Below are 44,947 nucleotides of genomic sequence, written 5' to 3'. Positions count from 1 at the left end.
GCGCGTCGCACCATCTGTTTTTCCAAGTCGGTTTTAATGCACGACACGGTGATTGGGTTGCTGATTAACCATCTCTTTTTCAAGCTTAATATCCACTTTTAAGGCACGACCATCAGATCAATAATTGATTTCACCATTGTTGCTTGAGACAATGGTGGGCTTTGATTACTATCATAATCCCCACCGTACAACTTGATTCGGTTAAAGAATGGGGACTTTTCATGAGCATTTAATGCAAGCACAATTTGTAACGCCGTTTTTTGTGGAGAGTCTTTGGTCGTTAATCCAAATAAACTATAAACTAAACTTTCTGAGACCCTCTTCTGGGTCCTATTAATAGTAGAGAATATCATTGCCTGATACTCAAGCGTCTTATCTATAAAAAATGACACCACTAACTGTATACCTAATAAGTCTTTGAGTCGTTGGCTATAATATTTTAGCTTTGATTGTAAGCCAGCGCTATCAGGACTTTTTACTAAGGTTTTATTTAGAGAATTTATGTGTTCTCTAAGCCGTTCAATAGCGACTTCGATACCTCTAATTCTATGTTGACCATCAATTATGGTTATAAATACATGCCCAGTATCTGCATTATTCTTATCTTTAGCTAATTCTTTATATACACGTTCTTGTAAAAAAATTTCTATAGTCGATAAATGTTTCCGCTGTTTATCAATTACTTGATTAGGAATTGATAAAACTATATTAGTGGGAAATGTAGCTTCGGGATCTTCAATTAAAAAATCTGCTATTTTCTCTACACGAGAGCTTTCCACATCCCGCTGAATTGAGTTATTATATATGGGCTCATTCTGTTCATCATATCCAACAATTAATCTTTTTGTATACTTTGTAAACCGAAGAATTTGTTCAATAGTAAATACACTGACCACAAAATCTTGCTGATTTTGCATTACAGGTATACCTATAATCTGATTATTTACATTTAATTCCATATAACTTATTGGCTCCAACTATTTCCATGACCTACATCCCTTCCACGCATGTCATCAAAAAAAGTTTCATTAATTATATTTTCATTATCAGCATTCGCTAATATCCAAGATGACACAGAGAAGAATGTACCCAAAATAGCAGGGACGAAGGCCCAAAAAGATTTACACTCATAAGTCCACCACATTAAAAAAACAGCTAAAGCGTACAGAATAAAAGACCACATCATAATGGATTTTTTATTCTGTAGTTTTGGCGATATATTGAGATCTATAAATGAAGTTGCTATAACCGAAATAAAGAAAGTTGCTAATCCTTCAGCGACTTTGTATGAATCACTCTCACAACTATCATAGACTTCTTTCATTGTAAAGAAAACTCCTACAAAGCCTGACATCATCACAATGATTAAATATGCGACAAATGATGACGTCCATGGTTTTTTAAATCTATCTAGTATTTCATTCAAAAGGCTCATAGAGATATTACTTATTAAACCGTTCCAATTTCATCAACTCCCCTCTTTTAAATTCCTTTAAACTCGTCACGGCCTGGCCGTTTTCGATTTTCTCCATGCTGCGGGCCAATACTAAACCTTCTTTCTCGCTGTAGCCCAGGAAACGGCTCATGAGTTTCAGGTTGCGGTTCTTGATGTTGAGCAGGAAAACGTTGGCGCAGTTGGCCGAAAAATCCATGTCGGCCTGAATGAACTCTTCGATTTGCTGCGATACCAGCACCACCATCACACCCTTTGAGCGGATTTCGCGGAGCATGGTATCCAGAATGGCGCGTGACTTGGGCTCCCTGAAAATATTATGGGCCTCGTCAATCAGGAAGACGTACCGGATGGCTTGCAGGGGGTTGCCAAAATCATCTACCTCCACGGGTGCGTCGTCCATGTTCATGAACGTGTTGTGGATATAGTTAATCATCAGGAACGTAGCCGTAAACCGTACCGAGTCGTCCAGGCCGGAGCCTAAACTGATGTAATAATTCTGGTTCAGAAAGCTGTTTTTGACATCGGTGGCCGGGGCAAACATGTCCAGTTCACTAAGACTGTCCATGATTTGCGTCAACGTGCCGGGCCGCCCACCCGTAACAGTACGCAACTCGTCGTTTATGTCGGACAGCGATGGGTATTCGCCGTTCTTTTTGGCGTCGAAAGCGGCTTTCGTGGCTTCCTTTAATTGCTGCTGTTGCACCGGCCCCATGCGCGATGCATATTTCATCACAATGTCAACAAACTTGCTGATTCCCTGGATCTTGTTCTTGCTGTTCACATTGTCGATGAACGACAGGGGATTGAACGGAAACGGTGTTTGAGGTACGTCGATATACGTGGCCCTTGTGGCATCGAAGAACGGTTGCCGACGCGGCCGGTCGCCGGGCTGCATTCCTTTGAAGTCGAAATAAATGAAGTTAACGGCTCCGTTCGATACGGCCACAATCTGTTGCAGCAGGCTAAGGGCAAACTGCGTTTTACCACTTCCCGACTCACCCGCCACCGCTACGTGTGCGTTCGTGTGTAACTGCACGTCGTTCATAATCGCCGTTAGCTGCTCGCCCGACTCAATGTCGTAGCCAACCGTAACGCCCAGTCGCCCGGCAAAGTACCCTTTTTTGATGGTCTGATTGTTATTGGCAACCGATGTAAGGGGTACGTCGGCATCTTCGAGCGCTTCAATACCTTTCTCCACTTCGTCAAACAGAAAGTCGAGCCCGGTGTAGGTCTTGTTTTGCTGGAATAGCTTGTCCATCATATCAAGACCATCATCCAAGTGCATTTTGATGTACCTGGCCAGATTACCGTCTGTGCTGGAAATCCGGTAGTGCTGGCAAACGAGGGCGATATAGAGCGACCGGTTTTTGCCCAGCAAAATCTGATCGGTGTATTCCTTACCCTTACTATCCTGAAGGTCGGTTTCCAGGCTGAGCCGGTTGCCTTTGGAAAGCGAATAGGTCAAAGCCATACGGGCTACCACGTTTTCGCTCAGGCGGGTGGAGCCGCCAATTCGGTTGGTTAAGTCGGTAACACGCTGCCGGTTGGCCTCCGACGTTTTAATATTGATCTGCATTACTGGCGTAGAGTAGCGAATACGTATCTATAAGTGCCTTTGGTTCGCAGGCACGAAACTCCGAACGGTCAGGATTAAGGTTGTGGATCAGGTATGCCTTCGCCACGCGGGGCAGCAGCATTTTGTATTCCCGCTTGGTCATCTCCTTGTTGATGAGCGGGAACAGAATGACCTGATCGGCAATGTTTGGGTAAAAGAACTTGATGATATTTTCGGCGTGTTCCTCATCGAACTTCTGCATGGGCGAGTCGATAAATACAGGAAACTCGATCTGCGATTCTTCGACCAGACCACGCAGCAGCGCTGTCGCATACATCTGCTGTTCACCTTTAGAAAGCGAATCTTTCCGGATTTTCAGGCCGGCCTTATTGTACAAATCAATTTCAATGTCTTCACCGTAAATGTTCACATCGACGCGCTTGATAAAGTCTTTTTTGTGCATCAACTGATCCAGACCCTTTAATATCTGCGTTTCGAGGGATTGCTTCTTATCGGTTTTGAATCGGGCGATAAACTGCTGCAACTCAATAATCAGCTTTTCTGATTCCTCGTATTTACCCCGGTGCTCCTCCCCGATTTTAATCTTTTTCGTGATTTCACTGATCTGCTTTTCGGAATTGGCTCTCTGGTCGTCGCACCTGCCAATGGCTTTGTAGTGGTCGGCAATCTGTTCGTCTATCTTAACGATACGCAGATTCAGATCATCGCGTTTAAGCCGGTCTGCTGCCAGCACCGGATCTTCCTGATTGGAATCTGCGGCCGCCAACCGTTTTCTAACTGCTGCTAACTGGCTCTGCAACTGGGCACGGCGTTCATTAAGCCTTCGGAACGAAAGCCTGAAATCCTGTTTCAAATCTGTCAGAAAACTGTTCAACAGTTAAGTATCTGATAAGGAAAAATCATGCAGTAGCTTAAAATCTTCAGGCAAGTCAGGGGTCTCGGCAAAAAAGTGCTTCTTAATCAAAGTCTTGACCGTGTCGTGGTAGAAGCGATGCACCGATGCTGGTAAGACTTCTTTCAGGGTACGTTCGGCTGACAATAGATCGGTCAATACTAGATCGGTTCGCTGATCGACTTGTTCCTGACCTTGTTGTGCGCTTTTGTAACTGGTTTCATCTTCTACCTGCTGAGCGACTTCCAACAAGCGTCCACCCGCTATGGCAAACGGAATTTTTTCAAACGAATCCCGGAAATCGTTTTGCAATAATTCAAGTGCATCGGAAGTGTCTTTAGCCTCTTTCTTTAGCGCTTGATACCCTTCCTCCGTAACTGTATTTCCAGCTCTCACCAACTTGTCGCGAAGTTGTTCGGACTGATAAGATAACTGTGCTTTTGTCTCCTTCAAAAGAACAATTTCTTTATTAGCACTATCTACTTCTACTTCAATATTTTCAACCTCTGTTTTCAATGTATTCAGAAGTTGTTTATCCTTAGGATTGGCTGAAGATTGTTTTAAACGATCTCGTAACGTTTCAATTTCTCCCTTTATATCTTCATATTTTTTTATACCTAAAATTTCAGAGTAAGCAATACTTAATTTTTTTCGTTGTTCTAAACTAGTATTCTCCGCCAGATTAACAATTTTCTCAGCATCAAATAAGAAGAATTTTGCAATTTCGATAGGCATAATAAACTCACGGATAAACATTTCCTCACCCGCAATTTCTTTATCACGCAACTCTTCTTTTATAAGATCTGTCTCTTCTCCATCTACCAATATTTGTAGCGTATCAATACCCTTTACGGTACTGTAAGAGCGCTTTATGACAATCTCTTTAGCAGGCAATTCAGGAATCACCGTACCTGTAATTGTTATAGCCACGTGAAAAGAGGTATCCCCTTTAGCTTGCGCTTGGCGATTCAAACTGCTCTTAACATAGGAACCATATCCACCTTGCTCCTTTATCTCTTTTTCATAAATATCGTCCACATCGATCATTTGGCGTCCATATAAACACCAAACTAAAGACATAAGAAACGTGGTCTTTCCAAACCCGTTTTTACCACTAACAATGAAAATATTTTTCGATTTGTCGGGTGTAAGATCAACTATATTTAAACCCTGATAAATTCTAAAATTACAGAGTTCTATTCTACTAATAACCATTGTTTCAACTTTTCGCTTTTACGTTCAAGCATGGACTTAAAATCCAGCAAATGTTCGTCTGAAAGATTGCTTAAATCTATTTTTATTTCTTCTCCATATAGGACACTACTGATCCATTCTTGTGTCCAATCAGGATCAAGCTCATCAGGGTGAAGCTCGAAAAGGTAAGGGTTTAACTTCTTGCCTTGATACAGGAAATAACACTCGCCGTTTGGTAGTTCGATAATCGGCCTGGCAAATACATTTTTACCACTCCAAACAACAGCCAGATTAAACGGGCCGTACGGATAGATAAGAACACCAAAACCGTCGTACCGTTCGTAATATAAAATACGCCCACGGCTCATTGCGGTTCTGCTTTACGCCCTTTTTCAGCCAGAAAATTCTCTAACTGCTTTTCAATATCCTGTTGTAAGCCACGCTTATTGAGTTTCAGGGCTTTTTTCTTTTGAAGATCGAGTAATCCCTGAATCAGTTCAACGTGCTCTGGCTCATTCGTGCAGGTCTGACGGAGTAAGTCTTCTTCCCGGCGGAGTTTTTCAACGTGCTTGCTCATATCGATTTCGGTCTCATAGATGCGGTTATAAATATCAGCTACTTTAGGACTAAATACACCATCGCGGAACCAGGTTAGTTGAATGGCTACGAGTTCCTGATGGGTAATCAGCTCCATCATGTCGCCCTGCGAGTCCTGAATTTCCTTTTGGGCTTCCAGCAGCATCGTCAGAAACTCAGCCCGAATTTTGGGGGTATATGGCCCCCAGGTATTTTCGTCTTCTTCTTTGTAGGCGCTCTCGGTACGTCGACGTTTTTCGCGCGATTCCCGGTTCGAGCGCTCTACCAGAATCTTGTTGCGAAGTTCCATAAGTGGCTCCATCCAGTCGTCGCCATTGCTTATGAGTCCTTCCATACTTTTATCGCGGCTCACCACAGTACAAACCCAGCAACCAAACCGGCTATTGCCGCAGGATGGTGTTGTGTCGTCAATCACCAGCGGGCAGTCACCGGAGTTGGCGTTCCGGTAGAGCGTCACCAATTCCTTGTGCGTACCGCCCCAGGGTGGCGATACCTGCATCATGTATTGCCAGAGTTCACCGGTTTCAATATCCCGGATGGGCGCGTATACAAACGCGTTGGGTAGTATGTGTTTACGCAACCGCTGCCCTTTCAGTTCGTGCCGTTTCATGGACCGGGCGCGGCTTTGGCTTTCGTCGGAGCGCGTACCGAGCAGGATAATAGCCTCGCCCGACTCACTGATTTTCTCCTGAATAAAACGCGTGGTTGGGTTAATTTTAAGCCGTTCGGTACACCAGCGGAACGAGTTGGTAGGGGCCGGATAGCCTTTACCAATGAGGTTCACCCAGAATGTATCTTCAAGGCGGGGTGTTGTGCGGTGTACGCTGATGGGTAACCCCTGCTGCGTTGCCGATTTGCGTAACAAGGTCAGCGTCCGATTGATGAACGAGACGATTTTGGGATTCTCAACCAGCGTATCGTTACAAACCACATAGATTCGGCGATTCCGTAGCTCAGCCGGGATTTTCATCAGGGCTCGCCAAACCACCTGCAACAGCATAGTGGAATCTTTACCACCACTAAAGCCGATGATCCACGGACGTGGGTTCTCGTCATAAAGGTACTGGTCCGTAATTTCGGCTTCTATAAACGGGAGTTTGAGAGACATAACGGTGGTGAGGTTGACGAAAGTAGGACAATTAGGCGAAAAAGTAAACTTCTGTCGGCTAGCGATTTTACAAAGATGTCGAATTTTAGGGTGCGGTACAGGGAAAAAGTAGGTCCAGAAAACATGAATCCGTACCTGTGCTAAAAACAGCAGGCGGGTATCATCCTGCTTACTGGACTAATGCCCGCAATGTCAGCGCGTTCCAGACGGCATGGCCACCGATGTCGTTGTTGAAATAAGCATACACGTCTTTGCCTTGAGCGGTCCATTCCCGGATACGGTCGGCCCACCAGCGTAAATCGTCGTCGGAGTAGGAGCCGCCGTAGAGCGAGTGCCAGTCGGGTCCGTGCAGGCGGATGTAGACGAAAGGGGCCGTTGCCCGTAACACACACGGCAGGCCAGCTCCGCTCATAATACAGTACCCCACCCGTCGGCTTTCGAGCAGGTCATAAATAGCGTCCTGATGCCAGCTCGGGTGTCGGAATTCGACGACGGTGGGCATCCAATCGGGCAGCAGATCCAGGAAACGGGCCAGCCGGTCGTAGTTGCAGGCGAAACGGGGCGACAGCTGTACCAGCAAAATAGCCCGGCGGTCACCCAATTCATGCCAGCCTTCTTTGACTTTGTCCAGCCAGCGTTCGGGATTTGAGAGGTTGCCATAGTGGGTGAGCCAGCGGGGGGCTTTCAGGCTCAGCCGGAACCCGTCGGGTAGCTTCTCGCGCCAGCCCGCAAAGGTTTCGTTTTTTGGCCAGCGGTAGAAGCTGGTGTTCAGCTCCACCGTATCGAAGCGTTGCAGGTAATAGCCCAGGCGCTTGCCCACGGGCGTCTTTTCCGGATATAGAACGCCCTGCCAGTGGTCGTAACTCCAACCCGATGTACCAATGAAGATGCTCATACGGTATGCTCAATACAAACGACAATGACCTTGACCCGGTCAGGACCAGGTAGTATCTACAACCGATTCGGCTCTATTTCGTCCCGGACCTCCACTTAGATCGGAGGTTGCGGCCTCCGACACGCCATTTTTAGTTATTTTTAGCCAATTACAACCTACTCTATACGATACCCGATGAACAAACAACTCCTTGCTACGGCCCTGCTCCTGCCCGCTCTGGCCTTTGGACAGTCAAAAAAAACCGCTAAAAGCCCGGCTGTCGACCGCGACAAGCAAACGATCATTGCCGACCTCGACAAGCGGTTTACTGAGTATGCAGGCATCTCGAAACAGATCTGGGACTTTGCCGAACTGGGCTACCAGGAAGAGAAAAGCTCCCTCCTGCTGCAGGAGCAACTCAAAAAAGAAGGCTTTACCGTAACAGCGGGTGTAGCGGGTATACCAACGGCTTTTGTCGCTACCTACGGCGCTGGTAAGCCGGTCATCGGTATCCTGGGCGAATATGACGCGCTGCCGGGTCTGGCAACGGAAAGCAAACCGGAGTTTACGCCCATCGCCGGTCAGAAAGGCGGTCACGGCTGCGGCCATAACCTCTTCGGAACAGCGTCGGTGGCGGCAGCGGTCGAGGTGAAAAACTGGCTCAAGTCGTCGGGCCACGCGGGTACGGTGAAGATCTACGGATGTCCGGCCGAAGAAGGCGGAGCCGGTAAAGTGTATATGGTCCGCGAGGGCCTGTTCAACGATGTCGACGTGGTTCTCCACTGGCACCCCGGTTCGCAGAATGCCGCCGACGCGGGTACATCGCTGGCCAACAAGAACGCCAAGTTTCGCTTTCGGGGGATTGCGGCCCACGCGGCAGCCTCACCCGAGCGCGGCCGGTCGGGTCTGGACGGCGTCGAAGCCATGGACTACATGGTCAACATGATGCGCGAGCACGTACCGCAGGATACCCGGATTCACTACGTCATCACCAAAGGGGGCGACGCGCCTAACGTAGTCCCGGCTTTTGCGGAGGTGTACTACTACGCCCGCCATAAAGACCGCGACATTCTCCAGAGTGTCTGGAAACGGATCGAGAACGCGGCCGAGGGCGCGGCCAAAGGTACCGGGACCAAAGTAGACTGGGAAGTGCTGGGCGGTGTGTTCAACCTGTTGCCCAACGTAACGCTGGCAGAAGCGATGCACCAGAACCTCAAAACGGTGGGCGGCATTACCTACACCCCCGAGGAAACGGCTTTTGCCGAGAAGATCAGCGAGACCTTCGGCGAGGGCCAGAAGGTACCCATCACTAACGCAGCCTTGATTAAAGACTTCCGCGATGCGTCGGAGAGTGCGACGAGTGGCGGCTCTACCGATGTAGGGGACGTAAGCTGGACCGTGCCCACGGTGGGCCTGCAAACCGCCACCTGGGTACCGGGCTCGTCGGCCCATAGCTGGCAGTCGACGGCCGCGAGTGGCATGACCATTGGCCAGAAAGGCATGATCGTAGCGGCCAAAACGCTGGCCCTGACCGCGCTCGACCTCTACAAAACGCCCGCCCTGATCGAGAAAGCCCGCGCCGAATGGACGCAGAAACGCGGAGCCAACTTCAAATACGAAGCCTTGCTGGGCGATCGAAAACCGGCGCTGGACTACCGGAAGTAAACACCATAGTCATAATCCTACTTCCCCTCTTTTTATAGGCAAAACGCCAGTAAAAGAGGGGAAGTAGGATTATGGGATGAAGCCGCCGATTGGGCATGTGAAGCGTCATTAAAATCCGACGACCAGACGCAGACCGGGATTGACTTTCTTGAAAAATCCATTCATGTACAATTCAGGCTGTACTTTAAACGGCCCTTTCTGGTAAACCGTACCACTCAGCCGGATAGTGTTACGCTCGAAATAAGGCCCGCTTCGTTTCACCAGCATTCCCACCGAAAAAGAAGCTATCTGGCGGCTGAACGACGTCGCTTTATCGCCCTTGTCGGAATTATAAAAAGCGACGCCCAGGCTCAGGAAGTCATTTCGGAACGCCTGAAACGACCCGTTATCGGGTGCCTGAGCGAAGAAAAACGTAGACGTGTACCCAATACTGTAGCCAACGCTCCGACGGCGGTTGGGAATAAACTGAATATCGAAGTTGAGCGACGGGACCCACTGGTTGCGAATCAGGCCGACGCCGATACCGGGCTGAAGGCTGAGGAATGGCGCTTTTGCCAGACCCGGCTCAATAAACTGCGCCCGTTTATCGGTTCCCTGCACCATGTTAAATGCCATCTTTGCATCGGTCAGGTCGTGGCCTTTGTAGGAACGCACCGATTCGAAGGCCGTTTTTAGCGCACCATTGATACCACCTGCGTTGAGCCTGTCCTCCAGGTCGGCGAAGCTATTGACGAGCAGGTAGACACCGTAAGCATCGGGCGCAACGGATTTTCTACCCACCATTGCCGTTCTGGAATCCGATGCCCAAACGATATGCAGCGTATCCTGCTGGGTTTTCACGTCGAGGGGCGGATTATCCCTTCGGAAACGGAACGACGACGTTGGCTGTGGGGTGAAGCGCAGGTCGAGCGCCCGGTCGGCTTCGTTTAGTCGAAACTGAGCGTGGATGGCCCTTGTCGGGGATTGGGTTGTATCAGCTATTTTCCGGTAGTCGTTCACGAACAGGCGCAGTACCGAGTCTACATTCTGCCGTGCCTGAACCTGAGCATAGCGGTCAAAGCCAACCAGCAGCGTGTTTCGCTGACCCAGTTCAACTTCGATATGGCTCAACCCGCTGAATTTGTTCCGTTGACCCGGAATCAGGAGGTGCGGTCCTGCTGACTGGGCCATGGTTGTCCCGGCCATGCTCAAAACAAGCATGGCAATCTGTGTAATACGCATAGCTACTGGTTTGATTTACTGTTGATGGGGAGCGAAATGGACGGATGGCTGGTTTCCGGTACAGGTGTCCCCCTATTGCCCATGCCGAGCCGAACAAAACGTTCGGTACGATACGAACCAGGACGAATCTCTTCTTCAGCCTGTAACTCGTTGAGGTGTACGACCCGGAATCGTCGTCTGGGCACACTGACGACAACCGTGCTGGCCCTGGCGGGTGCGGTTGACACCGCTGAATCAGTGCGCGTGTCTACTGTTGATTCAGAGGACAGGGCTACCGTTGGCGCGGTTCCTCCACCGGATGGGGCAGGCACCGGAGCCGTTCCTAAAATCTTCCTTTTTACAAACGGGCGACTTGTGGTAGAAACCACCCCGGCAACCCGCTCAGGTTCGATTTCGGCCTTTGACTTCTGATCGATCAGAATCTGCGCATCCGGGCCTTTTTCCTGAGCAACCGTAACGCGCTGTTCCGGTTGTGGCTGATTCAGGACCAGCCAGGCCAACACTACACCTGCCAGACAAGCGGCTGCCGCCCACCACGCCCAGGACCGCCGGCGGGGGTTGGCGGAGGGTTGTAGTTCCGGACGCAGTTGCACCCATAACCGTTCCTTATCGAATGCCGTGCCGGGCGGAGGGGCGTCGGGAAGCCGGTTGAGCGACTGCCGTACCCATTGATCAAGATGTTCGTCGGGTTTCCCGTTCATAACCGTTTTTGGTTAACCATTCCTGCAATAAAGCCCGCGCTTTGCTTAGCTGTGATTTTGACGTGTTCTCCGATATGCCCAGTTGATCACCTATCTCACGATGCGTATAGCCTTCGATGGCGTACAGATTAAATACCGTCCGGTAGCCGGTTGGAAGTTCACAAATCAGCGCGTAGATCCGTTCGGCATCCAACCCCTCATCAGGAAGCGACTGTGGATCAGGTTGCGTATCGGCCAGTTCATGCGCCTGAAACAACGGCAGTCGTCGGTTGGCACGCAGGTACTGCAAAGCTTCGTTGACGATAATTCGCCGGAGCCAGGCGTCCAGCCCGTTTTCGTCCCGGTACGTGAAATCGCCGATCGCCCGGAATATTTTCAGAAAACCGTTCATCAACACTTCCTCGGCTTCAGGTTCATTCCGGACGTAGCGCAGGCTCACGCGAAACAACCGGTTCGCAAACTGATCGAACAGCCGTTTTTGGGCGAAGGCGTTACCCCGCTGACACTGTTCGACGAGCTGATGCATGCGTGGTTTAAAGTCGTGGTCGTTTCAAGTACAGAAATGCCGGATCTGGCGAAAGGGTTGCCTGACGCTAAAAAAAGAATGCCGCTCCCTGGACGGCAACGGCATTCGTTATCTCATTATCTCGTTCACTCTTTACCCCTACTCCACCGTCACCGACTTCGCCAGGTTCCGCGGCTGGTCGACATTGCGGCCACGCATCACGGCGATGTCGTAGGCCAGCAGTTGGAGCGGCACTACCGAAATCAACGGCATCAGAATCTCGTGAACGTTCGGGATCTCGATCGTGAAATCGACCATCCCCGGCAGGTTCGTGTCGCCCTCAGTCGTGATGGCAATGACGCGGCCTTTGCGGGCTTTCACTTCCTGAATATTAGAGACGACTTTCTCGTACGATGAGTCTTTCGTGGCAATGACCACAACGGGCATGTCTTCGTCGATGAGCGCGATGGGACCGTGTTTCATCTCGGCAGCCGGGTAGCCCTCCGCGTGGATGTAGCTGATCTCTTTCAGTTTCAGGGCTCCTTCCAGCGCAACGGGGAAGTTCAGCCCCCGGCCCAGGTAGATGAAGTTACGGGCGTAGGTAAAGATATAGGCAATCTCCTTGATCTTGTCGGCCGATTGCAGTACCCGTTCGATCTTGGCGGGAATGCTTTCCAACTCCACCAGCAACTGCCGGAACAGCGAGTCGGAGATGGTGCCTTTCTTTTTAGCCGCGGCCAGCGCCATTAGCGTCAGTACCGTCACCTGCGCCGTAAAGGCTTTCGTGCTGGCTACCCCAATTTCCGGCCCAGCGTGGGTATAGGCCCCCGCGTGGGTGGCCCGGGCAATGGACGACCCAACGACGTTACAAACGCCGAAGATAGTCGCGCCTTTCGACTTCGCCAGTTCGATAGCGGCCAGCGTATCGGCTGTTTCGCCCGACTGCGAGATGGCAATGACGATATCACCTTCTTTAATGATCGGGTTGCGGTACCGGAACTCCGACGCGTACTCGACCTCGACCGGAATTCGGGCTAATTCCTCGAAAATGTATTCAGCCACCAGACCCGCGTGCCATGAGGTACCGCAGCCAACGATAACGATCCGCTTCGACTTGGCCAGTTTATCCACGTAATCGCGTAGGCCACCCAGCTGTACCATGGCGTCGTCGGCGTTGACGCGCCCGCGCATGGAGTCGGCAATAGAGCGCGGCTGCTCAAAAATTTCCTTGAGCATGAAGTGGTCGAATCCACCTTTTTCAATAGCCGCCAGTTCCATTTCAATGGTTTGGACATAGGGCGTAGTGGTGGTATTATCGAGCGTGACAACCGTGAGTTCACCGTTTTTAATGATAGCGATCTCCAGATCGTTCAGGTAGATCACGTCTTTGGTGTATTCCACGATGGGCGTAGCATCCGACGCCAGAAAGAACTCGTCCTCTCCCACCCCAATCACCAAAGGCGAGCCTTTACGGGCCGCAATGAGTTGGGTGGGATCGGCCTCGCTCATGATCACGATGGCATAAGCACCCACCACTTCCTGCAAGGCCAGGCGCACCGCGTCTTCGAGCGTCCCGCCGTTGTTCTCCCAGATATCTTCAATAAACTGCCCCAGCACTTCGGTATCAGTTTCACTCTGGAAGGTATGCCCTTTCTTGAGCAGCGCCTGCTTGATGGCTGCGTAGTTCTCGATAATCCCGTTATGGATGATGGCCAGCTTCCGGTGAAACGAATAATGCGGGTGGGCATTCACATCGTTGGGCTCGCCGTGGGTAGCCCAGCGGGTGTGGCCCATACCGATAGTAGACTGGAGGTCGCGGCCGGCCAGTTCACCCTCCAGCGAAACAACCTTTCCCTTTTTTTTGTAAACGCTCAGACCACTGCCATTCATCAGCGCAATACCGGCACTGTCATAACCCCGGTATTCGAGCCGTTTCAACCCTTTTATTACGATTGGACACGCTTCGCGATGCCCGACATAGGCTACTATTCCACACATGATTTTATTGACAGTTTACGGTTTTTCTATTAACAACTGTTGTACTCTTCGGCGGGTAAAGTAAATAGAAAAAGCCGGAGATTCCGGCTTTTTCCGCATATACAAGGTGGGTAAACCTATTTTGAGGTGGTATAAAACACCACTAGTTTCACACTGGCATCTCCCTCCAGTACCGCCTGAAATAACCGATCGGTCATGTAGTAATCCGGCGACGGGCTACTCTGCGACAAGCCCAGCTGGCCTGTACTGGCGGTTAAAATGGCAAGGCCGTTGTTGGGCGTCTTACCAGCCAGGATGGACTGAAAATAACCGCTCAATTCGAATGTATAGGATCTTGTCCGGGTGTTATAAGCTACCGCTTGCGGAGAATTGAACGAAACCTCGGCCCGATCGAAGAGCGTTTGTGGCAGCGGCACCAACTGCAGCAAACGAGTTGGGGTGGTTCGCAGGATCCGGTTTTGCGTCGTTACTTCAGCCAGCGTCAGGTAGTATGGCAACGTATAGAGCGTACCTGTTGTAATTTTTGGCGTTATGATCAGGTCAGCCCGGTTAATCGCTACCCGGCTGTTCTTACGAATTTCGTCCAGCCCCGGAAACGTAAGTTTCGTGGTAACGCCTGCCGTCGACAGAACATACGACTTTCCCTTGAGTGCCGTTGCCGACAGGCCCGAACCGGTAGTAAGCCCGGCCAGCGCCGTGCCGGTCCGGTCATTCTGCACCTGGTTGAACCGGCCGCCATCGAAACTAAAGTCCTTAAGCCGTGCTGACGTTTCGCCTTCGATATGGTAATAGACACCAACGAACGAGTTAGGGACAATACCGAACAGAGCTGCATTAGCGGTCTGGGCCGTTTTAAAAGCCAGCCCTTTCATCTTCGCCTGAAACAGCGCCAAGGTTCTACCGGTATCGGTGTTGGCCAGCGCCAGCAGTTCGCGACCAAAGGTATCGGGTAACCGAAGCCGCAAGCCCCGCGTCGAATCCTGCGTGATGGGTCTCGGCTGAATCATAGCCCGCAGTAAAGGCACACTCTCGTGGGCCACTGAGCTATTGATGTCATAATTCTTGGCCGCTTCAATGGCTTCCGTAATCCGGTAGACCTGCAGCTCCTGCGTTTTCAGCGTGTCGCCATAGAAGTACCCGGAATAGCCCGTAATCAGCCGTGTTGAATCATAGATGATCCTGGCCGTCGGAATATCCTTGCTATCGGTACCCTGAATGGTGAATGGAATACCCGACAGTGTTAACTGAGCGTAGGCCGAGGCTTTTACTTTACCCAGTTCAGGGTCTGTATAGCTGCCAGTGAGTAGCTGACTGGTGTTATAGGTACGAACAGAATCCAGTAATACTGTTGAGCGAACGGCCTGGAGCGTATCGCTGTAGGCAATATCGACCGGTGTGGAGGGTGGTAAGCCTATTTCTTTGGGTTCTTCGCAGGCCAGCACGCCCGCTACAGCCCCCGCTAGCAGACAGAGTCTACCCAGCCAGTTGCGTGTAGAGGTTGTAATAGCGTTCTGCGACATCTTCATCTTCGGCAGCATCAAATTTGTGTTCGGGTAAATCAGTTAAAATGGCATTGAGACTCTCACTCGACTCTTCTTCCGCCCGCACAACAGCATCGGCGTAGGTGCAGCCGATACGGATGAAACCGGGAAAATCAGCTGTTTTCAGCTCGTTGAGCATGGAATCGTCGATATCCATCATCCGGGCTTTCTCGATGATATCGCCTTCAAACCGATGCTCGAATGAGTTGTTATAGACTGTAAAGACCGACTTGGCGTCTTTAAACATCGGGTCGTTCTTGTAGGTTGTCTTGAGGTACAGTGGAATCAACGCTGTCATCCAGTCATTGCAGTGAACGATATCCGGTGCCCAGCCGAGTTTTTTCACTGTTTCGAGTACGCCTTTGCAAAAGAAAATGGCCCGCTCGTCATTGTCGTCGTAGAACCGATTCTCTTTGTCATGGAAAACGTACTTACGCTGGAAATAGTCTTCGTTATCAATAAAATAGACCTGTAGTTTAGCCGTTGGAATGGAGGCTACTTTGATAATCAGGGGTTTCTCTTCGTCGCCCACAGCGATGTTGATGCCCGACAAGCGTACCACTTCATGCAACCGGTTTTTACGCTCGTTGATCAATCCGAAACGCGGCACTAGAATGCGGATTTCCATGCCCCGCTCCTGCATCGCCTGAGGCAGTTTACGGACGAAATCGGCGACGTCTGACGTTTTCAGGAAAGGGTTGATCTCACTGGCAACGTAGAGAATACGTAGTTTGCTCATAGAAACGGGCGGAGTGTGCTGTTTGAGTGACCTAAAAAACTTACAAAATTAGGCAATTTTTTCCCACATTTCAATACATTTTGTCCAAAAAAGATACCGATCCCGTATCATTGCAGCCGCAAATCAAGCTAACCGTTATGAACCGTTTCGACACCATCACCGCCCTTCGTCAACACCTCGATTCGCTCCCTACTGACCGCCCTGTTGGCCTCGTCCCTACCATGGGAGCGCTACATGAAGGTCACTTGACGCTCATCGAAACAGCCCGGCAGGCAGGTGACCTGGTCGTTGCCAGCATTTTTGTCAATCCGGTCCAGTTCAACAACCCCGACGACCTAGCCCGCTACCCCCGTACCCTGGAAGAGGACTGCCGGATGCTCGAAGCGGCTGGCTGCGATATTGTATTTGCCCCGTCGGTAACGGAGATGTATCCCAACCCGCCTGCTATGCGGCTGAGCTTTGGGGATCTGGAGACGGTTATGGAAGGAGCGCACCGGCCCGGTCATTTCAACGGCGTTGGTATTGTGGTGGCCAAACTCTTCAACATCGTCCAGCCGCAGCGGGCCTATTTCGGCCAGAAAGATCTGCAACAGGTGGCGGTGATCCGGCAACTGATCCGGGAGCTGAGTTTCCCCGTCGAACTGGTCCGGTGCCCCACCGTCCGCGAACCCAACGGACTGGCGATGTCCTCACGCAACCGCAACCTCACACCTGAGGAGCGTGAGCTGGCTCCGGCCCTTCATGAAGCGCTGACCCTGGCCCACGATTTGTTAAGCGAAGGCCAGAGCACGGCTCAGGCTAAAGCGGCTGTAACAGGCTTTTTCAGCAATAACCCCAATTTCCGGCTGGAGTACGTCGATATTGCCAATGCCGACACGCTCCAACCCGCCGGCGAGGTGCTGGCACCGGGCCAGACGGCTATCTGTCTGGCGGTGCATCTGGGCAAGGTGCGCCTGATCGACAACGTCGTGTTTTGAGTAACTTTACAGAAAAAGAATAGTATGCTGTCGAAAATCACAATTGACCCGGATATATGCCACGGCAAACCGACTATTCGTGGGTCGCGTCTGTTAGTCACCACCATTCTGGAATTGCTAGCCGGCGGTATGACATGGGATGAGATTATGGACGACTATCCAACTCTTGAACCTGACGACATCAAAGCCTGTCTGGAATACGCCATTCAACTGGCGCATTTTCGCACACAGCCGCTAGCTGCATGATGTTTCTTGTAGATGAGCAATTACCTGCTCTACTGGCCGAGTGGTTATGCACTAAAGGTCATGACGCGGTTCATGTCTCGGCCCTGCTTACCAACACGCGCATACCGGACGGATACATTGGCGAGCGGAGCATGATCGAGAAGCGGGTGGTTATATCGAAAGACGTCGACTTCCTGAACACCTATCTCATTAAGAAGCAGCCTTACAAACTGGTATACATTACTACTGGAAACCTCAAAAACAGGGACTTGCTCGATCTTTTCCGATCTCAATTTAAGTCCTTGCTCCATATTTTAGAAACAGCTCATGTTGTCGAATTAAATCGAGACGTGATGAATATCTGGTTCTAGTCCCCTGCACATTCAGGCAAGGTGCGCCTGATCGACAACGTCGTGTTTTGAGCGAACGCGACGGCTACCGTGCCTTATTTCTGACAATAAGCAGCGTAGATGGCTTAGTAGTTCTTCGTCGAGCCCTCGGTAGCCGTAACGCACTGGCTCATCAACACGAACGTACCGGAGTCGTTTGCCCGCCTGGAGCAGAGGTGGAACAACTACTTTTTGTTCGAGTCGGGGCTGCATTTCGGCGTTAAGTTTTAGCGGCCGTGCCCGTGCTGCGGTTAGGAGCGCATCCGGCTCATCCACAGATCGTTGGGCTGGTCTGTGGGCGAACATGACACGGGCAGAAGCGAATATAGCTTTATATTGGTCGTGGCTTTTCTGGTCGTGACAGCAGCGGAGAAACGTACCTGACCAGTCCACGTAGTTGATCGTAACGAACCGAGTCTGATGAACGCCCTTGATACTTATTACCTCACCCAGCCCGAACCTACCCAAAGCTGTTTGCTCGCCCTGCGCGACCTGATTCTGGCCCAAAGCGAACACCTGACCCCGGCCTGGAAATGGAACACACCATTTTTCGATTACAAAGGACGCTATCTGTTCTATCTGTGGATTGATAAGGCGTTGAAGCTCCCGTATATCGGCATTACCAACGGTGCCAACATAGACCATCCGGCACTCACACAGGGAAAACGTACCCAGATGAAACTGCTGCTGATTGAGCCAACGCAGGACCTGCCCGTCGACCTAATTCGGGATATACTGCAACGTGCCATCACCCTGCGTGACATACCCGACAGCCTATGATGAAGATTATTTTTGGTAATGGTTAAAATTTTATTGATAATCAATAAATAATTATTGTTATTTGTCCTATGAGCTAAACACATACGCAAATGACAACCACAAACACAACGGTCTTGAAGATCATGAATTTGCTTTTCTGGATCATCTTCATTGGCCTCTGCATCAAGACGGGTGCCCTCCTGATCTCATTCTTCGTTAGCATCTTCGTGAATCCTGCTGGAGCGAAAGACCTCTACATGGGCCTGAACCTCTCCAAACTGTATAACTACAGCCTGCCGTACTACGTCCCTGTGGCATCGCTGGTTATCGTACTGACTGGCCTGAAAGCCTACATCGCCTATCTGGTGGTCAAAATCTTCACGAAGTTTGACCTCGCCAAACCTTTTAACCACGACATCACCGCGCTGATCACAACCATTAGCCATGTGGCCCTCGAAACGGGCATTTTAGCCATTATTGCCAGCGGAACCAGCGGCTGGATCACGAAGCGGGGCATCGACGTGCCTGACAACTGGGGTGCGAGTGAGATTTTGTTCTTTGCGGGGGTGATCTACATCATCGCCATCGTCTTCAAGAAAGGCACCGAACTGCAAACCGAAAACGACCTCACCGTATAAGCCATGCCCATAATTGTAAACCTGGACGTGATGATGGCCAAACGGAAGATGTCACTGAATGAGCTTTCCGCTAAGGTTGATTTGACGCTATCCAACCTGTCGATTCTGAAAACAGGCAAGGCAAAAGCCATTCGATTTAGTACCCTCGACGCGATTTGCAACGCATTGGACTGTCAGCCGGGTGATATTCTGGAGTTTAAGGATGAAGGCTAACGGATATAACCGTTTGCATTTCCAGCAGGATAACTACACGTATCAACCCTGAGGTCATCGACGATGGCCCTACCCGGGGCGGTTAACCTCGAAGTGATGCTGGTATTCGTGTTGGTATTCATCGGGCTGAACAGACTGTTTCTGTATGCCATACTGGTCAGGGCAGGTCGGTAGCGGATGGTGGGTGAGTAAGCAGACTACTTTAGCAGCAATCCACCCTAGTCCACAATCCGGAATGTTTCCTTCGCCTTCGCCCGTGAAATGGCGTTGAAGTGCCACCACTCGAACTCAATAGACGTGAAGCCGCCCTGGCGCATGGCCGTACGCAACATGGTTCGGTTCGCGATCTGCTGCTTCGTCAGCTTACCCGATTTCAATAAACTGCTTTCCAGCTTGGGATAAGCCAGTTCCCCAAAAAAATCATATTTGGTGCCCATGTCCAGCGGTTCCGGCGCGCCCGACCGACCATCCACGGTAGCAAGCGTCAGATCGACCGCACAGCCGTAGTTGTGAATAGACCCCTTGCGGGGGTCAGCCACGTACTTCTGGCGTTCGCGTTCAGGCATGTTGGGCAACGCATTCCAGAGGTTCCACTGGGCTTTGCGGGGACGGGCGGCATCATAGACCAGTAACCGCAAGTTAGGGTGGTGCGCCTTTAGGTACTTACTGGCGCTGGCGAGTTTGCGGGCCGCCATGGGCTGCATGTAGGCGCGGGTCAGATCGCCGTACACATCTTTACCCACGAAATTATCCGTAGTCGAGTATTTGAGATCGACCAGAATGGTGGGGTCTACTTGCTGCACATCGACAAGACCCTGTTTCTGCATAGCGGTCTCGAAGGATTGCGCGTGCAGGCTTGTGGCACATAAATGCACGGCGATAACCCAGAGATACACGGCGATAACGTGACGATTCTTTGTGCGTCTCTGTTCTTTCTCCGGGGGTCGCTGTGTCATAACTTTTTCATCTACCATGGCGCAAATAAAGCCAAAACGCGGTACTTTGCCTGCTAAACCTGCCCGTACATGGCCTTAAACTACATCTGGGTTGCCTTTTTCATCATTGCCTTTCTGGTTGCTCTCGCCAAGCTTATCTTCCTCGGCGACACCGAAATCTTTAAACTCATTGTGGAAGGGCTGTTCGATTCGTCGAAGGTCGCCGTTATGGATATCGCCCTGCCGCTGGCGGGGGTGATGACGTTTTTTCTGGGGCTGCTCAACATCGGCGAGAAAGCGGGTGCCATCAATTTCCTGGCCCGGATCATCGGCCCGTTTTTCCATAAACTCTTCCCTGAAGTACCGGAAAACCACCCCGCCAACGGCCAGATGATCATGAACTTCTCGGCCAACATGCTGGGGCTGGACAATGCCGCGACACCCTTCGGGCTACGGGCCATGGCGAGTTTGCAGGAGTTGAATCCCACGAAAGAGACAGCCTCCAATGCCCAGATCATGTTTCTGGTATTGCACACATCCGGCCTGACCATTATCCCGCTCAGCATCATGGCGCAGCGGGCCATACTAGGGGCTAAAGACCCATCGGACATTTTCATTCCCTGCCTGATTGCCACCTACGTTGCCACGGTCGTGAGTATGATTGCCGTGGCCATAAAGCAGCGCATCAACCTGATCAACAGCACCGTGCTGGGCTGGCTGGGCGGCATCACCAGCCTGATTGCCCTGGCGCTCTGGTTTCTGTCGACCAAAACGAAGGATGAGATCGAGGTCATTTCCAAGGTAACGGGTAACCTTGTTTTGATGCTCATCGTGGTCTCGTTTCTGCTGGGGGCAATGCGCAAGAAAGTAGACATTTTCGACGCCTTCATCGAAGGCGCGAAAGGGGGTTTCGAAACCTCCGTACGCATCATTCCATATCTGGTGGGTATGCTCGTGGCCATCGGAGCCTTCCGGAACTCGGGAGCTATGGACTACGTGATCGACGGGCTCAAGTTCCTGTTCAGCCTGACGGGCCTGAACACGGAGTTTACCGATGCCCTGCCCGTAGCCCTTATGCGGCCGCTGAGTGGCTCGGGGTCACGGGCGCTGATGATCGACGCCATGAAGCAGTTCGGCCCCGATTCGTTCGTTGGTCGCCTGTCCTGTATGTTCCAGGGCGCGGCCGATACCACGTTCTACATTGTGGCTCTGTACTTTGGCTCGGTCGGGATTCGTAATTCGCGATATGCCATCCCATTTGGTCTGTTCGCCGATTTAATGGGCGTCATTGCCGGTATTGCGTTGGGATATTTCTTCTTTCATTGAGCAAAACCAGACTCATTTGTGTTGTCAGGGTAGCCCCGTCAGGCTAACATAACAGCGATTCGACAAAACTACCCTGAATGAATATCACCCAAGTCCGCGAACATTTACACCGGCTCATCGACGAGGTCGATGACATTTATGTACTCAATGGCCTGTACCGGAATCTGCTGTCCGACAAACGGCAGCGTGAAGAATACGAACGCGATCAGCAGGATAAGAACAAGCGGCAGAGCTTGCCGGAGACTCGTTCGACAGCACCCCGGAGAGGCCACTGATCGTCAGGGCGATAATACTCGCGTTGAAGCTGAACGCGAGTATACCATGCACCAGTACGGTACGGCGCATCCGTTTCGACCCGATCGACACGTCGGCCGTCTGGCTGGTCATACCGATGACGAACGAGAAGTAAGCGAAATCCAGGTAGTCCGGTTCGGTCTCGTGCGGGAAGTCAAGCCCCCCCGGTGGTTCGGTTTGTTTCCGGGGGTCGCCGTAGTAGAGGTGAGCATACCGGAGTGTGAAGATCGTATGGACCAGCCCCCAGGCACCCGCAACGGCCAGAATAGCCAATGTAGTATGGAGTATACGGTTGTCCGGCGTTATGGAGTCAAGCAGGGCTACCACAGCAAACAGGCTGGCTACGGCTGCCACCACCACAAAGGCAAGAATCAAGAGCCGGCTGGAATCCTGCAAACGCGACAGCCGAAGCAACTCGCGCGGATGGGCATTGACGATACTGATCCACATCAATGCTAACATTGTAAAGGCGAACGCCACCCAGATGAAGGTCAGCCGAACGGGCAGGTCCGAATTCTGGTATATGCCGATGAACGCCAGAAAAGCTGCACCGAGCGCAATAAGTACCCGGTGGTGCGTATCCAATTTACTAACTCGGGAAATCAACGAAGTCATGTTGAGAACAGGTAAGCACCGGCAATGTAGGGATGAACGCTGTCCTTTTCGTATTTTTGAGACTTCACGACCCAATTCATTCGCCCATGACCTCTTGCCGGTCCCTGTTGGTTACCCTGCTTAGCGTTCTTTTCTCCGTTGCTGCGTTCGCTCAAACTACCCTACCCTCCTTTTTACAACCAACGAACCGCTATGGCGGGCCACGCGTAAACCGCTGGGCCGACTCCGTTTTGGCGACGCTGACGCCCGATGAGCGCATCAGTCAGCTGATCATGGTGGCGGGGTATTCGAACCGGAAGCCGGGCTACGAAGATTCGCTGGTAACGCTGGTTCGGACCAATAAACTGGGCGGGGTGGTTTTCTTTCAGGGTGGGCCCATCCGGCAGGCCAAGCTCACCAACCGGCTTCAGGCGCTTTCTACCGTACCGTTGCTGATTGCGATGGACGCCGAGTGGGGACTGGCCATGCGTCTGGATAGCACCGTCCGGTATCCCTATCAAATGACGCTGGGAGCCATGCCGGGCAGCGATTCGCTTATCTACCGGATGGGTGCCAATCTGGCGAAGCAGGCACGTCGGCTGGGTATGCACGTCAATTTCGCGCCATCGGTCGACATCAACAACAACCCCAACAACCCCGTCATCAACTTCCGCTCGTTTGGCGAAGATAAATATGCCGTAACCCGCAAAGCGCTGGCCTACGTCCGCGGCATGGAAGACAACCAGCTCCTGACCAGCATCAAACACTTTCCCGGCCACGGCGACACCGGCACCGATTCGCACTACGACCTGCCGCTGATCAGCAAAAGCCGGGTCGAACTCGACTCCCTCGAGCTGTATCCCTTTCGCCAGTTAATCAACGCCGGGGCGTCGGGTGTGATGATCGCCCACCTGAGCATTCCGGCGCTGGACACGACCCGCAACCGCCCCTCGACCTTATCGCCTAACATCGTAACGAACCTGCTCAAAGATGAACTGGGTTTCCAGGGACTCGTATTTTCCGACGCCATGAATATGAAAGGCGTTACCAAATACTTCCCGTCAGGGCAGGCCGATGAGCTGGGCATTGAAGCAGGTATGGACGTGCTGGAGTTTACCGAAGACGTACCGGCCGCCCTGGCCCTGATCAAACAGGCTATTGCCGATGGTCGTATCACCCAGCAATCGCTGGACGCCCGCTGCCTGAAAGTACTGCGCGCCAAAGCCTGGGTCGGGCTGGACAAGTACAAACCCGTTGTACTCGACAACCTCGTCAGCGACCTGAACCCGGTGCAGGATGTGCTGCTCAACCGTCAGTTTACCGAAGCCAGCCTGACGGTTCTGAAGAACGACAAGAACCTGCTACCCCTACAGCATCTGGATACGCTCCGTATTGCTTCTGTGGCGATTGAAAGCGAAAAGGTGACGGCGTTTCAGCAGATGGCCGGAAATTATACGCAGGTGGACCATTTCCGGCTGACGTCAAAAATGGCCGACTCGACGGTGGCGAAGGTGCTGGATTCATTGCAGGCGTATAACCTGCTGCTGGTCGATGTCCACCTGAACAACATTCGGCCCGGCACCCGCTACGGCATGCAGGCAAAAACGGCAACGCTGGTTGGTGATCTGGTCGCGACCGGAAAAGCGGTTGTTACGGTGTTCGGGAATGTCTACTCGCTCGACAGGCTGAATGTGCCTGCTGACTCCGCCCGGCCCGGACGCACCATTGAGCAGGCCCGGGCCATTGTCATGCCCTATCAATTGACCGACTACACCGAAGAACTATCGGCCCAATTGATTTTCGGCGCTATTGGCGCATCGGGTAAGCTCCCCGTAACGGTGAACCAGCGGTTCCGGCTGGGCGACGGGATTGCCATCAACGCCATCGGCCGACTCAAATACACGATTCCCGAAGAGGTGGGCATCGACAGCCGGTTTCTGACCCGGCAGGTCGATTCGCTGGTGAACGTCGGTCTGGAGCAAAAGGCGTTTCCGGGATGTGTAGTTCAGATGGCCAGAAATGGAAAGGTTATTTTTCGCAAGGCCTATGGCAAACATACTTACGACGCATCGCTGGGTGCCGAACCAAAAACGGTTCAGCTAGACGATCTGTACGATATGGCCTCGGTCACGAAGGTCAGTACGTCGACGCCCGCCCTGATGCGGCTGGTGGACGAAGGCAAATTCAACGTCGACGGCAAAATGAGCGACTATCTCCCCAGCTTCAAAAAGTCGAACAAGGCCGACATCGTCTGGCGCGACGTACTGACGCACCAGGCCCGGCTGAGAGCCTGGATTCCGTTCTGGATGGATACCCGGGAGGAAGACGGCAGTTGGAAACCTAAAACCTTCAAGGCTGAACGCAGCGCCCGTTACCCGATTGAAATAACCGACAGCCTATATCTGTTCAAGAACTACTCGAAAACCATTTTTGAGCAAATCCGCGATTCGCCCCTGAACGCCAAGAAAGAATATGTGTACTCCGATCTGTCGTTCATTCTCTATCCGCAGATCGTGAAACGCATCACGGGCGTACCGTTCGAAGACTTCCTGAAGACGACTTTTTATAAGCCACTGGGCGCAGCTACACTGACGTATAACCCACGCCGTTTCTATAAGCTCGATCGTATTGTTCCCACCGAGTATGACTCATTATTCAGGAAGACGCTCATCTGGGGCCGCGTTCACGACGAAGGGGCCGCCATGCTCGGTGGTTTGTCAGGACATGCAGGTCTGTTCGGATCGGCCAACGATTTGATGAAGGTGTTCGAGATGTACCGGCAGAAGGGCAGTTATGCCGGACAACAGTACATTTCAGCTAAGACCATCGCTGAATTTACCCGCTATCAGTTTCCGGAACTGGGCAACCGGCGTGGTCTGGGCTTTGAGAAGCCGTCGTTTGCCTATACGGGTAACGCCCCCCGGTCGGCTACCAAAGACAGCTTCGGTCACTCGGGCTTTACGGGCACCTTTACCTGGGTCGATCCGGACCCTGCTTACAACCTGACCTATGTATTTCTGGCCAACCGCGTGTATCCCACCCGAAACAATAACAAAATCAGCTCGTTGAATACCCGAACCTATGTCGCCGAAGCACTATACCAGGCTATCAAACGCGGTATCTAATGAAAAACTACCTGATCCACCTGCTTAACTACGAACTCTGGGCTAATCAACGGGTTATCGGCGCACTTGAGACGCTGGATAATCCCCCCGCACGCGCTATTGCCGTGATGGGTCATATTTTATCGGCTCAGCAGGTATGGCTCGGCCGCGCACTCAACGAAACAACATTTATTTCTATCTGGGAAGATACCCCGGTAGCCTGGATGAACGAAACGGCCGAGCGCCAGCACCGCAAGATCGTGAGCTACCTGAACACGCTGCCTGAAACGGACCTGACTAATCCCATCGACTATGCCAACTCGAAGCAGGAACCGTATCAAAGTACGCTCCTCGACATCCTGACCCATATGAGCCACCATGCCGCCTACCACCGCGGGCAGGTAGTACAACTCATCCGGCCGCTGGTGACCGAACCGCCGGTAACCGATTTCATCGTCTGGACCCGGGAGAGCTAGTTTCTTTCTGACAGGATGAACAGGATTGGTGCGAAATAAAAATCATGTTCGTCCAGTCAATCCTGTCAGAAAGAAACCTTATCAGAAAAATTACGGCTTCTGCTGATTCCAGTAGATGAGTACGTTCAGCGTCGCCCGGCCCGATGCAATCAGGTCCAGATCACCGTCCCCGTCGAGGTCGACAGCCTGCAGGTCTTCGCACGCCATCCGAACGGTATCGTCGAGTATATAGCCATCGAAGTTGTCGTTCTCCTGCGGCACGAACAGCCGCACACCAACTTTCCCGTTCTTGTCCGGATTGCGCCAGCCCACCACGATCTGGTCGTGGCCCGTACCCAGAAAATCGCCACATACCAGCGCATGGCCCTGACTAAGTCCGTCGGTAAGCACGTTTATTTCCTTTTCGGAAACATCAGCCCGGGGTCGTTTGGTGGAATAGTAGCCATTTTCGATCTGTAACACATTGCCGTGCATAGGCTGAATGGTAGCAATACCGGCACCCTTGTCGAACCGTCTGATTTCGCCGATTCCGTCGGTATTATTAGTCATCAACGGCAGGGCGTTTCGGGCGGCCTCTTCGGGCTGGTAGCGCCACTGACCCGACTGCCATTCCAGTATTTTACCCCCTTCTTTTCCGGCTACGATTACCCCCGTGATCGGGCCGTCTTCCCAGATCTCGAAATTATGGGTCAGGTGAAGCGTGGAATCGACCAGGTAACGTTTCCAGGGGCCACGCGGGTTTTTCGGAAATTCATAGCCCCACACCCGGACGCCCCGCCCCTCCCCGCCTTTGTTGCCCAGCCCATGCAAAGGCACAACGATCAGTTGATAGGTCGAGCCGGTTTTGGCCCAGCGCATCCGGTGGGTCGTCACCTCATGAGGCAGGCGCACGGCTTCCCAGCGCTGGGTCGGGTCTCTGGGAGCGATCAAGTAGAAAACGGCGCCCGACTTCGTGCTGTCGCTGGTCTCGGCGGGACTCCAGCCTGCCCCTACAGCAACCTCTACACGCCCGTCGCCATCGAGGTCGCGGGCAGCTATGCAGACATTATCCTGTGGCGTCAGGTTCTCGGCCATCACATACCGTTTCCAGGTTCCTGTTTTCGTAGCCGGGTTCTTATACCAGACAAACTGCTTCTGGTCGGCCAGCAAAATATCAGGGTGCCGGTCACCGTCGACGTCGCCGATGGCTAAGCCATACCCAATATCGATCTGGTTATCGACAACCTGGGTAGTAAACCTGGGTTTTGGGGTCTGAGCCAGGCTAAGTAACGGGCTCAGGAGAAAGAAAAGAAAAAGTCTCATAGTTGGGCAGTTTTAGCAGGATAATAAGGCCGCGACAGGTGCATACTACTACACCCTGCCAGTGGCTGAAAGCTCTGGTAGTGGCTGAGCGATAGGCGTATCGATTTGAAGTCAACCACTACCAGGGATTTGCGGGTCAGATTCAACCACTACCAGGGTCCTGCCGGACCACTGGCAGGGTTGGGCAGGGTTATTCCCTCCCCCAACTGCATCACACGATAGGGCGTACCGTAGCGTTCACAGGCCCGGACAAAATCGGCGGGGTCGGCGGTGTTGAAGGCAAACAGGTCGTAGTGATGCGGAATAACGAGTTTCGCGCCGATGTCGCGGCCAAGCCGGGCGGCTTCGTCGGGGTCGAGGTTGCCCGCTACGCGCCGTTCGGGCTTGTTGCCATTGATCGGCAGGAACGCCACATCGACCGGAAAAGGGCGCAACACATCCACCATGCCGTCGTACCAAAGCGTATCACCGGAATGGTAAACCGTGTACGGACCTAGTTCGAACACAAAGCCCATGAATTTATCGAAGCCCCACTCGTCGCGTTCGCGTTCATTGTGCGCGGCTGGCACACCATGAATGACAATATCACCCACCGTAACTGTCCCGCCATCGGTCAGACCCAACGGCCAGGCCGGATCGGTATGAAGCCGGTCGGACACAAAGGCCCGGTTCGCTTCGGGAATGACGAACTGCACGGCCGGATTAGCCGCAATCAGGGGCAACAACGTATCGGCGTCGAGGTGGTCGGTATGGTTGTGGCTCGATGTTACGACGTCTATCATGTCGAGTTGAGACGGGTCAATAACCAGTTCCGACACGCGAACGTGGGGTTTGTCGGTCACGGCATATTTGCGGGGCAGCGAGTCGGACAGGTACGGGTCGACCAGCAGACGCCTACCCGCGTACTGAAGCAGGAATCCACTCTGGCCCAGCCACCAGACGTGCAGTTTGTCGGGGGCTTGAACAGCCTTTTCGATGTCGGCCAGCAGGGCCTCGTCTTTTTGGAAAGCAGGTTTGAGCATGACGGTTCTATCGGGTTCAGTCGACGGGTTTCCGTAGGCCGGTGATTCGCCCCAGTACCCAGTCCAACGTTCGGGCGGGCAGCAGCCGGGGCAGCGTCCAGCCGATCAGTTTCTGCGGCACAATGGCGTAGCGGATGCGGGGATTCGGCGTTTCATGGATCTGAACGATCCGTTCGCCCAGGTAATCGACGGATAATCCCCGACTCTCTGCCGCCTGGACCTGTTTCAGAAACCCCTGCATGGCCGGGTAATAGGCCGTAGGTTTGTACGCATCGATAGCCGTTCCTTTTCCCCATATCGGCGTTTTTACCGCCCCCGGCCCAACAATAACCACCTCGATGCCATATAAAATCAGCTCCCGGCGTAAACTGTGCGACAGCCCTTCGACGGCATGTTTGGACCCCACATAGGCTCCCATAAACGGAATGGCCACCTGCCCGTTCACGGAGCTGATATTCTGAATCCGGCCCGGCTGAACGGGGTGATTTTCGTGAGCGCCCAGCAGCGGGAGAAACGCCTGCGTGACGCGCAGCAACCCCAGCACATTCACCTCGAAATGCTGCCGGACAATGTCCAGCGGCTGGTGTTGCAGGGGCCCGCCAATGGCAATACCTGCGTTGTTGATCAGCCCGCCGAGGCCACTGCCCGCCAGCAGCCCGGTGAGGGTTCGGGCCGCAGCGTCGACAGCGTCAGCATCGGTCACGTCGAACAGCAGCGGCACAAAATTGGTGCCCAGTTCGGCCTGTAGCCGATCGGCGTCTGGTTGGGAGCGAACGCTTCCGTATACGGTATAACCCTTCCGGGTAAACTGCCGGGCAGCACCGTAGCCGATACCAGTCGACGCGCCGGTGATGAGGATATTTCTGGAGACGGGTTTCATGACAGCCAAGTTATGGTATATCTTCAGGATATGACATGACTGACCGGCCCACAGCTCAACAAACGCCTAAAATTTGACGTTATCCTATTGGTCGGCCAGCCCAAAACCACCGGGCCGACATCTATGAATCATGCAGGATATTGAACCGTTCTACGGCTGGGAAAAGTACTACAATGCGTCGGAAGACGAGCGGTCGCCGTTCTACGAGCGTGAGTACAACATGCAGCGGTATGAGAATGACATTTACGGCTACTACATCCACCCCCTCTGGGATGAGATTGGCTCCGAAACGCTCTATTGCAAGATTTTATTCACGAACTACGACCGGCAGTTTGTCGTCATCGAACTCTTCGGTGAATGGAACGACACGCTTCACAACGACATCATGTACCTCAAACGGCAGGTCGTCGACGTACTCGTTAACCGGGGTATCAAGTACTTCATCCTCATCAGCGAGAATATATTCAACTTCCACGGCTCCGACGACAGTTACTACGAAGAGTGGTTCGAAGACGTGGAAGATGGCTGGATAGCGGCTATTCACTCGCCCGACTTCATCGAACGGGAGTGGAAGAAATATCGGCTCGACTACTACATCAATTTTGGGGGTACGCTCGACATTGCCAACTGGCGGACCCTCAAGCCAGCCGCCCTCTTCGAACTGGTGAACAGCCTGCTCGTTCGCCGACTGGGCTGATCATCCCCAAACAAACCTGCCTAACGATGATCGTTCACCGCAACACCAGAACCCGCCGACAACTGTCGGGACGGGTTCTGGTGCACAACTAGCATTAAAACGAACAAGGTGGCCGGTTATTTAGTCAATAGGCAAAACGTCGATCTGACGATTAAGCGAAGGATTCACTGATGGGGACAGACGAATCAAACTAGCCTGTATTCGGCTGTGGTCGCTAACCTCAACCCGGTAATGGCCAGCCGGGAGGGCATTCAGGTTCAGATTGACCTGTACCGTTGCTGAGCCTGCCGGAACCAACTGCTCGTGGATCAGCTGACCATCGCTCTCATCCGTAAACCGGATCATGAGCGGTACGGGCGGGTGGCGGTCTGCTACGATCTGTAGCCGATTCTGGGCTGCGTCGGCCTGCACCGATGTCTGGACGGGCTGATACGACTGCGGTTTGAAATTGGAAAAAATAAAAATGGGGCTGGACAGAAACGCCAGCAGCATGCTGATTCGGATCGTTTTCATGGATTTATTTTTTACAGATTGTTCATTGGATTGGTACTACGCTGATGACAGCCGCCGGAGATCGCGCCGGAACCGGTTGATCAGCTCTTGTTGCTTCGGGGAAACGTTTCCGTTTGCGTCAGCGATCTGTAACAGAATATTGACGAACTGCGCCCGGATGATGGCATTCAACGTTTTTCGATTACTGGCAAACCGGTTTAAAGCGAGCGCGTAGGCTTCCTCAGCCGTTTCGTTACAATGATCCCGCTGGAAATACGCAGACAGTGCCAGATTACCGTTGGGAATACCGGTCAACAGGTCTCTGACCGTCTGAAGGTTGTCAAAATGCACCTGTTTATCCACGTGAGCGAGTGCATAGACGACACTCCCCAGCCCGCTATACAGATCGGTGGTTTCGTCGCCCGGCTCGTCGGGAGCCGTCGTCAGATTGGAACTAGTCATCGGAGTGAGGCAGGTCGGTTTATTAGTCCAGGCGGTCGGCATTCAGCATCAGGGGTGAATCGCCGTTGGTGATGATAACCTTGCTGTTTGGCGACGTCGACAACCGGTTAAACGCTTCAACGGTCTTGAACCGAATCAGCATGGGCGTCAGTCCTTCGCTGATGATCTTCTGTGCGTCGCGCGTTCCCTCGGCCTCAATAATCCGGCGCTGCGCTTCCTGCCGTTCTTTGTCCAGGACAAACTGCATCCGCTGGGCGTCCTGTTCAGCAGCCAGTTTATCCTCTATTGCTTTGGTAAGGCCGGCCGGGAGCGAAATGCTTTTGAGCAGGACCGATTCAATTACGAAACCCCGGTCTTTGAGCTGGTTGGTCATAACGTCCCGGATCGATCGTTCGATCTCAGCCCGCTGCCCTGTGTGCATATCCTTGGCGAAATAGCGCGAAGACACATCGGTGACTGCGGAACGAAACACGGGCAGAATAAGCACATCGGCGTAGCTGGGACCAATCTGCTCCACAATGCGGGGGGCATAGCTACCCTCCACCCGGTAAAGGATGGAAATATCTGACTGCACGGTAAGTCCTTCTTTGGAGGGCAGCGGAGCACGTACTTCGAGATTGACCGTACGGGTTGGCAGTTTTATTATGCGCGTCAGCAGAGGGTTGAAAATCTGGACCCCTTCCGGCAGCGTTCCCGGTTTGATTTTACCCAGCGTGCGTTTAACACCTACTTCGCCCTGGCGAATGACGGTACAACTGGTTAGCCCCACCAGTGCCAGTAGCAGGGCGGGATATAGCGAGCGTTTCATACAATAACAGCGTTTATACAGTGTGTCCAAAGACAGGTAGCGGAATCGCAACCCAGTACGGCATCTGGCCCATTCGTACCAGCTTTGTTGACACAAATTTGATTTCCCGCTTTTAGAGCCGAATTAGCGCTCGGTTAGAAACAGATTAGAATAAATATCCTGACAGGATACCTCATAAAACAGGCGTCATCCCGGATTTTTAAAAGTCGGTATCTTTTTAGGGTCCAGAATGAAAACAAGGGTATATCGCTTGGTGTCAGGTCCCTTGACCTACGGGGTATACACGTCTTTTTTGCTTACTGAAAAGCCCTGTAGGGGCGACCTGTCAATAGAAAAGAAAGCAAGGGTAGCCTGTAAAGCGCCGTAGGTGCGACCTGATGTAGTTCATTCAGGTCGCACCTACGGCGCTTTAGACAAGGTAGGAACGCTAGTAACTATTGACAGGTCGCCCTTACAGGGCTAAGTGGCCAATGCCAGAGATATACACAGACTATACGTCCCTTGACCTGACGCCCCCCCCCGCAGATGTGCCGGAACCAGGCTGTTTTTTGGATAGGGTTTTCCAATGTTTTAACGAATCGTTAAAATTCGGGATGACGCCTGTTTTATAGAACGATTTACCCGAATCCGCTTATTTAATAACGACCGTACTCTCTTTACCCGGCGTTACGGTAAACGTCGACTGAATCTGTAATACGTCGTTCTGGTAGTATTTCAGCCGGTATTCGCCCGGTGGCAGAGGTAGTTCGTAGGGAAAGAAACGCTTCTGGCTATCGGCTTTGGCATCGCGTTCCACCGAGTAGTCGTCCGTGGAGCGCGTAATGGCCAGTTTGATCTTACCCGTGCAGGACGCACACTGGAGCGTTACGTTCGACTCTTCAACCGTTTCGGAATCATTACGTACCGACTCGGCCGACTCCGTGTAATAAACACCGCCCCTGGGTGGTGCGGGGGGCGCTGGCGGAGCGGGCGGGCTTAAGGGCTGGGTAGGCTGACCAATACCGAGCGAATCGAAAATACGGTGTTTGAGGTCGTCTTTTGCCCGATTGCTCAACCGCGCTACGTCGAACGTACGCCGGTACTCCACCGATCGGCTGTCAACCTGACCGTCGACCTGAACAGACAGAATTTTACCGTCGTCGTTGATCGTGGTACTGGTCGTTGACTGGCGCGACGTCTGGGCCAGCGCCACAGTGCCCATACTGAGCAAAACCAGGGTTAGGAGCGATTTCATAAGGTTAAAACTAGCTGTTTACAAGACTATACCAACTGTCGTGCCATACCTAAAAAAAGCCGCCCCAGCATCTGGAACGGCTTTATCGCGTATCACATCGTCCGGAATCGGACACCTGTTCGTCCGATAATGAACGGGGTTTAGTCCTACCGACGCTGCGCAGTAAACGCCCTAACGGGCCAAAACAAAGGCAGCTTAATCCCGAATTCACGTTTGTCTACCCTGATTACCGGCAACAACGGGCCTGCGTCGCCGGCAATCAGGCGATCGTTAATAACCATCATTTTGCTTGAGATAACCCGGCAGGTTCGACGCACCATCAATGGCCGTTTGCGGAATAGGGAACAGCCGTTTCAGCTTGTCGGTGTTGGTTTTTTCGGTCCATGTTCCTTCATACTTGCCAAACCGGATCAGGTCGGTACGGCGGACCATCTCCCAGTACAGTTCAAACCCGCGCTCCCGCAGCAGCAGGTCGAGGTTCATGCTGGCGAGGGCAGGCGCGGGCGTGCCGGACGTCCGGGCTGCCCGAATCAGGTTCACATCGGCTAATGCGCTGGCGGCATCTCCCTTACGGAGTTTGGCCTCGGCCCGCATCAGGTACACATCGGCCAGGCGAACAATGGAAATATCGGCATCACCCAGGTTACGACCCGACGCCGACTTTTTACTGAACTCATATTTCAGCACCCGGTAGCCCGTGTTGTAGTTGCTGCCCACTACGCTGAAGTCGACCTGCTCGGTGAAGTTCACGGCCAGGGTAGGCCGGTTACGCGTTACATAGAAGAGCTTTCCAACCTTGTAGTTGGCACCACAGCGCGCATAGGCACCGGCTACCCGCAACAACCCGTACTGTTGGCCGCGCAGAATACCCCGGTTCATGGTAAAGTCGGAAACGCAGGAGTCGGCCGGTATCGTCGCGTTCTGTTTGAAGAACCGGGGATCGGTACCCGCCGGGTCGCGGGGGGCATAGGCCGTGGCCCAGGTCTGGTAGAAATCAGAGGTGATGGCGGGTCCATCGGTGCCGTTGGCCGCCGGGAAGGCGATCAGCGGAAACTGGTCGCCCGATATAGAGAAGTAGGCCAGCCGGTTATGTCCGTTGAGTTCGGCCCGCTGATCGACGGCGAAGACCAACTCCTTGTTGGTATGATTGTCGGAGTTGAAGATCGAGAAATAATCCGGCGACAGCTGGTATTGACCCGACGAAATAATCTTGTCGCTGTACTCCACCACTTTGTCCAGATCTTCCGGTTTGAATGTAAACTGGGCGGCATAAGGCTCCCGGTAAACGGGGGCATTCAGGTACAGGCGAGCCAGCAAACCCCATACTGCCCCTTTGGTAAGCCGACCCGGACCAACGGTAGTGAGGAGTTCCGGCTCTACGGCCAGGAATTCACTTTTCACGTACTCCAGGGCTGCTGTGCCCCGCAGGACCTCCGAAACGCCCTGTGGGTCGTCTTTGGCGAATACCAGTCCAAACAGGTCGAGCATCATCATGTTGTAATACGCCCGCATACCCCGCGCTTCAGCGATGTACGTTTTCGCGTTGGGGTCGTTGATGGTTGGCAGGGTATTGATAGCCGTAATGGAGCGCGAAATACCCTGCGCCAGTATTAACCAGGTATTCCGAATGTTCGGGTCGGTGCTGGTGGGCGTATGCTGATGCAGGGCCGTGTAAATACCGTTGTCGCCCCAGTCGGTGCCGCCCCGATACGGCAGAATAGCTTCATCGGTCGATATTTCCTGAATGGTAAAGTAGTTGGTGTGTGTGAACAGGTCGGGCAAACGAGCATATACCGGTGCCAGGTTACCGTCGGCAGCCTGTTTGTCGGTCAGGCCCGCAGCCGACGCTTCGTCCAGTACGTTCTCCTCCAGGTTCGTACAGCCGTTCAGAAACAGCAGACCCGAAAGTAACAGGGTTGAGATAACTATCTTTTTCATAAATAATGAGAGGGAAGAACGCCGGTTGCCGACATTGTGGTAACCCGCGTTACATAGCTTATTTTAGAAGGTCAGGTTCAAACCAAATATAAACGAGCGCGCCCTGGGATAGCTCAGGTAGTCGATACCATAGGACGAGATGCCGTTGACGGCCCGGTCGGTGTTGACCTCCGGATCGAACCCGTTATACTTGGTGATGACGAACAGGTTCTGGCCCGTCGCCGATAGCCGGATGCCGGTAATCCACCGGTTCAGACCAATCCGTTTGGGGTCCAGGCTGTAGCCCAGCGTGAGGTTGTTCAGCCGGAAGAAAGCGCCATCTTTCAGGAATCGGGTCGATACCGGAGCCGAGTTGTTGATCGACTCGTTTGGTTCGCCGATGGCTTCCAGGGGACCGTTCAGCCCTTTCACCAGACGTGCCTTATAGAAAAAGGCATTGGCCGTGTTGTCGTAGATCTTGTTGCCCGATACACCGTTGAAATTGGCCGCCAGGTCAAACCCTTTGTAGGCCACGTTTCCGTTAATGTTGAACTGCCGCGTTGGCAACGCACTGCCAGCGGCAATCCGGTCTTTATCGGTGCCTGCCACCCCATCGCCGTCGAGGTCGCGGTACTTGCTCACGCCTTTCTCATCAATACCGACGTATTCGCGCAGGAAGAACGTACCGATCGGCTGGTCGTTGACGTAGCCGTTGACCGTGGCCGAGGTCAGCCCCGATCCCGTTGCCGATCCAGACGTGATCACCGAGTAGGGCGAATTATTCACTACGTTTTTAATGAACGTGATATTACCGCCCAGATCGAAGCGAAAGCCACCCTGGCTCACGTAACGGTAATTTAGATCCAGCTCAAGTCCCTGGTTGGTAATGGTCATGTTGGGAACATTCGTCCAGTAGGTAGCGGCTGGCTGAATGGGGTCGGATGGAATAACTTCCAGCAGAATTTTGCCCGACACTTTGCGAAACAGATCCACCGTACCCGTCAGCGCTCCGTTGAACAAGCCAAAATCCAGACCCAGGTCGGTTTGACTCGATAGCTCCCACTGAATGTCCGGGTTGGCAAGCCGGGTGTAGGTTGTACCGGCCGGGTAGGTTGTCGTACCATCGAGCGGGTAACTGGTCGTAGCCGAAACGTTCGACGTAAACAGGGCCTGGGTGATCTTGGACGGAATTTCCTGGTTCCCGGTCTGGCCCCAGCCCAGCCTCAGTTTCAGGTCCGAGAACGGCCCCGATTGCAGGAACGACTCTTCAGAAAGCCGCCAGCCAGCCGAGAACGAGGGGAAAACGCCGTATTTGTTGTTAGCCCCGAACTTGCTCGACCCGTCGGCCCGGACCGTAGCCGTTACCAGATAGCGGTTTCGGTACTGGTAGTTGACCCGCGAGAAAAACGATTGCAACTCGTTCTCAAGCGCATCCCCGGTGGGCCGATTATTAGCCAGCGTCAGGTCCTGCCCCAAACCGGGATTATAGATTGGCTCAATGGGCGTGATCGGAAATTTATTAATGCTCCAGCCCCGGTTTTGAATATAGAATTTCTGGTAGGAATGACCCGCCAGGGCCGTCAGGTTGTGGTTGTTCCAGCCCCGATTGTAGGTGAAGTAATTCTCGATCAGCACGTTGCGATTGGTCCCGTAGGCACTTTCGAGCCGCCCGTCCTGCTGCGGCACCGTGCTGGCCAGCGACTGCTGATCGCGGGTCGACGTGGCATTGTCGATACCCAGGTTGAGTTTGTATACCAGATCCTTCGTGATCTTGAACGAGGGCGATACGCTCGCAACAACCCGGTTTATGGTGGTTATATCCTTCTGAAGCTGAAGGGAAACAAGCGGATTGGTGAACGCCTGATACCGAACCGGTACGCCACTGGCATCATAGGCGGGGTAGGTCGGGTTGGCCGATAAAGCGGCTCCAACGATATTCTCGATCGGTGGCCGTTCGTTAACCGTTTGCGACGCCGTCAGGTTGACATCGAGCGTCAGCCGGTCGTCCATAAACTTCTGCGACGCGTTGAAACGGCCGGTATAGCGGTTCAACTTACTGTTTTTCAGGACACCCTCCTGATTTTGCACACCCAGCGATCCGTAGAACGTCAGCTTATCGGCCCCGCCACTAAAACCCAGGTTGTATTCCCTCGTCGTGGCCTGTCGGCTGATTTCACGCTGCCAGTCGGTCGACGCTTTCTGGTCATCGACAACGCCACCCGCAGCCGCCACCTGCCGGCGGTATTCGTCGGCGCCGAACAGCGGAAAAGGCCGCGCCACATTGGAGATGCCCAGGTTTGTCGAAAGCGTCAGGTTGTTGGAACCGGCTTTTCCTTTTTTGGTTGTGATCAGAATGACGCCGTTGGCTCCGCGGGCACCATAGATTGCCGTTGCCGACGCATCTTTCAACACGTCCATGGCTTCAATATCCTGCGGATTCAGAAAGTTGAGGGGGTTGGTCGCTCCACCGGTGCTCGAGTTGTCGAGCGGAATACCATCCAGTACGAAGAGGGGGGTACTGCCCGTTCGAACGCCACCAGGGCCGCGTACGGTAATCGTTTGCCGTGCACCCGGCTCACCGCTAACGGCGGTTACGTTTACGCCGGCTACTTTGCCCTGCAAGAGTTGCTCGGGGGAGTTGATCACACCCCGGTTGAATTCGGTGCTCTTGACCGATTTCACCGAGCCGGTCATGTCTTTTTTCGTGGTGCTGCCGTATCCGATCACAACGACCTGGTTCAACTCCGAGGCCGCTGCCTTGAGCGCTACGTTGATGGTGCTGCTGTTTCCAACGACGATCTCCTGCGAAATGAACCCAATAAAGCCGAACACCAGTACGCTGTTTTCGGTGGGGACAGTTAGCTGAAAATTACCGTTCGCATCGGTAGTAGTACCACGCTGGGTACCCTTCACCACAACCGTACAGCCCGCCAGCGCTTCGTTGGTCGCGGCATCGGTAATCCGTCCGCTAACGGTAATATCGGCCGTTTTTTGACCTATTGCCATCGGCCCGCGGGCGAACAACGGGGTTACCTGCCCGATCGATACGATCAGCAGGCTCAGGGAAATCAGAAATTTTAAGGGTGGGGATGACGTGTATATATAAGCCATACGGGGACAGATTAATTGATTAAGGGGCGATATTACCAGACCAGGAACTACGTAGCAAAAGCAAAAATTACTTTTAACAATTTCACAATAAGCAGCTGATTGGCAAAAGCTTATAGCGCCAAGAAAATCAGTCTCTTATGAAAATCTACTCCATCATTCTGTTAAAAATCCGGGTGCTGTGTTAAGTAATTAAAATAATTTAAAATTTACTGACCCGTGTAATCACCGTACTACCCGGCCTACAATGTCGGCAAAGGTTTCTGTCTGGTTTTGCTGGTCTTTGGGCGTCACCTGACTCCGCAATGTCAATCGGGTATACACGTGCAGATCTGAATCGATCAGCGCAACATCAATCGGTTTGCCGTCGGCTGTTTTCGTGCCTTTATCAATCAGGACCGCACTCACCGGATCGGCCGTCGGGTCTTTCTTCGACTTATACACTTTCAGGGTACAGGCGGGCGGTATCCTTATGCCGCTCTCCAGATCCTGACGGACAACGGTCAGCAGTTTTTGCAGTTGCTGTAACGTCTCCTGCGGCCGGAAGTGGTAATATACTTTGTCTTCTTCGGCCGATTGCTCGGTTTCAATATAGCCCAGCATAGGCCCAACCACACCAATGAGCGATAGCGTTTTGTCGGACGGAATGACAATAGGGTCGACCAGCAACAGATTACGCGGCACCAGCCGGTTATTGAAATAACCCGAACTGACGAGTTCCAGCAGGAGCGCACCACTGGTCGACGAGCCTAGCAGGCTGATATTGGTATACCCTGCCTTTACCAGTTGCTCATACTCGTCCTTGATCGCCAGTTGCCAGTCCTGCCAGGTCGACTTCTTAAAGTCTTCGTAACTACGACCGTGCCCACCCAGCAGCACCTGCGACAGCTGAAAATCGGTCCGGCCGTTGGCCCAGGTCCGGAATTCATCCCACTCGAACGTTGTCGCCGAGTAGCCGTGACAGGCGATAATAACTGGTTTTCGTGCCTGCTCGGCAGTAGGGTTGGGCGTGGCTTTTGAAACCAGGTATTTTCCGGGGTTGTAAAGCGAGGGGTCGAACAGCGTACCGCCGTCCAGCATGTCTTTGGTAATGGTTGGTTCGGATGAGCAGGCCAGACCGGCGACGACCAGAACCACCAGGCTGATGATTGTTTTCATATCAGTTTTTAGCGCTTTTGAGAATGTTCCAGGTAACACTGGTCTGTATGAAAACGGGATACAGCGTGCCGGGGCCCGTCAGGCCATCACCCGTAATGACGTTATAGCCGATAGACGCGTTGATTTTAAGCGGAAAATTCGGGCAGTAGCACAGGCCAAATTCGGGCGAGGCCAGCAGGGATGTCTTCGGCAACACATCGAATAGGCTGCTCCCATAATCGGCAGCAAAATAGCCTACATTGACCCTGGCAACCGGCCGGACCAGCCAGTTCGGCCGGAAGTAGTAGGAAGCCGACGCCAGGAAGTTGTCCTGTTTAATGGCGTTCGAGTTCAAGGCCGTTCCCAGCCGGGAGGTAACGTAGCTAAGACCGATGTAGAGTCGTTTCGACGCCAGTTTCGGGTGCGTGTACTGGGCCGTGATACCGTTTTCGGCGTATAGATTGACGGAATTTTGCAGTCGGATTCCCAGGTCGAGTACAGCCCCGGTGGATCGGGCCGGGCGGTTCTGTGCCGTCGTAATAGAGAGCGTGGCCCAGGCAAGCAGGGGAATAAGCAGGTAGTTTGCTTTCATACAGGAAGGGGTGGATATAACAAAACGCTGTTAGCCGAGGGTCGGCAACAGATACTGATTTATATAGTACGTTGAGAGGGAGTTGGCGCATTCTGACAGAAGTAGCCAACCAATCCGGGTATAAGCAGGGCAAGTAGATGCTCAATAATGGTCCGCTCAATGGCATGAAAAGACCGACAAGAGAGCATATGGCAGCGCTGGCATAAATCTACATGAATAATTTGCTGTTTACCAGGGGAGGTAAAACATCATAGAGAAGCTACTCACATTTCGCTGTTGAATCCCTGCCACGCCAATGACGACCCCGAATTCAGGGGAGTATCTCATTTAAAAATGGTAGCGCCCCTCCTCGTGGGCGATCTCGGCCAGCGTCCGGCAAGGTCTGGTACTGGTACACTCCCGCTACGTAGTCCCGATGGGTGGTGGCTCCCGCTACGGTGCTGCTCATGCTGAGCTTGGTGCCCTGGGCATCGTAACGTATCGTGACTACCTTGCCACTACTGAAACTGAGCTGGCTGGGCAGCTTCAGGAGGTTGTATTGTATCTGGCTGATGCCTCGGTTCAGATCACTCTTCAGGCTCCCGTCAGGCCAGTAGGTGTAGTCGTTGCCACTCTTGTTGCCATCCGAAAAGCCCGCCGTGTTAGCGCTCGCATCACTCACGCTCAACAGGCTGTTGCCCGACCCGTAGCTGTAGCTTAACTGGTCGATGCCCCCGCTCACGCCCCGCCTGAGGGTCAGCAGGTTGCCGCTCTTCCGGGGTCGCGTCCGACTCGTAAGTGAGGTTGCTCACTTTGTAGTCCTCGCCCGTGTTGCCCGTGTACTCCGAACCACTCAAGCGGCCCGCCCCGTCGTAGCCGTAGGCGTACACCCGGCCAAAGAAGTAGTCCCGGTTGCGCCCCCGCATCCGGCCAATGGGGCCCCCGGGGTCGCGCCCGACTCGTAGCGGTTGAAGGTACCGTTGATCTGGTTATAGTTCAGGGCCAGGTAAAACACATCCCCCGCCATCTGGTCAGGAGACGCAAAGGGTTACGTCTCTACTCACTTCGCAACGATTTCACTGGATTCGCCAAGGCCGCTTTGATCGTTTGCGTACTGACGATCAATCCCGTTAGTAGCGCTAAACAAATGGCTACCAGCGCAAAAGGCCACCACGACAAATCGGTTCGGTAGGCAAATTGAGTTAGCCAGTCGCTGAGCAGGTAATAGGCTACGGGCCAGGCAATGACGTTGGCAATCACCAGGATGAGGGCAAATTCGGTCATGAATAGATTGACAATGCCGAACGTCGAGGAGCCCAGCACTTTCCGAATCCCGATCTCTTTGGTCCGGTGGGTCACGTTCAGCGAGACTAGCCCCAACACGCCAAGCAAAACGATGATCAGGGCCAGCGTGGTCGCCAGCCGGGAAGCCCGTTGAAGCTGAATTTCGGTTTTGTACAGCTTCTGGAGCGTGTCGTCCATGAACGAATAGTCGAAGGGCGCATCGGGAAACAACCGCGCCCACTCATCACCAATGGCGGCTACCGTTTCGGGTAAGCTTCCGCCTGCCTGCCTGCCGGGAGCAATTTTAATAGATAAATACCGGTAAATAGGGTCTTTTCTGACCGGAATGAAGACCAGTGGCCTGATGGTTTCCCGCAGCGAGCCGAAGTGAAAATCGGTCAGGACGCCACCAACTCGAAAGGTGCCGCCACGAAACAGAACCTGCTGCCCCAATGCCTTTTCCGGGCTGGCATAGCCCAGTGCTTTCGTTGCTGATTCGTTCAACACGACTGCCAGGGAGTCATAACTTCCACCGTTGGCATGGAAAAACTGACCTGCTTTCAGCGTCAACCCATACGTTTGGGCATACCGTTCGTCGGTGGTGACTGAATTTGCCGTGATGGACTGTGTGCTGTCCTGTCCCTGCGCAAACAGACTGACACTCCCGCTGCTTGCACCATCCGGAATCTCGAACGACAGGCTCACGCCATCCACACCCGAAATACGCGCCAGTTGGTTTCGTATGCCTTCCATTCGTTGCACACCCGCAGGCGACCAGTCGCGGGGAACGGACTTTATAGCCAATATCTGGTCTTTTTGATAACCTAGATTCTTACTAAAAAAGTACGTAACCTGGCCATTGATAACGACTGCGCCCACAAACACCAGAATGGCCACCGTGAACTGAAAGACGATCAACGCCCGACGAAAGCCAATTCCTTGTTGCAACGATGCCGCTAGCTTTCCGAACGCGGCCCGTCCTTTAAGCGATTCTACCGAAGGCATACTCGACAGCACAAAAGCCGGATAACTGCCCGCCAGTAAACCAATGATCAATACCAGGCCCGCCAGAGCCAGAAAAGCATAGGGCGACCAATCCAGCAGCGACGGTACCGGTTTATCCAGCAACGTAGCGAACGTTGACCGAACGAGTTCGTAACAGCCCAACGCCAGCAAGGTGGCACCGGCGGTTAATAACAGGGCCTCGATCAGAAACTGAGCAATCACCTGTTTCTGAAAGCCACCCAATACCTTCCGAACGCCAATTTCCCGAAGCCGTGTTGCCGACATACCGATAGTGATATTGACGAAATTAACTACGGCCATCAGCAGAATAAACAACGCGATAATGGACAGCGTCAGCAGCATTTTTTCGACCAGACCCTTGTTCGCTTTCAGATGATAGCTACTCAGCGGACTCAGGTAAGGCTGTAAATTTGCCCGAATATCGGGGGGTGCGTGCGTCTTCAGCGTTTGGACGAAGGGCTGCTTTAGTTGTTCTGCCGAAGTGCCTGGTTGTAGTTCCAGGTAGGTGATGATGCTCCGGTTTTCCCAGGCGTTCAGACCGCTTGCGTCGGAGAAGTAGCCGAAGTTTCGCATGGAAACAAACAACTGCTCCCGCTGCTCGAATAAATGCGTGACGCTATTGTCGGGTTGATCCTGATCACGCAATACCCCCGTAATGGTAAAAACCTGTTTGCCTGCACCCGGCGTTTGTATGGTCAGTTGCCGCCGAAGCACATTCGTTTCAGTAAAATACTTTTGGGCCAACGCGGTTGTAATAACTACCGTATTCGGTTCACTGAGCGCCGTTTTTGGATCGCCGTATGCCAGTGGAAAACCAAACATAGACAGCAAGGTCGAGTCACCGATCTGCATCGACTCCCGAAAGTGGTTCTGCCCACTGGATACGATGGTTGTCACGCCATAGGTGCGGTAATAGCCAGCTATCAGATTGGGGTACAGCTGCTTAAGCGTTGGCCCCATAGGTGCCGGCGACCCCATCTCACTGCCCATGTCGGGCACTTTCCAGCGGCTCTGAAGCAGGTATTGCCGGTTTGCATGCCGGAGTGTTTTGTTCACGGCCAGTTCGCCCTGAATGTAGCTGGCAATCAGCAACAGAAACGTAATCCCAACCGTTAGCCCAAGCAGGGTCACAAGCGCGTAGAACCGCCTTCGGGCAAGGTTACGCAGGGAGATCTTTATGTAATTTTCGAGCATGACGTATTGGCTTACTGGCGCTATTTTTTTGAATAGGCAAGGTACAACCGACACCATAAACCGTTCATTTAAAAAATGTTAAGAACAAAAAATGCACACAGGACCGCCCGTGTGCATTTCTGATGTTCCATTAATAATGTATTACTTATTCACTTCGTAAGCTCTTTACGGGATTCATCAACGCGGCCCGAATGCTCTGAAGGCTTACCGTGGCCAGCGCAATCCCAATGGCCAGTACCCCCGCCAGCACGAATACCCACCACTCCACGTCGATCTTGTAGGCAAAATCCTGTAGCCATTTGTTCATGGCCCACCACGCAATGGGACTCGCAATGAAGATGCCGATCACCACCAGTTTGAGGAAATCTTTGGAGAGCAGTCCAACGATACTGGGCACACTGGCCCCCAGCACTTTGCGCACGCCAATTTCTTTGGTCCGCTGCTGAATCGAGATCAGGGCGATGGAAAACAGACCCATGCACGACAACAGGATGGCTATGACAGCCGCCGACGTGAAAATGGTGGCCAGCCGCTGCTCTTTGCGGTACCAGCGCTCGGTGTTTTCATCCAGAAACGAGCCGATGAATTCCTGCTTCGGCGCTATCGTTTTCCAGGCGGCTTTTACCGCTTCCATCGCGCCGACCAGATTCTGGGGATTCACCCGAACCAGCACGTACATAATGGGGTGGTTTGACTGCATCTGGAGCGTAATGGGCTTGGCTTCCTCATGCAAGGAATACAGGTTGAAGTCCGACACGACACCCACGATCTGGTAGGCCTTATCGTCGGGTTTGATGTACTTCCCGACCGGGTTTGTTTCACCCAATGCTTTGGCCATACTCTGCGTAATGAGCACGGATGAACTGGAATCGGTGCTGAACGCCGGGCTAAAGTCGCGTCCCTGAATCAGCTTCACCCCCATCGTTTTCAGGTAATCGGTGTCGATCCGCAACCAGTCGCAGCTAACGTCGCGTTTGCCGTATTGAAAGCCGAACATCATCCGCGACGAACTACCATCCAGACCCGCACCAATATTTACCGCCGACCCCGACACGGCAGCAATGGTCGGCTGATTGGCCAGTCTGTCGCGCATGGCTTTCAGCACGGTAGTGCCGTTGAGTTCGTTGCCTACGGGTACGCTGATTACCTGATCCTTGTCGAGCCCCATCGGTTTTTGCTGCAGGTAAGTGATCTGCTGGTGAATGATCATCGTACAGACAATGAGCAGGCAGGCAATGGTGAACTGGGTTACGATGAGCGAATTGCGCAGCAGCCCCGGGCGGCTCATTTTCACGCTCCCCTTCAGAACCTCCACGGCGTTGAAGCGCGTCACGAACCAGGATGGATAGCCCCCGGCTACCAGCGAGATAAGCAGAAAACCCAGCCCCGTTACCAGCAAGGTGCCGGGTGTCAGGAAACTATCGATCGTCAGCTGGCTCTGGAACAGGCGGTTGAAGGTAGGCAGAACGGCATAGGCCAGTCCCAATCCGATGAGTAGAGCCGCCACACAAAGTAACAGCGTTTCGCCCCAGATCTGGCCAAACAGCTGACTCCGCTGCGCCCCCAGCGACTTCCGGACGCCCACTTCCCGCGCCCGCGTGATCGACTGGGCAATGGTCAGGTTAATGAAATTGATGCAGGCAATGGCCAGAATAAACAACCCAACCAGCATCAGCGTGTAGATATAAGCCCGGCTGATGGCCTCCCCGTTCATGGTTTCTGTATCATAGTGGACTTCGCGCATGGGTATCAGCAACAGACTCCGCTGAAAGCCCAGTTCATTGACTGGATAGCCCTGCTCTTTCTGTTGCTTGAT

The 44,947-nt window shown here is 52.9% G+C and carries 44 protein-coding genes (1 of these 44 only partly in view); 12 read left to right on the top strand and 32 right to left on the bottom strand.

The window, feature by feature from the left end:
* Positions 1-12: 12 nt before the first annotated feature.
* Positions 13-102: a hypothetical protein gene (locus FH603_RS29260; protein WP_394366387.1), complete on the top strand. Its 90-nt coding sequence runs from the start codon at positions 13-15 to the stop codon at positions 100-102.
* Here FH603_RS29260 and FH603_RS14130 read toward each other — a convergent pair.
* The 8 genes from FH603_RS14130 to FH603_RS14095 form a co-directional block, all read right to left on the bottom strand.
* Positions 99-959 (bottom strand): DGQHR domain-containing protein, encoded by an 861-nt coding sequence (locus tag FH603_RS14130; RefSeq protein WP_186738176.1) that lies wholly within the window; start codon positions 957-959, stop codon positions 99-101. The genes FH603_RS29260 and FH603_RS14130 overlap by 4 nt on opposite strands.
* A 5-nt stretch (positions 960-964) precedes the next feature.
* On the bottom strand, positions 965-1,435 hold the full coding sequence (locus FH603_RS14125; protein WP_186738175.1) for a hypothetical protein: 471 nt from the start codon (positions 1,433-1,435) through the stop codon (positions 965-967).
* Positions 1,436-1,442: 7 nt separating this feature from the next.
* Positions 1,443-3,032: a DndE family protein gene (locus FH603_RS14120; protein ID WP_186738174.1), complete on the bottom strand. Its 1,590-nt coding sequence runs from the start codon at positions 3,030-3,032 to the stop codon at positions 1,443-1,445.
* Positions 3,016-3,906, bottom strand: coding sequence for a hypothetical protein (locus tag FH603_RS14115; RefSeq protein ID WP_186738173.1), 891 nt, complete (start codon positions 3,904-3,906; stop codon positions 3,016-3,018). Before FH603_RS14115 ends, FH603_RS14120 begins: the two co-directional genes overlap by 17 nt.
* 3 nt (positions 3,907-3,909) lie before the next feature.
* The gene (locus FH603_RS14110; RefSeq protein WP_186738172.1) at positions 3,910-5,139 is read right to left on the bottom strand and encodes an AAA family ATPase; all 1,230 of its coding nucleotides are present in this window, start codon (positions 5,137-5,139) and stop codon (positions 3,910-3,912) included.
* Positions 5,121-5,486, bottom strand: coding sequence for a hypothetical protein (locus FH603_RS14105; RefSeq protein WP_186738171.1), 366 nt, complete (start codon positions 5,484-5,486; stop codon positions 5,121-5,123). The genes FH603_RS14110 and FH603_RS14105 overlap by 19 nt, the downstream gene beginning before the upstream one ends.
* Positions 5,483-6,823, bottom strand: coding sequence for a DNA phosphorothioation system sulfurtransferase DndC (gene dndC, locus FH603_RS14100; RefSeq protein ID WP_186738170.1), 1,341 nt, complete (start codon positions 6,821-6,823; stop codon positions 5,483-5,485). Before dndC ends, FH603_RS14105 begins: the two co-directional genes overlap by 4 nt.
* 169 nt (positions 6,824-6,992) lie before the next feature.
* Positions 6,993-7,718: a DUF72 domain-containing protein gene (locus tag FH603_RS14095; RefSeq protein WP_186738169.1), complete on the bottom strand. Its 726-nt coding sequence runs from the start codon at positions 7,716-7,718 to the stop codon at positions 6,993-6,995.
* Positions 7,719-7,892: 174 nt separating this feature from the next.
* Here FH603_RS14095 and FH603_RS14090 point away from each other — a divergent pair, with 174 nt between their 5' ends.
* Complete coding sequence (locus FH603_RS14090) at positions 7,893-9,362, top strand: amidohydrolase (RefSeq protein ID WP_186738168.1); 1,470 nt, start codon at positions 7,893-7,895, stop codon at positions 9,360-9,362.
* 108 nt (positions 9,363-9,470) lie between these two features.
* On the opposite strand, the gene FH603_RS14085 is transcribed toward FH603_RS14090, so the two are convergent.
* The 6 genes from FH603_RS14085 to FH603_RS14060 form a co-directional block, all read right to left on the bottom strand.
* The gene (locus FH603_RS14085; protein WP_186738167.1) at positions 9,471-10,583 is read right to left on the bottom strand and encodes a hypothetical protein; all 1,113 of its coding nucleotides are present in this window, start codon (positions 10,581-10,583) and stop codon (positions 9,471-9,473) included.
* A gap of 2 nt (positions 10,584-10,585) precedes the next feature.
* Complete coding sequence (locus FH603_RS14080; RefSeq protein ID WP_186738166.1) at positions 10,586-11,284, bottom strand: hypothetical protein; 699 nt, start codon at positions 11,282-11,284, stop codon at positions 10,586-10,588.
* On the bottom strand, positions 11,256-11,810 hold the full coding sequence (locus FH603_RS14075) for an RNA polymerase sigma factor (RefSeq protein WP_186738165.1): 555 nt from the start codon (positions 11,808-11,810) through the stop codon (positions 11,256-11,258). The genes FH603_RS14080 and FH603_RS14075 overlap by 29 nt, the downstream gene beginning before the upstream one ends.
* A gap of 138 nt (positions 11,811-11,948) precedes the next feature.
* Positions 11,949-13,787, bottom strand: coding sequence for a glutamine--fructose-6-phosphate transaminase (isomerizing) (gene glmS / locus FH603_RS14070; RefSeq protein WP_186738164.1), 1,839 nt, complete (start codon positions 13,785-13,787; stop codon positions 11,949-11,951).
* A gap of 116 nt (positions 13,788-13,903) precedes the next feature.
* Positions 13,904-15,307, bottom strand: coding sequence for a DUF4270 family protein (locus FH603_RS14065; protein WP_186738163.1), 1,404 nt, complete (start codon positions 15,305-15,307; stop codon positions 13,904-13,906).
* On the bottom strand, positions 15,261-16,067 hold the full coding sequence (locus tag FH603_RS14060) for a glycogen/starch synthase (protein WP_080241418.1): 807 nt from the start codon (positions 16,065-16,067) through the stop codon (positions 15,261-15,263). Before FH603_RS14060 ends, FH603_RS14065 begins: the two co-directional genes overlap by 47 nt.
* A 137-nt stretch (positions 16,068-16,204) precedes the next feature.
* Between FH603_RS14060 and panC the strand changes: the two genes are divergently transcribed.
* The 3 genes from panC to FH603_RS14045 are packed head-to-tail and all read left to right on the top strand — an operon-like array spanning position 16,205 to position 17,640.
* Complete coding sequence (gene panC / locus FH603_RS14055) at positions 16,205-17,044, top strand: pantoate--beta-alanine ligase (RefSeq protein ID WP_186738162.1); 840 nt, start codon at positions 16,205-16,207, stop codon at positions 17,042-17,044.
* A gap of 24 nt (positions 17,045-17,068) precedes the next feature.
* Entirely contained in the window at positions 17,069-17,290 is a 222-nt protein-coding gene (locus tag FH603_RS14050; protein ID WP_186738161.1) for a DUF433 domain-containing protein, read from the top strand.
* Positions 17,287-17,640, top strand: coding sequence for a DUF5615 family PIN-like protein (locus FH603_RS14045; protein WP_186738160.1), 354 nt, complete (start codon positions 17,287-17,289; stop codon positions 17,638-17,640). The genes FH603_RS14050 and FH603_RS14045 overlap by 4 nt, the downstream gene beginning before the upstream one ends.
* Before the next feature lie 12 nt (positions 17,641-17,652).
* Here the strand turns inward: FH603_RS14045 and FH603_RS14040 are convergent, their stop codons facing one another.
* The gene (locus tag FH603_RS14040; protein ID WP_186738159.1) at positions 17,653-17,964 is read right to left on the bottom strand and encodes a hypothetical protein; all 312 of its coding nucleotides are present in this window, start codon (positions 17,962-17,964) and stop codon (positions 17,653-17,655) included.
* A 114-nt stretch (positions 17,965-18,078) separates the two neighbouring features.
* Here FH603_RS14040 and FH603_RS14035 point away from each other — a divergent pair, with 114 nt between their 5' ends.
* The 3 genes from FH603_RS14035 to FH603_RS14025 all read left to right on the top strand — a co-directional run bounded on the left by FH603_RS14035 (position 18,079) and on the right by FH603_RS14025 (position 19,268).
* Complete coding sequence (locus FH603_RS14035) at positions 18,079-18,438, top strand: DUF1801 domain-containing protein (protein WP_186738158.1); 360 nt, start codon at positions 18,079-18,081, stop codon at positions 18,436-18,438.
* Positions 18,439-18,527: 89 nt separating this feature from the next.
* Positions 18,528-19,055, top strand: a complete 528-nt coding sequence (locus tag FH603_RS14030) for a DUF2975 domain-containing protein (RefSeq protein WP_186738157.1) — start codon at positions 18,528-18,530, stop codon at positions 19,053-19,055.
* Between the two features lie 3 nt (positions 19,056-19,058).
* Positions 19,059-19,268, top strand: coding sequence for a helix-turn-helix domain-containing protein (locus FH603_RS14025; protein ID WP_186738156.1), 210 nt, complete (start codon positions 19,059-19,061; stop codon positions 19,266-19,268).
* Positions 19,269-19,486: 218 nt separating this feature from the next.
* Here the strand turns inward: FH603_RS14025 and FH603_RS14020 are convergent, their stop codons facing one another.
* Positions 19,487-20,224, bottom strand: a complete 738-nt coding sequence (locus FH603_RS14020; protein WP_186738155.1) for a M15 family metallopeptidase — start codon at positions 20,222-20,224, stop codon at positions 19,487-19,489.
* Positions 20,225-20,293: 69 nt separating this feature from the next.
* Between FH603_RS14020 and FH603_RS14015 the strand changes: the two genes are divergently transcribed.
* Positions 20,294-21,529: a nucleoside recognition domain-containing protein gene (locus FH603_RS14015; protein ID WP_186738154.1), complete on the top strand. Its 1,236-nt coding sequence runs from the start codon at positions 20,294-20,296 to the stop codon at positions 21,527-21,529.
* Between the two features lie 144 nt (positions 21,530-21,673).
* Here FH603_RS14015 and FH603_RS14010 read toward each other — a convergent pair whose 3' ends face one another.
* A complete protein-coding gene (locus FH603_RS14010; protein ID WP_186738153.1) occupies positions 21,674-22,438 on the bottom strand; it encodes a DUF1345 domain-containing protein in 765 nt (254 codons plus the stop codon).
* Positions 22,439-22,524: 86 nt separating this feature from the next.
* Between FH603_RS14010 and FH603_RS14005 the strand changes: the two genes are divergently transcribed.
* Together FH603_RS14005 and FH603_RS14000 are read left to right on the top strand one after the other, a co-directional pair.
* Entirely contained in the window at positions 22,525-25,542 is a 3,018-nt protein-coding gene (locus FH603_RS14005) for a serine hydrolase domain-containing protein (protein ID WP_186738152.1), read from the top strand.
* Entirely contained in the window at positions 25,542-25,997 is a 456-nt protein-coding gene (locus FH603_RS14000; protein WP_186738151.1) for a DinB family protein, read from the top strand. Before FH603_RS14005 ends, FH603_RS14000 begins: the two co-directional genes overlap by 1 nt.
* A gap of 90 nt (positions 25,998-26,087) precedes the next feature.
* Here the strand turns inward: FH603_RS14000 and FH603_RS13995 are convergent, their stop codons facing one another.
* The 3 genes from FH603_RS13995 to FH603_RS13985 all read right to left on the bottom strand — a co-directional run bounded on the left by FH603_RS13995 (position 26,088) and on the right by FH603_RS13985 (position 29,201).
* Positions 26,088-27,299, bottom strand: a complete 1,212-nt coding sequence (locus tag FH603_RS13995) for an FG-GAP repeat domain-containing protein (protein ID WP_186738150.1) — start codon at positions 27,297-27,299, stop codon at positions 26,088-26,090.
* Positions 27,300-27,448: 149 nt separating this feature from the next.
* Positions 27,449-28,321 carry an MBL fold metallo-hydrolase gene (locus FH603_RS13990; protein ID WP_186738149.1) on the bottom strand — a complete coding sequence of 291 codons (873 nt, stop codon included), beginning with the start codon at positions 28,319-28,321 and terminating at the stop codon, positions 27,449-27,451.
* Between the two features lie 16 nt (positions 28,322-28,337).
* On the bottom strand, positions 28,338-29,201 hold the full coding sequence (locus tag FH603_RS13985) for an SDR family NAD(P)-dependent oxidoreductase (RefSeq protein ID WP_186738148.1): 864 nt from the start codon (positions 29,199-29,201) through the stop codon (positions 28,338-28,340).
* A 130-nt stretch (positions 29,202-29,331) separates the two neighbouring features.
* Between FH603_RS13985 and FH603_RS13980 the strand changes: the two genes are divergently transcribed.
* Positions 29,332-29,898, top strand: a complete 567-nt coding sequence (locus FH603_RS13980) for a hypothetical protein (protein ID WP_186738147.1) — start codon at positions 29,332-29,334, stop codon at positions 29,896-29,898.
* A 120-nt stretch (positions 29,899-30,018) separates the two neighbouring features.
* Here the strand turns inward: FH603_RS13980 and FH603_RS13975 are convergent, their stop codons facing one another.
* From FH603_RS13975 to FH603_RS13920, 12 genes are all read right to left on the bottom strand, one after another.
* Positions 30,019-30,411: a hypothetical protein gene (locus tag FH603_RS13975; protein WP_186738146.1), complete on the bottom strand. Its 393-nt coding sequence runs from the start codon at positions 30,409-30,411 to the stop codon at positions 30,019-30,021.
* Between the two features lie 36 nt (positions 30,412-30,447).
* On the bottom strand, positions 30,448-30,852 hold the full coding sequence (locus tag FH603_RS13970) for a tellurite resistance TerB family protein (RefSeq protein ID WP_186738145.1): 405 nt from the start codon (positions 30,850-30,852) through the stop codon (positions 30,448-30,450).
* A gap of 22 nt (positions 30,853-30,874) precedes the next feature.
* Positions 30,875-31,660 (bottom strand): prohibitin family protein, encoded by a 786-nt coding sequence (locus FH603_RS13965; RefSeq protein WP_186738144.1) that lies wholly within the window; start codon positions 31,658-31,660, stop codon positions 30,875-30,877.
* Between the two features lie 631 nt (positions 31,661-32,291).
* Positions 32,292-32,894, bottom strand: a complete 603-nt coding sequence (locus tag FH603_RS13960; RefSeq protein ID WP_186738143.1) for a hypothetical protein — start codon at positions 32,892-32,894, stop codon at positions 32,292-32,294.
* A 270-nt stretch (positions 32,895-33,164) separates the two neighbouring features.
* Positions 33,165-34,832 carry a RagB/SusD family nutrient uptake outer membrane protein gene (locus tag FH603_RS13955; RefSeq protein WP_186738142.1) on the bottom strand — a complete coding sequence of 556 codons (1,668 nt, stop codon included), beginning with the start codon at positions 34,830-34,832 and terminating at the stop codon, positions 33,165-33,167.
* Between the two features lie 63 nt (positions 34,833-34,895).
* The gene (locus FH603_RS13950; protein ID WP_235985403.1) at positions 34,896-37,817 is read right to left on the bottom strand and encodes a SusC/RagA family TonB-linked outer membrane protein; all 2,922 of its coding nucleotides are present in this window, start codon (positions 37,815-37,817) and stop codon (positions 34,896-34,898) included.
* Between the two features lie 327 nt (positions 37,818-38,144).
* Positions 38,145-39,077 (bottom strand): alpha/beta hydrolase, encoded by a 933-nt coding sequence (locus FH603_RS13945; RefSeq protein ID WP_186738140.1) that lies wholly within the window; start codon positions 39,075-39,077, stop codon positions 38,145-38,147.
* Position 39,078: 1 nt separating this feature from the next.
* The gene (locus tag FH603_RS13940; protein WP_186738139.1) at positions 39,079-39,648 is read right to left on the bottom strand and encodes a hypothetical protein; all 570 of its coding nucleotides are present in this window, start codon (positions 39,646-39,648) and stop codon (positions 39,079-39,081) included.
* A gap of 310 nt (positions 39,649-39,958) precedes the next feature.
* Complete coding sequence (locus FH603_RS13935) at positions 39,959-40,309, bottom strand: hypothetical protein (protein WP_186738138.1); 351 nt, start codon at positions 40,307-40,309, stop codon at positions 39,959-39,961.
* Positions 40,302-40,553, bottom strand: a complete 252-nt coding sequence (locus FH603_RS13930) for a hypothetical protein (protein ID WP_186738137.1) — start codon at positions 40,551-40,553, stop codon at positions 40,302-40,304. The genes FH603_RS13935 and FH603_RS13930 overlap by 8 nt, the downstream gene beginning before the upstream one ends.
* Before the next feature lie 130 nt (positions 40,554-40,683).
* Complete coding sequence (locus FH603_RS13925) at positions 40,684-43,131, bottom strand: ABC transporter permease (RefSeq protein ID WP_186738136.1); 2,448 nt, start codon at positions 43,129-43,131, stop codon at positions 40,684-40,686.
* Positions 43,132-43,276: 145 nt separating this feature from the next.
* A protein-coding gene (locus FH603_RS13920; protein WP_186738135.1) for an ABC transporter permease crosses the window boundary here: on the bottom strand, positions 43,277-44,947 show its 3' portion. It continues 747 nt past the right edge of the window; 1,671 of the gene's 2,418 nt are visible here — the last part of the coding sequence; its start codon lies beyond the right edge, outside the window; the stop codon is at positions 43,277-43,279.

Origin of the sequence: Spirosoma utsteinense (genome assembly GCF_014282275.1) — a bacterium.
GTDB lineage: Bacteria > Bacteroidota > Bacteroidia > Cytophagales > Spirosomataceae > Spirosoma > Spirosoma utsteinense.
This window is presented reverse-complemented; position numbering and strand designations above follow the sequence as displayed.

Excerpts from the sequence above, each read along its gene's own strand:
- FH603_RS14130 (WP_186738176.1), bottom strand. The coding sequence starts at position 959 with ATGGAATTAAATGTAAATAATCAGATTATAGGTATACCTGTAATGCAA.
- FH603_RS14125 (WP_186738175.1), bottom strand. The coding sequence starts at position 1,435 with ATGAGCCTTTTGAATGAAATACTAGATAGATTTAAAAAACCATGGACG.
- FH603_RS14120 (WP_186738174.1), bottom strand. The coding sequence starts at position 3,032 with ATGCAGATCAATATTAAAACGTCGGAGGCCAACCGGCAGCGTGTTACC.
- FH603_RS14110 (WP_186738172.1), bottom strand. The coding sequence starts at position 5,139 with ATGGTTATTAGTAGAATAGAACTCTGTAATTTTAGAATTTATCAGGGT.
- FH603_RS14105 (WP_186738171.1), bottom strand. The coding sequence starts at position 5,486 with ATGAGCCGTGGGCGTATTTTATATTACGAACGGTACGACGGTTTTGGT.
- dndC (WP_186738170.1), bottom strand. The coding sequence starts at position 6,823 with ATGTCTCTCAAACTCCCGTTTATAGAAGCCGAAATTACGGACCAGTAC.
- FH603_RS14095 (WP_186738169.1), bottom strand. The coding sequence starts at position 7,718 with ATGAGCATCTTCATTGGTACATCGGGTTGGAGTTACGACCACTGGCAG.
- FH603_RS14090 (WP_186738168.1), top strand. The coding sequence starts at position 7,893 with ATGAACAAACAACTCCTTGCTACGGCCCTGCTCCTGCCCGCTCTGGCC.
- FH603_RS14085 (WP_186738167.1), bottom strand. The coding sequence starts at position 10,583 with ATGCGTATTACACAGATTGCCATGCTTGTTTTGAGCATGGCCGGGACA.
- FH603_RS14080 (WP_186738166.1), bottom strand. The coding sequence starts at position 11,284 with ATGAACGGGAAACCCGACGAACATCTTGATCAATGGGTACGGCAGTCG.
- FH603_RS14075 (WP_186738165.1), bottom strand. The coding sequence starts at position 11,810 with ATGCATCAGCTCGTCGAACAGTGTCAGCGGGGTAACGCCTTCGCCCAA.
- glmS (WP_186738164.1), bottom strand. The coding sequence starts at position 13,787 with ATGTGTGGAATAGTAGCCTATGTCGGGCATCGCGAAGCGTGTCCAATC.
- FH603_RS14065 (WP_186738163.1), bottom strand. The coding sequence starts at position 15,307 with ATGTCGCAGAACGCTATTACAACCTCTACACGCAACTGGCTGGGTAGA.
- FH603_RS14060 (WP_080241418.1), bottom strand. The coding sequence starts at position 16,067 with ATGAGCAAACTACGTATTCTCTACGTTGCCAGTGAGATCAACCCTTTC.
- panC (WP_186738162.1), top strand. The coding sequence starts at position 16,205 with ATGAACCGTTTCGACACCATCACCGCCCTTCGTCAACACCTCGATTCG.
- FH603_RS14050 (WP_186738161.1), top strand. The coding sequence starts at position 17,069 with ATGCTGTCGAAAATCACAATTGACCCGGATATATGCCACGGCAAACCG.
- FH603_RS14045 (WP_186738160.1), top strand. The coding sequence starts at position 17,287 with ATGATGTTTCTTGTAGATGAGCAATTACCTGCTCTACTGGCCGAGTGG.
- FH603_RS14040 (WP_186738159.1), bottom strand. The coding sequence starts at position 17,964 with ATGTTCGCCCACAGACCAGCCCAACGATCTGTGGATGAGCCGGATGCG.
- FH603_RS14035 (WP_186738158.1), top strand. The coding sequence starts at position 18,079 with ATGAACGCCCTTGATACTTATTACCTCACCCAGCCCGAACCTACCCAA.
- FH603_RS14030 (WP_186738157.1), top strand. The coding sequence starts at position 18,528 with ATGACAACCACAAACACAACGGTCTTGAAGATCATGAATTTGCTTTTC.
- FH603_RS14025 (WP_186738156.1), top strand. The coding sequence starts at position 19,059 with ATGCCCATAATTGTAAACCTGGACGTGATGATGGCCAAACGGAAGATG.
- FH603_RS14020 (WP_186738155.1), bottom strand. The coding sequence starts at position 20,224 with ATGACACAGCGACCCCCGGAGAAAGAACAGAGACGCACAAAGAATCGT.
- FH603_RS14015 (WP_186738154.1), top strand. The coding sequence starts at position 20,294 with ATGGCCTTAAACTACATCTGGGTTGCCTTTTTCATCATTGCCTTTCTG.
- FH603_RS14010 (WP_186738153.1), bottom strand. The coding sequence starts at position 22,438 with ATGACTTCGTTGATTTCCCGAGTTAGTAAATTGGATACGCACCACCGG.
- FH603_RS14005 (WP_186738152.1), top strand. The coding sequence starts at position 22,525 with ATGACCTCTTGCCGGTCCCTGTTGGTTACCCTGCTTAGCGTTCTTTTC.
- FH603_RS14000 (WP_186738151.1), top strand. The coding sequence starts at position 25,542 with ATGAAAAACTACCTGATCCACCTGCTTAACTACGAACTCTGGGCTAAT.
- FH603_RS13995 (WP_186738150.1), bottom strand. The coding sequence starts at position 27,299 with ATGAGACTTTTTCTTTTCTTTCTCCTGAGCCCGTTACTTAGCCTGGCT.
- FH603_RS13990 (WP_186738149.1), bottom strand. The coding sequence starts at position 28,321 with ATGCTCAAACCTGCTTTCCAAAAAGACGAGGCCCTGCTGGCCGACATC.
- FH603_RS13985 (WP_186738148.1), bottom strand. The coding sequence starts at position 29,201 with ATGAAACCCGTCTCCAGAAATATCCTCATCACCGGCGCGTCGACTGGT.
- FH603_RS13980 (WP_186738147.1), top strand. The coding sequence starts at position 29,332 with ATGCAGGATATTGAACCGTTCTACGGCTGGGAAAAGTACTACAATGCG.
- FH603_RS13975 (WP_186738146.1), bottom strand. The coding sequence starts at position 30,411 with ATGAAAACGATCCGAATCAGCATGCTGCTGGCGTTTCTGTCCAGCCCC.
- FH603_RS13970 (WP_186738145.1), bottom strand. The coding sequence starts at position 30,852 with ATGACTAGTTCCAATCTGACGACGGCTCCCGACGAGCCGGGCGACGAA.
- FH603_RS13965 (WP_186738144.1), bottom strand. The coding sequence starts at position 31,660 with ATGAAACGCTCGCTATATCCCGCCCTGCTACTGGCACTGGTGGGGCTA.
- FH603_RS13960 (WP_186738143.1), bottom strand. The coding sequence starts at position 32,894 with ATGAAATCGCTCCTAACCCTGGTTTTGCTCAGTATGGGCACTGTGGCG.
- FH603_RS13955 (WP_186738142.1), bottom strand. The coding sequence starts at position 34,832 with ATGAAAAAGATAGTTATCTCAACCCTGTTACTTTCGGGTCTGCTGTTT.
- FH603_RS13950 (WP_235985403.1), bottom strand. The coding sequence starts at position 37,817 with ATGGCAATAGGTCAAAAAACGGCCGATATTACCGTTAGCGGACGGATT.
- FH603_RS13945 (WP_186738140.1), bottom strand. The coding sequence starts at position 39,077 with ATGAAAACAATCATCAGCCTGGTGGTTCTGGTCGTCGCCGGTCTGGCC.
- FH603_RS13940 (WP_186738139.1), bottom strand. The coding sequence starts at position 39,648 with ATGAAAGCAAACTACCTGCTTATTCCCCTGCTTGCCTGGGCCACGCTC.
- FH603_RS13930 (WP_186738137.1), bottom strand. The coding sequence starts at position 40,553 with ATGCGGGGGCGCAACCGGGACTACTTCTTTGGCCGGGTGTACGCCTAC.
- FH603_RS13925 (WP_186738136.1), bottom strand. The coding sequence starts at position 43,131 with ATGCTCGAAAATTACATAAAGATCTCCCTGCGTAACCTTGCCCGAAGG.